The 57,671-nt window shown below is 41.9% G+C and carries 50 protein-coding genes and 1 tRNA gene; 27 read left to right on the top strand and 24 right to left on the bottom strand.

All coding sequences use genetic code 11. The features are described 5' to 3' along the window. Window positions 1-112: 112 nt before the first annotated feature. Window positions 113-2,161 carry a phosphodiester glycosidase family protein gene (locus RMY64_RS08915; protein ID WP_322699837.1) on the bottom strand — a complete coding sequence of 683 codons (2,049 nt, stop codon included), beginning with the start codon at window positions 2,159-2,161 and terminating at the stop codon, window positions 113-115. 1,028 nt (window positions 2,162-3,189) lie between these two features. On the opposite strand from RMY64_RS08915, the gene RMY64_RS08910 reads away from it, so the two are divergent. Together RMY64_RS08910 and RMY64_RS08905 are read left to right on the top strand one after the other, a co-directional pair. Further along, complete coding sequence (locus tag RMY64_RS08910; RefSeq protein ID WP_322699836.1) at window positions 3,190-7,875, top strand: glutamate synthase-related protein; 4,686 nt, start codon at window positions 3,190-3,192, stop codon at window positions 7,873-7,875. Window positions 7,876-8,240: 365 nt separating this feature from the next. After that, a complete protein-coding gene (locus tag RMY64_RS08905) occupies window positions 8,241-8,975 on the top strand; it encodes a class I SAM-dependent methyltransferase (RefSeq protein WP_322699835.1) in 735 nt (244 codons plus the stop codon). 175 nt (window positions 8,976-9,150) lie between these two features. Here the strand turns inward: RMY64_RS08905 and RMY64_RS08900 are convergent, their stop codons facing one another. Continuing rightward, window positions 9,151-10,059, bottom strand: coding sequence for a polysaccharide deacetylase family protein (locus RMY64_RS08900; protein ID WP_322671968.1), 909 nt, complete (start codon window positions 10,057-10,059; stop codon window positions 9,151-9,153). 1,627 nt (window positions 10,060-11,686) lie between these two features. Between RMY64_RS08900 and lepB the strand changes: the two genes are divergently transcribed. After that, the gene (gene lepB, locus RMY64_RS08895) at window positions 11,687-12,259 is read left to right on the top strand and encodes a signal peptidase I (RefSeq protein ID WP_322671969.1); all 573 of its coding nucleotides are present in this window, start codon (window positions 11,687-11,689) and stop codon (window positions 12,257-12,259) included. 79 nt (window positions 12,260-12,338) lie between these two features. On the opposite strand, the gene RMY64_RS08890 is transcribed toward lepB, so the two are convergent. Both RMY64_RS08890 and RMY64_RS08885 read right to left on the bottom strand, forming a co-directional pair. Beyond that, window positions 12,339-12,872, bottom strand: coding sequence for a helix-hairpin-helix domain-containing protein (locus tag RMY64_RS08890; RefSeq protein ID WP_194042369.1), 534 nt, complete (start codon window positions 12,870-12,872; stop codon window positions 12,339-12,341). A 14-nt stretch (window positions 12,873-12,886) separates the two neighbouring features. Next, entirely contained in the window at window positions 12,887-13,261 is a 375-nt protein-coding gene (locus tag RMY64_RS08885) for an NINE protein (protein ID WP_194042368.1), read from the bottom strand. Window positions 13,262-13,471: 210 nt separating this feature from the next. Here RMY64_RS08885 and RMY64_RS08880 point away from each other — a divergent pair, with 210 nt between their 5' ends. Together RMY64_RS08880 and RMY64_RS08875 are read left to right on the top strand one after the other, a co-directional pair. Further along, window positions 13,472-14,404 (top strand): J domain-containing protein, encoded by a 933-nt coding sequence (locus RMY64_RS08880; protein ID WP_322699834.1) that lies wholly within the window; start codon window positions 13,472-13,474, stop codon window positions 14,402-14,404. 126 nt (window positions 14,405-14,530) lie between these two features. Then, window positions 14,531-14,854, top strand: coding sequence for a DUF1825 family protein (locus RMY64_RS08875; protein ID WP_094349476.1), 324 nt, complete (start codon window positions 14,531-14,533; stop codon window positions 14,852-14,854). A gap of 68 nt (window positions 14,855-14,922) precedes the next feature. Here RMY64_RS08875 and RMY64_RS08870 read toward each other — a convergent pair whose 3' ends face one another. Beyond that, a complete protein-coding gene (locus RMY64_RS08870; protein ID WP_322684892.1) occupies window positions 14,923-16,848 on the bottom strand; it encodes a transglycosylase domain-containing protein in 1,926 nt (641 codons plus the stop codon). Between the two features lie 173 nt (window positions 16,849-17,021). On the opposite strand from RMY64_RS08870, the gene tyrS reads away from it, so the two are divergent. The 5 genes from tyrS to gmk all read left to right on the top strand — a co-directional run bounded on the left by tyrS (window position 17,022) and on the right by gmk (window position 21,307). Next, window positions 17,022-18,212, top strand: coding sequence for a tyrosine--tRNA ligase (gene tyrS / locus RMY64_RS08865; RefSeq protein WP_322699833.1), 1,191 nt, complete (start codon window positions 17,022-17,024; stop codon window positions 18,210-18,212). 39 nt (window positions 18,213-18,251) lie between these two features. Continuing rightward, window positions 18,252-18,968 carry an orotidine-5'-phosphate decarboxylase gene (gene pyrF, locus RMY64_RS08860; RefSeq protein ID WP_322690070.1) on the top strand — a complete coding sequence of 239 codons (717 nt, stop codon included), beginning with the start codon at window positions 18,252-18,254 and terminating at the stop codon, window positions 18,966-18,968. Next, on the top strand, window positions 18,965-19,642 hold the full coding sequence (locus RMY64_RS08855; protein WP_322690071.1) for a hypothetical protein: 678 nt from the start codon (window positions 18,965-18,967) through the stop codon (window positions 19,640-19,642). Before pyrF ends, RMY64_RS08855 begins: the two co-directional genes overlap by 4 nt. Before the next feature lie 632 nt (window positions 19,643-20,274). After that, a complete protein-coding gene (remA, locus tag RMY64_RS08850) occupies window positions 20,275-20,541 on the top strand; it encodes an extracellular matrix/biofilm regulator RemA (RefSeq protein ID WP_073639751.1) in 267 nt (88 codons plus the stop codon). Window positions 20,542-20,707: 166 nt separating this feature from the next. Then, the gene (gene gmk / locus RMY64_RS08845) at window positions 20,708-21,307 is read left to right on the top strand and encodes a guanylate kinase (RefSeq protein ID WP_322672059.1); all 600 of its coding nucleotides are present in this window, start codon (window positions 20,708-20,710) and stop codon (window positions 21,305-21,307) included. A 188-nt stretch (window positions 21,308-21,495) separates the two neighbouring features. Here gmk and RMY64_RS08840 read toward each other — a convergent pair whose 3' ends face one another. The 3 genes from RMY64_RS08840 to RMY64_RS08830 form a co-directional block, all read right to left on the bottom strand. Beyond that, a complete protein-coding gene (locus tag RMY64_RS08840; protein ID WP_322671975.1) occupies window positions 21,496-22,017 on the bottom strand; it encodes a photosystem I reaction center protein subunit XI in 522 nt (173 codons plus the stop codon). A gap of 276 nt (window positions 22,018-22,293) precedes the next feature. Further along, window positions 22,294-22,443, bottom strand: a complete 150-nt coding sequence (gene psaJ, locus RMY64_RS08835) for a photosystem I reaction center subunit IX (protein WP_094349471.1) — start codon at window positions 22,441-22,443, stop codon at window positions 22,294-22,296. 39 nt (window positions 22,444-22,482) lie between these two features. Then, window positions 22,483-22,977, bottom strand: coding sequence for a Photosystem I reaction center subunit III (locus RMY64_RS08830; protein ID WP_322671976.1), 495 nt, complete (start codon window positions 22,975-22,977; stop codon window positions 22,483-22,485). Window positions 22,978-23,278: 301 nt separating this feature from the next. On the opposite strand from RMY64_RS08830, the gene tsaD reads away from it, so the two are divergent. Then, a complete protein-coding gene (gene tsaD / locus RMY64_RS08825; protein ID WP_322671977.1) occupies window positions 23,279-24,328 on the top strand; it encodes a tRNA (adenosine(37)-N6)-threonylcarbamoyltransferase complex transferase subunit TsaD in 1,050 nt (349 codons plus the stop codon). A 77-nt stretch (window positions 24,329-24,405) separates the two neighbouring features. On the opposite strand, the gene RMY64_RS08820 is transcribed toward tsaD, so the two are convergent. Together RMY64_RS08820 and RMY64_RS08815 are read right to left on the bottom strand one after the other, a co-directional pair. Continuing rightward, window positions 24,406-25,323, bottom strand: a complete 918-nt coding sequence (locus tag RMY64_RS08820; RefSeq protein WP_322671978.1) for an alpha/beta hydrolase — start codon at window positions 25,321-25,323, stop codon at window positions 24,406-24,408. Window positions 25,324-25,437: 114 nt separating this feature from the next. After that, the gene (locus RMY64_RS08815; RefSeq protein ID WP_012410214.1) at window positions 25,438-26,157 is read right to left on the bottom strand and encodes a hypothetical protein; all 720 of its coding nucleotides are present in this window, start codon (window positions 26,155-26,157) and stop codon (window positions 25,438-25,440) included. A 473-nt stretch (window positions 26,158-26,630) separates the two neighbouring features. Here RMY64_RS08815 and RMY64_RS08810 point away from each other — a divergent pair, with 473 nt between their 5' ends. The 6 genes from RMY64_RS08810 to RMY64_RS08785 all read left to right on the top strand — a co-directional run bounded on the left by RMY64_RS08810 (window position 26,631) and on the right by RMY64_RS08785 (window position 31,725). Continuing rightward, window positions 26,631-27,182 (top strand): GNAT family N-acetyltransferase, encoded by a 552-nt coding sequence (locus RMY64_RS08810; protein WP_322671979.1) that lies wholly within the window; start codon window positions 26,631-26,633, stop codon window positions 27,180-27,182. Window positions 27,183-27,492: 310 nt separating this feature from the next. Further along, window positions 27,493-27,566: transfer RNA gene (locus RMY64_RS08805), tRNA-Pro, on the top strand. Window positions 27,567-28,284: 718 nt separating this feature from the next. After that, on the top strand, window positions 28,285-29,103 hold the full coding sequence (locus tag RMY64_RS08800) for a Tic22 family protein (RefSeq protein ID WP_322671980.1): 819 nt from the start codon (window positions 28,285-28,287) through the stop codon (window positions 29,101-29,103). Between the two features lie 25 nt (window positions 29,104-29,128). Then, window positions 29,129-30,019, top strand: a complete 891-nt coding sequence (gene prmC / locus RMY64_RS08795) for a peptide chain release factor N(5)-glutamine methyltransferase (RefSeq protein WP_322699832.1) — start codon at window positions 29,129-29,131, stop codon at window positions 30,017-30,019. Window positions 30,020-30,107: 88 nt separating this feature from the next. After that, entirely contained in the window at window positions 30,108-30,707 is a 600-nt protein-coding gene (locus tag RMY64_RS08790; RefSeq protein WP_322672060.1) for an L-threonylcarbamoyladenylate synthase, read from the top strand. A gap of 103 nt (window positions 30,708-30,810) precedes the next feature. After that, on the top strand, window positions 30,811-31,725 hold the full coding sequence (locus RMY64_RS08785; protein WP_322690076.1) for a HAMP domain-containing sensor histidine kinase: 915 nt from the start codon (window positions 30,811-30,813) through the stop codon (window positions 31,723-31,725). A gap of 81 nt (window positions 31,726-31,806) precedes the next feature. On the opposite strand, the gene RMY64_RS08780 is transcribed toward RMY64_RS08785, so the two are convergent. The 7 genes from RMY64_RS08780 to RMY64_RS08750 form a co-directional block, all read right to left on the bottom strand. Next, on the bottom strand, window positions 31,807-32,274 hold the full coding sequence (locus RMY64_RS08780) for a GNAT family N-acetyltransferase (RefSeq protein ID WP_322671983.1): 468 nt from the start codon (window positions 32,272-32,274) through the stop codon (window positions 31,807-31,809). Between the two features lie 354 nt (window positions 32,275-32,628). Then, window positions 32,629-33,042: a hypothetical protein gene (locus tag RMY64_RS08775; RefSeq protein ID WP_322671984.1), complete on the bottom strand. Its 414-nt coding sequence runs from the start codon at window positions 33,040-33,042 to the stop codon at window positions 32,629-32,631. Between the two features lie 73 nt (window positions 33,043-33,115). Further along, window positions 33,116-34,105 (bottom strand): protein translocase subunit SecF, encoded by a 990-nt coding sequence (secF, locus tag RMY64_RS08770; RefSeq protein ID WP_322671985.1) that lies wholly within the window; start codon window positions 34,103-34,105, stop codon window positions 33,116-33,118. After that, window positions 34,102-35,514, bottom strand: a complete 1,413-nt coding sequence (gene secD, locus RMY64_RS08765; RefSeq protein WP_322672061.1) for a protein translocase subunit SecD — start codon at window positions 35,512-35,514, stop codon at window positions 34,102-34,104. The genes secF and secD overlap by 4 nt, the downstream gene beginning before the upstream one ends. Window positions 35,515-35,689: 175 nt before the next feature. After that, a complete protein-coding gene (locus RMY64_RS08760; protein WP_322671986.1) occupies window positions 35,690-36,673 on the bottom strand; it encodes an alpha-ketoacid dehydrogenase subunit beta in 984 nt (327 codons plus the stop codon). A 702-nt stretch (window positions 36,674-37,375) separates the two neighbouring features. Beyond that, window positions 37,376-38,356, bottom strand: coding sequence for a porphobilinogen synthase (gene hemB / locus RMY64_RS08755; protein WP_322671987.1), 981 nt, complete (start codon window positions 38,354-38,356; stop codon window positions 37,376-37,378). Window positions 38,357-38,756: 400 nt separating this feature from the next. Further along, on the bottom strand, window positions 38,757-39,116 hold the full coding sequence (locus RMY64_RS08750; protein ID WP_322640530.1) for a DUF4870 domain-containing protein: 360 nt from the start codon (window positions 39,114-39,116) through the stop codon (window positions 38,757-38,759). A gap of 124 nt (window positions 39,117-39,240) precedes the next feature. Between RMY64_RS08750 and prfC the strand changes: the two genes are divergently transcribed. From prfC to RMY64_RS08735, 3 genes are all read left to right on the top strand, one after another. Beyond that, complete coding sequence (gene prfC, locus RMY64_RS08745) at window positions 39,241-40,866, top strand: peptide chain release factor 3 (RefSeq protein ID WP_322671988.1); 1,626 nt, start codon at window positions 39,241-39,243, stop codon at window positions 40,864-40,866. Window positions 40,867-40,975: 109 nt separating this feature from the next. Further along, window positions 40,976-43,249, top strand: coding sequence for a M48 family metalloprotease (locus RMY64_RS08740; protein WP_322671989.1), 2,274 nt, complete (start codon window positions 40,976-40,978; stop codon window positions 43,247-43,249). A gap of 674 nt (window positions 43,250-43,923) precedes the next feature. Further along, entirely contained in the window at window positions 43,924-44,430 is a 507-nt protein-coding gene (locus tag RMY64_RS08735) for an RNA-binding protein (RefSeq protein ID WP_322671990.1), read from the top strand. Between the two features lie 266 nt (window positions 44,431-44,696). Here the strand turns inward: RMY64_RS08735 and RMY64_RS08730 are convergent, their stop codons facing one another. Then, the gene (locus RMY64_RS08730) at window positions 44,697-44,858 is read right to left on the bottom strand and encodes a hypothetical protein (protein WP_322699831.1); all 162 of its coding nucleotides are present in this window, start codon (window positions 44,856-44,858) and stop codon (window positions 44,697-44,699) included. Between the two features lie 29 nt (window positions 44,859-44,887). On the opposite strand from RMY64_RS08730, the gene RMY64_RS08725 reads away from it, so the two are divergent. From RMY64_RS08725 to RMY64_RS08715, 3 genes are all read left to right on the top strand, one after another. Beyond that, on the top strand, window positions 44,888-45,328 hold the full coding sequence (locus RMY64_RS08725) for a SufE family protein (RefSeq protein WP_322671991.1): 441 nt from the start codon (window positions 44,888-44,890) through the stop codon (window positions 45,326-45,328). Between the two features lie 199 nt (window positions 45,329-45,527). Next, window positions 45,528-46,268 carry a DUF1963 domain-containing protein gene (locus RMY64_RS08720; protein WP_322699830.1) on the top strand — a complete coding sequence of 247 codons (741 nt, stop codon included), beginning with the start codon at window positions 45,528-45,530 and terminating at the stop codon, window positions 46,266-46,268. A 119-nt stretch (window positions 46,269-46,387) separates the two neighbouring features. Continuing rightward, on the top strand, window positions 46,388-47,293 hold the full coding sequence (locus RMY64_RS08715; protein ID WP_322699829.1) for an alpha/beta hydrolase: 906 nt from the start codon (window positions 46,388-46,390) through the stop codon (window positions 47,291-47,293). Window positions 47,294-47,373: 80 nt separating this feature from the next. Here the strand turns inward: RMY64_RS08715 and RMY64_RS08710 are convergent, their stop codons facing one another. After that, window positions 47,374-48,723, bottom strand: coding sequence for a HEAT repeat domain-containing protein (locus tag RMY64_RS08710; RefSeq protein ID WP_322699828.1), 1,350 nt, complete (start codon window positions 48,721-48,723; stop codon window positions 47,374-47,376). Window positions 48,724-49,029: 306 nt separating this feature from the next. On the opposite strand from RMY64_RS08710, the gene RMY64_RS08705 reads away from it, so the two are divergent. From RMY64_RS08705 to RMY64_RS08695, 3 genes are all read left to right on the top strand, one after another. Continuing rightward, window positions 49,030-50,001 carry a GTP-binding protein gene (locus RMY64_RS08705; protein WP_322671994.1) on the top strand — a complete coding sequence of 324 codons (972 nt, stop codon included), beginning with the start codon at window positions 49,030-49,032 and terminating at the stop codon, window positions 49,999-50,001. An 86-nt stretch (window positions 50,002-50,087) separates the two neighbouring features. Beyond that, window positions 50,088-51,149, top strand: coding sequence for a WD40 repeat domain-containing protein (locus tag RMY64_RS08700; protein WP_322699827.1), 1,062 nt, complete (start codon window positions 50,088-50,090; stop codon window positions 51,147-51,149). A gap of 78 nt (window positions 51,150-51,227) precedes the next feature. Next, window positions 51,228-51,500: a hypothetical protein gene (locus tag RMY64_RS08695; RefSeq protein ID WP_322699826.1), complete on the top strand. Its 273-nt coding sequence runs from the start codon at window positions 51,228-51,230 to the stop codon at window positions 51,498-51,500. Between the two features lie 101 nt (window positions 51,501-51,601). On the opposite strand, the gene RMY64_RS08690 is transcribed toward RMY64_RS08695, so the two are convergent. Then, the gene (locus tag RMY64_RS08690; RefSeq protein ID WP_322699825.1) at window positions 51,602-51,826 is read right to left on the bottom strand and encodes a hypothetical protein; all 225 of its coding nucleotides are present in this window, start codon (window positions 51,824-51,826) and stop codon (window positions 51,602-51,604) included. A gap of 3 nt (window positions 51,827-51,829) precedes the next feature. Between RMY64_RS08690 and RMY64_RS08685 the strand changes: the two genes are divergently transcribed. Further along, the gene (locus RMY64_RS08685) at window positions 51,830-53,434 is read left to right on the top strand and encodes an NAD(P)H-quinone oxidoreductase subunit N (protein WP_322699824.1); all 1,605 of its coding nucleotides are present in this window, start codon (window positions 51,830-51,832) and stop codon (window positions 53,432-53,434) included. An 85-nt stretch (window positions 53,435-53,519) separates the two neighbouring features. Here the strand turns inward: RMY64_RS08685 and RMY64_RS08680 are convergent, their stop codons facing one another. The 4 genes from RMY64_RS08680 to RMY64_RS08665 form a co-directional block, all read right to left on the bottom strand. Further along, window positions 53,520-54,911, bottom strand: coding sequence for an ATP-binding protein (locus tag RMY64_RS08680; RefSeq protein WP_322699823.1), 1,392 nt, complete (start codon window positions 54,909-54,911; stop codon window positions 53,520-53,522). 86 nt (window positions 54,912-54,997) lie between these two features. After that, window positions 54,998-55,540, bottom strand: coding sequence for a methanogen output domain 1-containing protein (locus tag RMY64_RS08675; RefSeq protein WP_322684909.1), 543 nt, complete (start codon window positions 55,538-55,540; stop codon window positions 54,998-55,000). 250 nt (window positions 55,541-55,790) lie between these two features. After that, on the bottom strand, window positions 55,791-55,919 hold the full coding sequence (locus tag RMY64_RS08670; protein WP_322684910.1) for a hypothetical protein: 129 nt from the start codon (window positions 55,917-55,919) through the stop codon (window positions 55,791-55,793). Between the two features lie 42 nt (window positions 55,920-55,961). After that, a complete protein-coding gene (locus tag RMY64_RS08665; RefSeq protein ID WP_322699822.1) occupies window positions 55,962-57,281 on the bottom strand; it encodes a response regulator in 1,320 nt (439 codons plus the stop codon). Window positions 57,282-57,671: the final 390 nt, after the last annotated feature.

Below are 57,671 nucleotides of genomic sequence, written 5' to 3'. Positions count from 1 at the left end.
ACACCAAGTCTTCATCAAGCAAAATGATAGCTTGTTCTAAACTTTAAAAAAGATGGGGCATGGGGCATTGGGCATTGATGATTTAGATCCCTATTCCCTGTTTTCCATTCCCTCATTTTCGTGGTTGTAGGAAAATACCAATTCCGTTGTGAACACGAGCAGCGGTACTGGGCGATCGATCGAGTAGTTGCCCTCCTAAGTAGAGGCTGGTAGAACTACCGCCATCTAAATTTAAAGCATTCACACAGCCCATGAGTTGCATCAATTGAGCATGTTCTGCCAAATTAGGCCCATAACCGCCGACACGATTATGTGTGGCAGTAATCATCAGTGTGCCTGTTTCTGTTGTGCAAATACCGCTACGAATAGCTTTTTCGGCAATAAAGGCATTGCTGAATTTTTCGCCTTTGGCATCAAGAACAATTTGACGATTTTGGACTAATAGCGGCCCAGCACCGATAATGTGGGGATAACGACTAAAATCTGTAGGAACAGTGGTGCTGGAAATACTTACTGTGGTTCCAATAGGTAGCTGGGAGGCAGCACTAGCAGCGTTGGCGCGTAAGGCTAGTAGGTAGCCATCCTGGGGAATGGGAATCGGCGTCTCACCAACTTTGCCGCCTGGTAGCTGATTAATAATTTGATCTTTCTGCACCACTAAGATAATTTCGTTATCCGTTAAGGGCGTGTAAGTTGCTCCCCAAGCTGAGGTGTAACGAGCAATGCCACTTTGAATGTAACCACTGTTGAGAAATAGAATTGGTAAGCGCTGGTCATTTGCTGCAATTAAAGTTTCTTCTAAAGTGAGACGACTGAAGTAAAATTGGCCTGAATTATTCCAAGCGATCGCACCCCGGTTAAGAATCGGGCCTGATAACCACTGATTATCCCGACGAATCGCACCCAATGGCAATTTATTATTACGGTTAAAATAACCACCATTAATTCCAGCTACTGCTAAGTAACGTTGTGCTGTTTGAATTAAGGGAGCAGTACCCGCAAGTCCATCAGGACTAGCCCATATAGGTTTCAATGTTAGCCCAAATTTGCGGGGATTAACTTCTAACCATACGACTGGAAAGCGTTCTGTGCCTAAGTTGACATAATGCTGTCGCCAGTTCAATCCTGGGGCCCAAGTAATATCTCGTTCTTCTAGAGGATCGGGTCGAATATTGATAATCAGGCGATTGGGGTTATCTATAGTACTAAGTTGAGGCGATAGACCAAAGGGAACGCTCAGACTAATAATCGTTTGGTTTTTCACCACCTCTACTTTTTGAATCAGTGGTTCAGGTGCTGCTGGTATTGGTTGTGTTGGTGTAACTGGTAATAATTGTTTGAGCAAGTTTGGCAGCAATGTTGGTGCTGCTGCTGGTGGCTGGGGAGTATAGCGTTCTATCAAAACGGGTTCGGCGATTCCATCAAGAGTAATTGTCCACTTTCGATTTGGTGGTGCAGTGGGTTTGGGAGTTGGCGTGTCTGGATCGGAGGATGGAGTTTGGGGTTTGGCGATCGCTGACCCTTGTACAACTTGCCAGGGAGTGGGACGATCTAAATTGACAAGAATCCGAGTCTGTTGCAAAGGAGTACTTGCCTCTGGAGGTTCCTGACTCTGAACAATATTTGTGATTTGTGTTTTTGGGGTAGCAATCACCAAAGTGTTGCCATTAGCTTGAATTTGCCAGCCAGATGTTTGAGCAAAATTAGTGATATCCAGATAGCGATATGCTCCTAGTAACCTAGTGGCTAATACCAGTGGCTTTGTCACCGACGAAAACCACTGTATTGGTTGCTTCGCTGAATTACTACTGTTTAAGAAATTTACTCCAATTAATTGCCTGAATGCCCCATCACTGAGATGAGTTGTCACCTGTCCAGATTTTCCAGGTCGCTGTAACCAAGTTCCTGGTAAAGTACGACCATTGAGGGAAATTTGATTACCAGAGGATGCCACACCTGTTAAAGGAGGTGCAGGTGACTGTGAGATTAACCTGGATATAAATTTGGCCGTTTTCGGGGATTCTTGGGCGTTGGCAGCACAAGTAGTCGTTAAGCACAGTACTGTTAAAAGTATTGGTGACACAGTAGCCCGGAAGAATCTGCGATCGCCCTTGGCATTTGCAGAGCCATCACTAATCTCTGATTGGCAACAATTCGGCATTTTTACCATAATTTACTAGGTACTTTGGAAAACTATTACCCAAGGTTTAAACTAACCAATTATTTGGAAATATCAAGGAAAGATGACTTTATTTTTGAATAAATATGGTAATCTATATATTGGCTACTTGTCTCTTTTAGACAAACATTAGACACATATTAATTTATTTAGACGCTAAAGCCACTGCAACCTAGTTTTTTAACTCCCAACTAATTCTAACCACACTATATACGGTAGTTTTGGTTATCAAAACTGGATTAAGATATTTAATCCTGCCGATAGTTGCTACTGTTATTACTTCAGTAATGTCTAGTTAATAGTAATACATGCGGCAACTGGTAAGCGGCAAAATTCTAGACAACAAAAATATTTGGGAATTGTCAAATGGGTATATATTGTAATACGCTGATTTTATTGCTGGATCGGGATAACCAAATAATTACTAATTCGTAATTCGTAATTCGTAATTAAAAGGGTACACCAGCTCAGACTCAATTTTTAATTCAATGGTTAACAAAACAATGGAGGGTAGAACCCCTCACTGATTGCAACCACGAATTAAGGTAGCGTAACGTAAAGCCTTTAGCATAGCTTCTCTAAGAAACGCAAGGCGACTGCTTAGAGTGAGTTCTTGATTGTCACGATCGATTACTAATTATCTGGGCTTTGGCTTAAAAAAATAGTGCAGCGTTCAGTTTTAGTTTTGTTTCAGGTGAGCCGAAATAGGCTCCATGAGTAGCTAGCGTGCATCTGGAAAAAGAAATTGAAAAAATACTTAGCTTCAAAATATAAAAAAGAAACTGTCAGGGCAAAAATGATGTCTTGGCGGAGGTAAGTTATCTAACACCGCATAAATACATAAAAAACACGCAAACATTTTAACACGGGTTAACTAACAAAGTAAAACCGAAGTTAAAATTTTTTTTCCCTAAATTTCGGTGCTTATATATTTTTCCATCGCTGAATTTAGAAATTTTTTCCCACAATGTAGTGGCAAAATTGGTAACTCAATACTTCAGGAACAGGGTATGAATAATAAACCGATGAATCAAGACCAGAAAATCACAGCGAATATCAACTCAAGAGATACCTATCAGGGGCAAAAGTGGTTAGTAGAAGAACGAGATGCCTGTGGTGTAGGTTTTATTGCTCATCGCCAAAATCATACCAGCCATGAAATTGTCGAAAAAGCCTTAGCTGCTTTAGCCTGCTTAGAACACCGGGGAGGTTGTAGCGCCGATCGCGACTCTGGTGATGGTGCTGGAGTCTTGACAGCAATCCCTTGGGAGTTGTTCCAACAAGACTTTGCCCAAAGGGGGAAGGAATTTCCATCTAGCGATCGCATAGCTGTGGGGATGATATTTCTACCACAAGACCAGCAAGCTGCACAACAAGCGAGGGTGACTGTCGAGCAAGTAGCTGCTGAAGAGAAATTAATTGTATTGGGTTGGCGAGTAGTACCTGTGCAATCTGATTTGCTGGGGGTACAAGCAAGAGAAAATCAGCCCCAGATTGAACAAGTTTTGTTAGCTTCTGTTGACAAAAGCGGTGATGAATTAGAACGGCAGTTGTATATTACCCGCCGCCGAATTAGTAAAGCTGCAACTAACATCTCAGAAGAATTTTATATCTGTTCGTTGTCAAGTCGCACAATTGTCTACAAAGGTATGGTGCGTTCTGCTGTCTTGGGCAGCTTTTATGACGATTTAAAAAATCCAGCTTACAAAAGCGCCTTTGCTGTTTATCACCGCCGCTTTAGTACCAATACCATGCCCAAGTGGCCCCTAGCGCAACCGATGCGGCTTTTGGGTCACAACGGCGAAATCAATACCTTATTGGGTAACATCAACTGGATGATGGCACGAGAAGCTAGCCTGAATCATCCTGTATGGGGCGATCGCATCCAGGAACTCAAGCCATTAGTTCACATTGATAATAGCGACTCAGCTACCCTAGACAACGTAGTGGAATTGCTGGTTTGCTCTGGACGCAGCCCCTTGGAAGCTTTAATGATTATGGTTCCAGAGGCTTACCAAAATCAGCCTTCTTTACGTGAATCTCCAGAAATTGTTGATTTCTACGAATATTACAGTGGTTTGCAAGAAGCTTGGGACGGGCCAGCACTTTTAGTATTTAGCGATGGCAAAAAAGTTGGTGCAACTCTAGATCGTAATGGTTTAAGACCAGCTCGTTACGCGATTACCAAAGATGATTACATTGTTGTAGCTTCCGAAGCTGGTGTGGTGGATTTCCCAGAAGCCGATATTGTCGAGAAAGGTAGACTTGGCCCAGGGCAAATGATCGCCGTGGATTTAGAAAATCATGAAGTGCTGAAGAATTGGGATATAAAGGGGCGCATTGCCAAGCAGCACCCTTATGGAGAATGGCTGCAACAGTACCGTCAAGAATTAAAGTCATTAGTCATTAGTCATCCGTCATTAGCAAATGGTAATGGCAAAGGAGAATTGATAAATGACCAAGGACAATTGACTATTGACAAGCAAAACTTACTTCAGCGTCAAACTGCCTTTGGCTACACCACAGAAGATGTAGAAATGGTGATTCACCCAATGGCGATCGCAGGTTCTGAACCGACTTTCTGTATGGGTGATGATATACCCTTGGCGGTGCTGTCACAAAAGCCCCACCTGCTTTATGACTATTTCAAACAGCGCTTTGCTCAGGTGACGAACCCAGCGATCGATCCCCTGCGAGAAAAGCTAGTGATGTCTCTAAAAGTTGAATTGGGTGAACGGGGTAACTTATTAGAACCTAAGCCAGAATATGCTCGGAGATTAAAACTCGAATCGCCAGTGTTAACTGATGGTGAATTAGAGGCGATTAAGCTGTCAGGATTTGCCACGGCTGAGTTGTCAACTCTATTTGCGATCGCCAGCGGTCCAGAAGGATTGAAAGCCGCAGTACAATCTTTACAAGCACAAGCAGCTGAGTCAGTTCGGGCAGGTGCAAAGATTTTAATATTAAGCGATCAAGCTAATGACAGTCTCAACACAGAATATACATACATTCCTCCCCTATTAGCAGTGGGTGCAGTGCATCACCATCTGATTCGTGAGGGGTTGCGAATGAAAACATCCCTGATTGTGAATACTGCTCAATGCTGGAGTACCCATCACTTTGCTTGTCTGATTGGCTATGGTGCTGGCGCAGTTTGCCCTTACATGGCTTTAGATACGGTGCGTGATTGGTGGTCCGATCCCAAAACTCAAAAGTTAATGGGCGTGCAAAAAATTCCCACCCTCACCCTAGAACAAGCTTTAGGAAACTATCGCAAAGCAGTAGAGTCAGGTTTGCTGAAAATTCTCTCCAAAATGGGAATTTCTCTGCTCTCCAGCTATCAAGCAGCCCAAATCTTTGAAGCTATTGGCATCGGTGGAGATTTAATCGACCTGGGATTCCGTGGGACGACTTCCCGCATCGGTGGTTTGAGCGTTACCGAACTTGCTGATGAAGTGCTTTCCTTCCATGTCAAAGCTTTCCCAGAACTAACGACCAAGAAGTTAGAAAACCTGGGCTTTGTGCAGTACCGTCCTGGCGGCGAGTACCACATGAATAGCCCCGAAATGGTTAAGGCGCTGCATAAGGCTCTAGATGGCAAAAACTACGACCACTACGAAGTTTACAAAAAGCACCTCCAAGGCAGACCAGTAACAGCCTTGCGGGATTTACTAGACTTCCAAGGCGATCGCCCGTCGGTTCCTCTAGAAGAAGTGGAATCGGTATATGAAATAGTCAAGCGCTTCTGCACAGGTGGCATGTCTTTAGGCGCTTTGTCAAGAGAAGCCCACGAAACTTTAGCGATCGCGATGAATCGCATTGGTGGTAAATCAAATTCTGGAGAAGGCGGCGAAGATCCAGTGCGCTACACAGTTCTAGATGATGTAGACGAGTCTGGTTACTCGCCAACACTACCTCATTTAAAAGGATTGCGAAATGGCGATATAGCTCATAGTGCCATTAAGCAAGTTGCATCGGGACGCTTTGGTGTCACACCAGAGTACCTAGTTAACGCCAAACAAATTGAAATCAAAATTGCTCAAGGTGCCAAGCCTGGGGAAGGTGGACAACTGCCAGGGCCCAAGGTGAGCCAATACATTGCGATGTTAAGGCGCTCCAAGCCAGGTGTGACGCTGATATCGCCACCACCGCACCACGATATTTATTCGATTGAAGACCTAGCACAACTGATTTTTGATCTGCACCAAATTAACCCCAAAGCACAGGTGTCGGTGAAGCTAGTTTCAGAAGTTGGCATTGGCACGATCGCCGCTGGTGTAGCCAAGGCAAACGCTGATATCATCCAGATTTCTGGTCATGATGGTGGTACAGGTGCATCACCACTCAGTTCGATTAAACACGCTGGTTCCCCTTGGGAATTGGGTTTAAGTGAAGTGCATCGCGTCTTGATGGAAAATGGCTTGCGCGATCGCGTGATTTTACGCGTAGATGGCGGACTCAAGAGTGGTTGGGATGTGGTAATAGGTGCATTGATGGGCGGTGAAGAATTCGGTTTCGGCTCCATCGCTATGATTGCTGAAGGCTGTATTATGGCGAGAGTTTGCCACATGAATACCTGTCCTGTGGGTGTTGCTACTCAAAAAGAAGAACTCCGCAAGCGGTTTACGGGAATGCCGGAACAAGTTGTCAACTTCTTTTACTTCATTGCTGAAGAAGTGCGGAGTTTGTTAGCCCGACTTGGCTACCGTTCTTTGTCAGAAATCGTTGGACGTGCAGATTTATTAAAACTGCGCCCAGAAGTAAATCTCACCAAAACGCGATCGCTAAATCTCGACTGTTTACTTCAGCTACCAAATAGCAGAGACAATCGTAGCTGGTTGGTGCATGAAGAAGTCCACAGCAACGGCGTGGTTTTGGATGACAAGTTCCTTGGCGATCCTGACATTCAGGCTGCTATTAGGGATCAGTCTACTGTCACCAAGACTTACCCAATTATCAATACTGACAGAACAGTGGGCACAAGATTAGCGGGTGCGATCGCTTCTCAATACGGTGACAGTGGCTTTGAAGGACAAATTAATCTCAACTTTACAGGTAGTGTTGGCCAAAGCTTTGGTGCTTTCAACCTCCCAGGCATAATTCTCAGCCTAGAAGGAGAAGCAAATGACTATGTAGGTAAAGGGATGCATGGTGGTGAAATCATCATCAAACCTCCAACAGATGCTACCTATAACGCCTCACAAAATGTGATAGTTGGCAATACCTGCCTTTATGGTGCTACTGGTGGCATCTTATTTGCCAATGGTCTAGCAGGAGAACGCTTTGCTGTGAGAAACTCCAAAGGCATCGCAGTGATTGAAGGCGCTGGGGATCACTGCTGTGAATACATGACAGGTGGTGTGATTGTCGTCCTTGGCAAAGTAGGACGTAACGTAGCTGCTGGAATGACTGGTGGACTCGCATACTTCTTGGATGAAGACGACTCATTTCGTGAGTTAGTCAACCCAGAAATTGTCAAAATTCAGCGGGTGATTACCGAAGTAGGTGCAAAGCAACTGCAAGAATTAATCCAAAATCATGCAGAACGCACTGGTTCACCAAAGGCGAAGAAAATTCTGCAAAACTGGCAAGAATTTTTGCCGAAATTCTGGCAGTTGGTTCCGCCTTCTGAAGCTGATAGTCCAGAAGCCAATCCTGAAAAAACAACTGAGTTCAGTTTAGTAAGCAGTCATTAGTAACTATAACCGTTCTCATACTCTGCCTTAAGGCATTCTCCCGGCAAAGAAGTTGCACAAACAGGTACTCTGCGAAAACCCCTTTAGATACCTAAAGCAGTCACCTGAATTTCCCTCTTAAAAAGAGCGTAGGAGAAAATATATTCCCCCTTTTTTAGGGGGAATATTCACTAACTGATTCACAAATGAACTTTAGACTAAGACTACAAAAGTGACCGAGCAATTAAATCCTGTCAAAGTCTAAGTAATAAATTCGAGTTCGGCACTGTCCTGAAATCTACCTAATTGAGTATAGAAGGCATTACCTAAATCCTGGTACACTGCACTATAAATGTTTACCAACAAATTAGGATTTGTCTATAAAAATGCTTATAGAAGATCAAGCTCCCGATCGCCAAACGTCTGAAGAAGAACGTTTTCAAGATGATTATTATTCATACTTTGAATCTCCTGAAAATGCTACCCGATACACCCCATCAGTTTGGTATCTCGATTGGGCTTTTAAGCAACGTTCCTTCTCTTTGTTAGATTTGGGATGTGGCAATGGGGCTTTGAACAAATATCTACCTGAGCGATGTGACTACCTTGGGATAGATCATAGTGAAGGTGCGATACAATACTGTTCAAAACTATACCCCAAGCAGAAGTTTATTGCTAAAGATTTATCGGTAGCACTGCCAGAATTAGCTTCAGAAAATCAAAAATTTGATGCCGTTGTGCTAGCTGGTTTGCTATTTCATAATGTTGACAAGGAAACACTAGAAAAAAACGACGATCGAGAACTCGTTCAATTCTGCTTGGATAAACTAATAAGCGACAAAGGATATTTGGTGCTTATTATACCTTTTGCTTATGGCGAACATCCATCTCATAATTTATATGTTCGGGCAGAATGGTTACAAAACTTGCTAGAAAAATTGCTGAAAGTTGTAAAGGCAAAAATTGTTTACGAGAATATTTCTCTGCAAATTGGCTTGGACAAAAAAGTTCAACAGCAGAAGACGACTCCTGACTGGTTCGTGCCTGATAGCACTACTGATTATTCCAATAAGTACGCTGGAACATATATGGCAACTTGGACAGTTATAGCCTCTCCATAGCTAGGTTAAACCGCCATCTAAATAACCAAAATTATTCATCAACTTTTAAGTTGATTTTTTTTATTTTTGCACTAGGAACTAGTCTAAACTCTAATCCCAAATGCATCTTATCCACAAAATATAATTTTAGTTGTTAGCCAATTACTATTGAGCAATTGCCCATAATTAATAACTATTACTTTTTGTTAGCAAGCAACTTTTGGTCTGTATCTTCCATTTCTAAAAGTTCTGGAATAGTCACAAAGCGATAGCCTTGCTTTCTAAAGTTGCTAATAATTTCTGGTAAAGCTTGCACAGTTCTAGAACGATTACCACCACCATCATGCATTAGCACAATCCCACCAGGTTTAGAATCTTTAATCACGTTATCGATCAACTTTGGTACAGTTGGTAACTTGTAGTCTGTGGAATCAGCAGACCACATCACCACTGCATACTTTTGTCCTTTTGCATAAGCTGCTAATCCATTGTGCAGATTGCCACCAGGCGGTCGGAAGAGATTTGTTTTAGCACCTGTAACTTGATAAATTAAGTCTGTTGTGCGCTCAATTTCAAAAGCAGCTGCTTGTTGATTAAAGAAGTGATACCAGTGATGCCAAGTATGGTTGGCAATGACGTGACCTTGAGCGACAATCTGCTTTCCTAACTCTGGATAATTTTTTAGGTTCTGCCCGACTACAAAAAACGTCCCTTTGATATTATTTGATTTTAGAATATCTAGCACTTGCCCTGTGGTCTGAGGCCAAGGACCATCATCAAAGGTAAGAGCAATCACTTTCTCACCCTGAGTAAGTTTTGCAGCTTTGATGATTTCCCCTTGAAAGCGTCTTGGTATGGGGTAGGCTAGACCCTTTGTTTGTGCTTCTTGTTGCCACCTTGTAAGCATCTCCGCCTTTAATTTCTCAATGCGCTGCTGAGTTCCTACGTTTGCAGATACATCCTTGATATTTATACTTGGTCTATTCTGAGCATCCGAAGCATTTGGCCTTAGAAGCATCATAAAAGCAAGACTAAAAACACCACCTAAAGCAAGTAGCGCAATTAATATTCCTTCTGGCCACAGAAACGACTTATTATTTTCCACCTCAAAGCTCCTTCAAAGATCGAACCATCACCACGGTTATGACGGTACGTTATAGCACATTTTTATTAGATATTTAGATACCAGTTACTTTCTGGTAATCATGAAAATTGAAATTGGTACTAACGGGAATTCAGAATTGATTAAGAGCGACTATATTGCTTTAACTAAAATCTATATGCTCTCGATTTGGACAGCGTTGAATATACAATACTTGGTACTGTTTAATTTCAACCCAGTTATCAAAGGTAAGCTTTGCGCTTCCACATTCTTACCACTAGCTCTAAGAAGCAGAGGAACACAATCAAATAATTAACCACACCCCAAAATCCTTTTAAATAGGAGTTATGAATTAGTTGCTGTTTTTCAGTTCACCGCTAAGGCAGCATTATCCTTTCAAGTTTTATAGCTTTTCAAATAAGATGAACTCAGTTGTCATACCTACAATTTGTACTTTTAGCAAACTAAAGTTTTTTAGTCAGACTTTCTCACTGTAAAACTGTATAGTTTACAACTTAAGTGAATTGTTTGATTAACATACAAAACTACTTAAAAAGGTAGGGCCTCTTTAAAATAAGACTCTGGCAAACTATTAGTTCTATTCTTGATAAGATATATTTTACTGCCTGTTGCGATTGTTTCCTTTTTAAGAAAAAGTTAAATTTTTAACTGACAGAATGTTACCTTGTACTTTCTATGAAATAGACCAGACGAAAATTGATTCAATATAGTTTCTCATTGGCAAGGGGCATTTATTGTTTCAATCTAGTCACCTTTGACTCATTCAAGAAAAATAATTCTATCAGCAGCTTACTTCTGTTTCGGATGCTGATACTTTAGCTCAAATTGCTAGTAGCCTTCTGTCTGTGAATGTTTTTTTCGATAATTAAGTATGTTTATATCTTAATTAATAGTACAGTTTAATATGCACTGTCACCGTGTAATTACGGAAATTAATTTTGTATATATAGGCAAGTGATTAAAATCACAATATAATACTATTTATCCATTGAAGCAATAAAGCCTATATTTCATCTTTAAAAGTAGTATTTTTTACTAAAAACGCGGTTTTGAACCAAATTTATGCATTTAAAAATACATTTAAATTTTGGCTAAGTTTATGTAATTTTACTTAAAAAGGAAATTTTCTTGTAACTCAACCTCCAGCAAGACAGCCCGACGCTCGTGGACTCGCTAACGCTGCGCTATCTGCGTTTTTTCAGTAAAGTGAGGTAGATACTGTCAAACATGAGGTAGACTATTTTGCAACTCACAACCAATTTTCTGTTTAAAGAAAAAACCTACTGGTTGTATCACTTTAGCAGTCTGTAACTAGCCGATCTTGCAGGAAGAAACAAAACTTCCGATTGTCTCATAACTTGCCTTATAATTACAGCAATTAAAATTTTTATTTTTAATAATCTATTTAGCAATCCTAATTATTAGCTTATATTACCTCAGACAAGTCATAGTTTCTTTACAGTACTTTTGCTTATCTTTAGCAAATGGGTAAGTGTATTATTTAATATCTGTATAGGTTGAGCCTAAATCCTCTTTTCCTATTAATATAACTTTTGAGTCAAAATAATCAAGGTATTTGTCTCACTTCTGAAACTGGCTAGAAACTTTTATGATTCCTCACGAAAGTGATGCAAAAAAAGAGCGTGCGTCGTTAAAAGTATGGCGTAGTTGGCAAGAAAATCTGATCTTAATAGCGATCGCACTGTGTTTGGCATTCTTAATCAGGACTTTTATCGCCGAACCGCGCTATATACCTTCTGACTCAATGTTGCCCACCTTACATACTGGCGATCGCTTGGTAGTTGAAAAAATCTCCTACCATTTTCACCCTCCCATAACTGGCGATATTATTGTTTTTCAGCCACCCGCAGAACTACAACGTCGAGGATATCCCAAAGACCAAGCGTTTATCAAGCGAGTTATTGGTCAGCCTGGTGAGGTAATTAGTGTTGCTTCTGGCAAAGTCTACCTCGACGGTCAACCCTTAGCAGAAGACTACATCGCTGAACCTCCAAATCAGCCATATCAACCAGTGAAAGTCCCAGAAGACGAATTTTTTGTTATGGGAGATAATCGCAACGATAGTAATGACTCTCGCTATTGGGGCTTTTTACCCAGAAAAAATGTCATCGGTCGGGCAACGTTTCGCTTTTGGCCTCTCAATCGCATTGGGTTCATTTAATCAGTTTTAGATTTTGGATTTTTCTTTCAATCCAAAATTGCCAGAGTTAGGAGTTATTTTAAGACTTCTAACTTTTAACTTAAAATCTCAAATAATACATTATCTGGGCGATCGCATCACCAGTTAACTCTAGCCGTCGCTGGAAATCAGCCAGGTTACGGTAGGGCCCGGCTGATTGCCGATTTTGCACCACTGCTTCCGCCAGAGACAAATCTATAAATGGGATTTGTGCTAATTTTTCAACGGTTGCTGTGTTCGGGTTGAGTAAATGGGTAGGATTTTCTAAAGATTCATGGTCATAGTAAATAAAATTCAGCAGAGGCTTTAATGGCTCTAAGCGCGGCGCTGGTATCCCCAAAGCCGCAGCGATATCTTCAATACAGTAAAATTTCACACCCGAATGTGAAAGTTCCACAAGCGATCGCGCTTGGTGAATTGACAAACCTGGTAGGCGTAACCAATCATCTACAGTTGCTTGATTAGCATCAATGCGGATACCTAATTGGGCCGCTATCTGAATTTCTTCCCCAGATTGTAGGCGATAGTAAGGATCGTTGAGGAGCTTGGCGCGGAGTTTTTGCAGCCTGGAATTTAAAGGTAGCCAATTATTCATGATTGTCGCTTACCTCAAGAAATCTGGTCTAGCAATTGGCGACGCTTTTGCTCAAATTCATACTCTGAAATCAGTCCATCTTGGCGCAGAGCATCTAATTCCCGCATTGCGTCAGCGATCGCTCCTACCTGATTAATCGCCTTTTGTGAGTTCCTCGCTGCTGACTTGCCGAGATTAAAATTACGATCGAAAGCTTCTTCGTCTTGGGCTAAATACCAAACTCCCTCAATCGCACTAGCTACCTTGGGGATCGGCGTCCAGGAAAGCAACACATACAAAACACCCCACAGCGGCTGTCCCAGGTAGAATTTATGTAATCCTGAAATTGTCAGCGTGCCAGAAAAAGCTAAAACAGCGGCAACACTTCGGCTTTTGCGCTTAGTCAACATATTTCTAATAAATATACGAATACCATAGTTCCGACAATAAGACAGCCAAAAGGCACACAGACAATTCATCCCTAACTAAATCTTCCCAGTCCCCAATTCCCAGTTCCCAGTCCCCAATCCCCAATTTGAATAAATTTGAGTAAGTTTCACATGACTGTGCATTCAGCTTTGATGCTAATTTTAAGTTTTTAACGGATCTAGACTACTACGATGTCACAGACCTTCCTACCGCCAGAATGGCTTAAACAGCTTTGCGATCCTTACGCTGTGCTAGGAATTTCTGTGAGTGCTGACGATCGCCAGATTTTTAAACGCTATCACACTTTAGCAAAGCTGCTACATCCCGATCGCTATGCTAAAAGCTGCAATCCAGACGAAGAATTAGCAACGGCAATATTTAGCCATTTAATCAATCCAGCTTACGAACAACTCAAAAATCGACACAAGCGCTTGATTGCCATAGCTATGCTGCGATCGGACGCAAGAGTATTACAGCAGCAAGCTTTGTGTGGGCAAAGTGCCATAGCTAAGGAAATTATAGAAATGTCTGCACCCCAAGCAGAATTGTTTTACGAAGAAGCGATCGCTTCCTATGCAGAAGCTCAATACAAATCACTCCATCAGTTTTATCAAGTTACACAACAAATTAGTTTACTGAATTTAGTTTACTTACAGTTGCATAAACCTGACTTGTTTCTCCCGCAAAGAGCTGTTCGCATCATCCCCGAAGTAGAAGTCAAGCCAGTTGAATTGACATTTAATGAAGAAACTAATGTCAAACCAGTTTTGACAAATTACGCCCAACGTCACTACCAGCGAGCTATTGAGTACGTCAGGCTAGCCAATTGGGCCCTAGCCGTGCAAGAACTGCGCGATGCCATCAAGTTAGAGCCAAATAACAGCGACTATTATGCTTTATTAGGTTTAGTACATCTAAAACAGAAATTTATCGGCATGGCTAGGGTTTACATCCGTCAAGCATTAAAACTTAACCCGCAAGATTCACTAGCTTTGAAATACGCTACCAGACTGAAAATTGAACCGAGTGAAAATACCAATCCGAAATCAATGGCTAAAGCTCTGAGTATTGCGAGTTTATTAAGTCGATTTAACAAGGGGAAACCTTCTCAAGTCAAGTGTTGAAATTTCGGTAACAAACCGTACCAAAACCGAAGCTTCGTGACTAGATTACTCCCCTAGACTAAAATAATAAATAGAAGTAAAACTATTAAGCTACTGAGTCTGGGCGCTCAGTTTAATATAAGCAATATGGGATTCTTCGATTCGGAAATAGTTCAGCAAGAAGCAAAACAGCTGTTTGAGGATTATCAAGCGCTGATCAAGCTTGGCAACAGCTACGGCAAATTTGACCGCGATGGCAAAAAGCTGTTTATTGAGCAAATGGAAACCATGATGGATCGGTACCGCATCTTTATGAAGCGCTTCGAGCTATCAGAAGATTTCATGGCACAAATGACAGTAGAACAACTGAAAACGCAATTAGGTCAGTTCGGTGTCACTCCGCAACAAATGTTTGACCAAATGCACCTCACTTTAGAACGGATGAAAGCCGAGCTAGAAAAACAGCCCTAACAAAAGTTAGGAGTTGGGAGTTAGGAGTTCTCAATAAACTCATAACTCATAACTTATCACTCCTAACTTTAATTTGACTTGGGACGAGAAAACTGGGAAGGTGACTTGAAGTTTTCTACGGGTACGTTCTTAAGTGCCTTCTCCATAAAATCTTTCCAAATGGGAGCAACCATGACACCACCTGTGGCATGGTCAGCTAATTGTCTGTTGTCATCTCTCCCTACCCAAACAGCAGTTGTCAACTGTGGCACAGTGCCAACAAACCAAATATCTTTTTCTGATGATGTTGTTCCGGTTTTCCCTGCGGCTGGGCGACCGAGAGCAGCACCTTTACCTGTACCTTCAGTGATTACCGATCGCATCACATCGATAATTGCGGCTGATGCCCAAGGATCGAGAACTAGCTGTGGTTTAGGAGTGTTATCTAGCAACACGTTACCACTACTATCGGTGACACGGGCAATTACAGTTGGTGGAGATTGCCAGCCATAATTAGCAAAGGTAGCATAGGCACTAGCCATTTCCAGAGGAGTGACACCAATTGCACCAAGTGGTAAGGAAGTAACAGGTTCCATTGGACTCATAATGCCCAAAGTACGACACGTTTCTATAACTCTATTCATCCCTACAGCCTTACCAATCTTGATCACCGGAATGTTGCGCGATTGGGCTAAAGCTCTGCGGATTGGCATAGCTCCACTAAAACCGCCATCATAATTTCTGGGAAAGTACCAACCGTTACCATCTCGATAGCTAACTGGGGCATCTACCACCGTTGAGTCTGGCCCATATTTACCAGTAGCAAAAGCAGTATAGTATACAAACGGTTTAAAAGAAGATCCGGGCTGGCGCTGAGATTGAGTTGCACGATTAAATTCACTCGTCTTAGGATCTATACCGCCCACCAGTGCTTTAATAAAATGCGTGCGCGGATCGATTGCCACTAGGGCCATTTGATTCTTAGATAATCCTTGCCCCAGCAGTGTTTTATGCCACTTAACGACAGTTTCCTCAGCCATGATTTGGAAGTTGGCGTCAACCGTAGTTTGCACCCGCATCCCACCTTTGAGTAGTGTCTCCCGCCCAAACTTTTTAGCTAACTCCTGCGCTACGGTATTGGTTACATAAGGTAAGGCACTACCTTGAAAGGATTTGATTCTCCCAAGTTTGATTTCTTGCTTGAGGGCATTATCGTATTCTGACTGGTTGATCCAGTTCAATTCCAGCATCCGTCCCAGCACTTCTTTTTGTTTCTGTTTTGCCAGCTTCATGCTCACAAACGGGCTGAATTCTTCTGGTGCTTGGATCAACCCTGCCATCATTGCTGACTCACCCAAGCTTAAATATTCTGATGATTTATTAAAGTAACTGCGGGCTGCCGTTTGTACACCATAATTGTTATGACCCCAATAAACTTGATTGAGGTACATTTCTAATATTTGGTCTTTAGTGAGAATTTGTTCTAACCGGATTGCTAGCACAGCCTCTGCTAACTTACGGGTAAAGGCCCGTTTTTGAGACAAAAACAGGTTTTTTACCAATTGCATAGTCACAGTAGAGCCACCCTCTTTGACTCCACCTGCTACAGCGTTAACTACTATAGCCCGGCCAACACCAGTGGGGTTAATACCGTGGTGATCGTAGAAGTGGCTATCTTCACTTGCCAATACTGCCCGTTTTAAATTCGGGGAAATTCTATCCAGAGGTACGACTTCCCGGTTGGCTTCCCCGTGAATACTGGTTAAGAGTTTGCCCTTAACGTCATAAATGTAAGTCGTTTCTGAGGGGAAGAAGTTACGTAGCTGTCTCACATCTGGCAAATTACGGAAACTGATGGCTAAACCAACCAGTCCTCCGGCTACAATGGAACTTGCCAGCATGGTGATTGATAGGAGAGTACCGCCAGTTACCTGACCAACTCCTTTCAAAAACTCAAAACCTGATGAAGCCCGACGCTGTGGCTGTTTATCTTCAAAAGTCCTAGACGACGACACGGCTATTTCACTTCCTCACTTGTAAATTTAACTGTAATTGATTGGGTGAAGCAAGGCGGTTAGTTTTTTGCAATTATAGTAGTTTGGCAGATGAGAAAGCGGATAAATTGCAAGTGTTTATAACCAACTTAACTTCTAGTGTGCAAAACATAGCTAATAATCAGTCTCTTAATATGACGCAAGATTTTGCTTGGCTGCGTCGTGGTGTAGTAGAAGTTTTCCCACAATCAACTGATGTTAACAGCGAAAGTCTAGAAAGGCTCTTACTAACTACAGACAAACCTTTAAGGGTCAAATTGGGAATTGACCCTACAGGTACTGATATTCATCTTGGTCATAGCATACCAGTACGAAAACTGCGAGGATTTCAAGATGCAGGTCATACAGCAGTTTTAATTATTGGCGATTTTACAGCACGTATTGGCGATCCAACTGGTAAATCTGAAGTGCGTCGTCAACTTACAGAAGCAGATGTAGCTAAAAATGCTCAGACTTATTTAGATCAAGTACGTCCTATCTTGGATTTTGACACACCAGGAAGGTTAGAGGTGCGCTATAACTCCGAATGGCTCTCTAAGCTCAACTTAGAGAAAATTTTGGAGTTACTCTCCACGATGACGGTGGGGCAGATGTTAGCGAAGGAAGGATTTGCCGATCGCTATAAAAAAGAGAATCCGATTTTTATCCATGAGTTCCTGTACCCGTTAATGCAAGGTTTTGATTCGGTTGCAGTTGAGGCAGATGTGGAATTAGGCGGCACCGATCAGAAATTTAATATTGCTGTAGGTAGAGATTTGCAGCGCCATTTTGGTCAAAAGCCCCAATTTGGAATGCTGCTGCCAATTTTGATTGGCACAGATGGCGTGCAAAAAATGTCTAAGTCTTTAGGTAATTATATCGGATTGTCAGAACACGCAGGACAGAAGTATCAAAAGTTGCAAGGAGTTCCCGATAATCTCCTAGAACAGTATTTTGAACTGTTGACGGATTTACCTTTGGATCGACTGCCAGAAAATCCCCGCGCTCGCCAGACACTTTTAGCATGGGAAGTTGTTAAACAGTACCACGGTGAAACAGCCGCTAAAGAAGCAAAAGAAGCAGCCCAAAGCGGCGGCAAGGAAGGTGCAGTACCAGAATTTTCTCTAGCCGGCGTGCAGCAATTTCCTACTAAGTTAGCGTATATTCTCAATGTCACTGGCTTGTGCAAAAGTACCGGGGAAGGAAAGCGGAAAATTCAAGAGGGTGGCGTGCGTTTAGATGGCGATCGCATTACCGATGCTGACACCACTTTTGATGCTCCTGGTGAATTACAAGGTAAAGTTTTACAAGTTGGAAAAAATAAGTTTGTGCGCTTAGTACCCTAAATTGGGAGTCAGAATGAAAAAACTAATGACAAATGACCAATGACCAATGACAAAATAATTGTGGCTTTGGATGTGCCAGATGAACAAGCTGCGATCGCACTTTTAGATCAACTCCCGCAAGTTGGTTTTTGGAAAGTCGGTTTAGAGTTGTTTACCAGCACTGGCCCGAAAATTCTGGAAGTGTTAAAGTCTCGGCAAAAGCGCATTTTCTTGGATTTAAAGTTTGATGATATCCCCAATACCGTTGCTGGTGCTTGCCGGAGTGCAGCTAGATACGGAGTGGATTTACTGACAATTCATGCTACTGCTGGTAGAGATGCCCTGAAAGCCGCAACTGAGGCGGCACAGGAAGGGGCTGCAAAAGCAGGTGTACAACCACCAAAGTTAATTGCGATTACTCTGCTAACGAGCATTTCTGCCAGACAGTTGGCATTTGATTTAAAAATACCTCTAGAATTGCCAGAATATGCTCTAGAAATGGCCCTACTGGCTCAGGAATCTGGTTTGGATGGGGTAGTTTGTTCGCCTCAAGAGGTGGCACAGCTACGACAAACTTGTGGAAATGACTTTTTACTAGTTTGTCCGGGGGTTAGACCAACTTGGGCTGATATTGGCGATCAAAAGCGATCGCTCACTCCAGCACAAGCTATTATTGCTGGTGCAGATTATCTAGTGATTGGGCGTCCCATCACCACTGCTACTGAGCCTGAGTTAGCCTGGAAGAGGATTTCTGAGGAGTTGATCGCGGTGGCATGAAGCTTAGAGTCAGTGAGAAACTCAGAGTCCAGGGTGTAGAGAAGAACAATCTTGCCTCTTGGCTCAGTCAGAAAAATTATAGTTTCCTGTTTGCTTGTGGCTTCTGGGTTGTAGTCTCAAATAGCTTTGCTTACCCAGCCTTCTCGATAAACCCTATCCCTAAACCCTCGGCGCTAGCAGAAAGGGAAAATCTCAACAATGGTGCGAAGTCTTTGTGTTCTGAGCAAAATTTAGAAACATTAACTATACAGCTATTGCAAGATTTACCTAGTTATACCAATCGTGCTAGTCAACGCGCCCGCCGCCTCAGTAGAAGCAGTCAGGTTTACAGTTATATGTTAGTGGCAGGAAGACCTGAGTTTACTCCTCTGCCCCTTAACCTTGAAGAATATAGTGCAGATACGTCTAAAAGTGCTGCATCAGAAGTTGAGCAAGTTTTCTTTACTACCTTGGAGCGGCAGTACATAGATCGGAAAGTTGTAGAATTACAAGAATTTCACTGGCTGTTATTGACTAAAACTAAAAGTGGTTGGCAACTAGTGATGATGTTTTCTCAAGTTGGTTCCTATTCACAACAGCAGCCACTATCTCCACCACGAGATAGTAGTAACGGTACTGTTGCCCAAGGAGTTAAAGCTTGGTTGCGCGATTGTGAAGCTGGAAGTTTACGTTAATAAAACCTAATTCCCAATCTTCGTAAATTAGAAGAATATTAAGTAATGTCTAAAAATACTTACTCAAATTGTCTATAAACAGGATTATCACTTGTGGTTAGAAACTATATTAAAATAATTGCAAGAACGAGATTTAGAACATCTTGATTAGGATCGTTTGATTGAGGAGATTTAAAGATTGAATAATGAACAATAACACAAGTTTGAAAGTTATTTACTTTCTTTGAAATGCTCTGGCGCGGCATAGCCCCTTGTTAAAGGTAAGCTAACTTTTTACAGCACGGCGTAAATAAATTACTCATTTCAAATCAATAAAATGCTTACGCTGTATACCTGTTTGAATTTTGTTCGTGAGTCTGCAAGCGTCATTGTGAATTTTGAATTAGCCTTTTGCGGTACTAGTTATTTTCATAGAAGATACATTACCTAACTAGCTCGTATCAGTATGATTTTACCTGTATCTTTAGGAATATTTTTAGGAAAAATAGCTAGTAAATAGCTAAAAGAAGCAGACATTATTTAAAAACGCAGATTGGCTTGAATTTAAGCGTTGTAACTCCCGTTTTTTGGCGATAACATGGAAAGAAGTTTATTTCAAGCTTTATCAAACCGCCTTTAGCGTCAGTTTTTTTATGGACATTCAGTTAATTAACATCGGGTTTGGTAACATCGTGTCTGCCAACCGAGTAGTTGCCATTGTCAGTCCAGAGTCTGCCCCGATTAAGCGGATTATTACCGATGCACGGGATAGAGGTCAACTGATTGATGCAACTTACGGTCGTCGCACGAGAGCTGTAATTATCACCGATTCCAGCCACGTAATTCTGTCAGCAATTCAGCCGGAAACGGTAGCGAATCGCTTTGTAATTTCTCGCGATCATCAAACTGTAGATAATTGATTAGCAGTGGATTTTTCCCACTCCTGTTTGTACCGGATCGGTAGTACCATGTGAATTAGACAAATTTTATGTCACTCTTGCTACAAATTCTTTAGTCATTAGTGGACTAAACCAAGAACACAAGACTAATGAATAATATGTATTGATTGATTCACAGGTTGAAGGGATGATGCCAGCTTTACCCATCCAGAGTAGTGCGACTACCGAAGAATGCTTACATTTAGGCAGGTTAATTGTTTTAACTGGCCCCAGTGGGGTCGGCAAAGGTACTTTAATGCGATCGCTCCTAGAGCGTCATCCAGAACTCTATTATTCCGTATCCGTGACAACTCGTTCTCCCCGTCCAGGGGAAATCGATGGCAAAAGTTATTACTTCATCAGTCGCAGTAAGTTTGAACAATTAGTTGCTGAAGGTGAATTTTTAGAATGGGCAGAATTTGCTGGTAACTATTACGGCACACCCCGTGAAGCAGTACTTAACCAAATTCATTTCGGTAAGTTGGTGGTGCTGGAAATTGAACTAGAAGGGGCAAGACAAATTCGTGCTTCTTTCCCCAGTGCCCTCAGCATTTTTATTTTACCGCCTTCCTTTGATGAATTAGAGAAACGAATACGCTCTCGTGCCCAAGATTCTGAAGAAGCGATCGCCCGTCGTCTGCTTCACGCCCAAGAAGAAATTCAAGCCGCAGATGAATTTGATATTCAAATCGTTAATGACGATTTTGAAACTGCTTTAAATGATATTGAAGGAGTTTTGTTTAAATAAATTAGGAGTTAAGAGTTAGAAGTTATGAATTATAAACTCCTAATTCTTAACTCCTGTATAGACGCGATTAATGAGCCAGCGCGTTGCGGGGGTTCCCACGGCAATCACTCATGGGGGGAACCCCCAAGACCGCGCTGCCTCCCCGTTGTAGCGACTGGCGTCGCGTCTCTACTGCTAACTCCCAGTAATTAACCAAATAGACCTTGAATTAGTGCCAAATTACTGGTCAAAAAGTAAGCAACTACTGCACCACCAATACCACCAATCAAGAAAGAACTGCCGAAGTTGTTCCAGCTTTCTTTAGAGTTAAAAGCATCTGCTGGAGGCTTGGGTACGGTAACACTAGGAAGTGCTTTGGGTGGATTGCTATTTGCATACAGTGATAGAGCGCCTGTGAGAACTACAACCAAGCCAATGGCTGACAGTAACCCAGCTAAGTTAGCATTATCTGTGTCCCGCAGTGGGCCTAATTTGGCAAAGGGGCCAAATAGCCAGTAACCATGAGCCATACCAACTTCTAAACCGCGTCTAGCAGGAGCCAGACCTGGGCGATAAGCAGGTAAATTATTAATAAACCCCTTGACCAAGGGAGAAGAATTAACCGGGGTTTCTAGGTTGCCTATCTGCGGATCGCCAAATGCGGGAAAAACAACTTCCCGATTTCTAGGATCGCTAGGAAGATTCTTTGATGCATCTACTGCTTGTGCCATATTTTATGTTCGCCTCTAAATTAAAATGGTGGCATTTTTATATTAATAATAATTGTCGCTAAAGAAGCATTTTGTTTAGGAAGTTTAGAAAAATTAATTTAGCTTATTTTAAAACCGTGAAACTCGCGATCTGTAAACAGTATCACGAGTTTCAAAAAACTATTTTTGCCGACTATTTTAGTGAGAATTCTGCCTAACTAAGATGAAAAAATCATCTACACAATATTAAGCAAAAAACAAGACATCGATTCAACTGTCCTAAATTCCATTTGACACTTATGGTAGTGGGTGGAAAAGTAGGTCGGGGAAAAAGCGGTTGAATTCAATCAAGATACCTGCTGTGATGAACAGCCATATCGTAGCGGCCACAGGCGCTGTGGAAATGAATTTAATCAAATAAGCTGATTGGTCGCCTTTGTCTGCCATGAATTTAGTCTCCAAAACGAATGAATTAGTTAAACTGATTTAGCGTGGGGAAATGGGAATTTCTGTATCCTTGGCTGCTAATTTTCCAGAGAGAAGTTCTTGGACTGCTGCTACTGGCCAAGTAAAGCCTGACGCTATGATAGGTAGTGCCAAACCAATATCGATTTGGATTTCTTTTAGTTCAGTGTTCGGGTCTTTTTTGACTGCTTGCAGATAGGCACGACCTACCCAGCCAATCCAACCAGCAATATATAGAAACAAAATGCTAGGGATCAGGAAATCACCAGCATGATCTAGACGACCATCAACAATCAAGTGGGGATACCCCTCAGGACCACACAGTTCTTGAGAATAACGCTCAAATCGTTTTATCCCTGATTGGGGATCGGCGGTGGTATTACGGGCATTAGCTGCTAGCTGTTGAAAAGCGGGATTGTCCCTGCACGGTGTCAAATTAGCCCCTAAAGCTTGTGCTGGGGGGGCAAAGTTGAACCAAAGACTAATCGCTAACATCAAAGCAAACAATCGTCGCATAGAGTTGTTTCCTTTTATTACAAAACAAGAAGTTCTTTGTACAAAACGAAGCGGCTTGTACAGTTGTTTTTTTGCATAACTAGGAAGTCATCATACTCTTGGGTGGGAACCGAGTAAAGTTTAAGTAAATAAAAGTTAAAGCTTCTCAACCAAAATTAGTCCTGAGTTCCGAGTGCTGTTAGCAAAAGCGGGGCGTTTAGCCCGTCCTCAGTAGAAGAGTTGTTGTAGGGTAGTAAAGAAGCAAGATTTTTTCTTTACTATTCAGGACTCAGGACTCAGGACTCAGGACTCAGCACTCTCAATGACAACCGTTTTAGCAATAGAAACCAGTTGTGATGAAACAGCCGTCGCAATTGTTAACAATCGTAAAGTTTGCAGCAGTATCGTAGCCTCGCAAATTCCAGTCCATCAGCAGTATGGCGGGGTAGTACCAGAAGTAGCGTCTCGCCAGCACTTGGAAACGATAAATGTTGCGATCGCACAAGCCTTAGAGCAAGCCCAACTAGATTGGGGACAAATTGACGCAATTGCCGCCACTTGTGCCCCTGGACTTGTAGGAGCGCTATTGGTAGGGTTAACTGCTGCCAAAACTCTAGCGATGGTACACAATAAGCCATTTTTGGGAGTTCATCACCTCGAAGGTCACATCTGTGCAACTTACTTGAGCGAATCAACTTTAAATCCCCCTTTTCTTAGCTTACTGGTTTCAGGCGGACATACAAGCTTGATTTATGTCAAAGATTGTGGTATGTACGAAACTCTGGGACAAACCCGTGATGATGCTGCGGGTGAAGCCTTTGATAAAGTGGCGCGATTGTTAAAGTTGGGTTATCCGGGTGGACCAGCGATCGACAAGTTGGCACAGCAGGGTAATCCTCAAGCCTTTGCTTTACCGGAAGGAAAAGTTTCTTTACCTGGTGGGGGGTTTCATCGTTATGATGCGAGTTTTAGTGGGTTAAAAACGGCTGTATTACGTTTAGTGCAGCAGTTAGAAAAAGATAGTGGACAAGTGCCAGTGGCAGATATAGCAGCTAGCTTTCAGGATGCGGTAGCGCGATCGCTAACCAAAAGAGCGATCGCCTGTGCCCTTGACTATAGTCTAGACACAATTGCCATTGGTGGCGGTGTAGCAGCTAATAGCGGCTTGAGAAAAAATCTCCAAGCCGCCGCCGTTAAACATAACCTACGCGTCCTCTTCCCACCTTTAAAATTCTGTACCGATAACGCCGCCATGATTGGCTGTGCCGCCGCTGACCATCTATCCCGTGGTCATACGTCCCCCCTGACACTAGGCGTTGAATCTAGATTAGGGCTTACTCAGGTGATGAAGTTGTATCAATCTGTTGAGTAGTCATTTGTCATTTGTCATTTGTCATTTGTCATTTGTCATTTGTAACTACCAATGCCCAATGCCCAATGCCCAATACCCTATACCCTATAACTATTGACTATCGCCCGAATGTGATCGGCCACTGCATCCGGCTGTTCTAACATAGCCAGGTGTCCGCAATTAGGAATTTCCAAAACATTGTCACCACAATATTGAAAAAGCCTGTGAAAGCTGGCTAAATGGCGCACATACTTGGGTTCCATAACCTTGTCTTCTGCGCCAGCCAAAAAATAAACTGGCTGCTTCAGTTGGGATACTAGCTCAGGTAAACGATTGATTTCTTCTTCAGTTGTGGAGTCTAACAAAGTTCCCAGAGCGGCTTCTGGGTCAGCCACAACGAAATCTATTACTCGTTGACGTGCCCAATAGCGCTCTAAAGGACGAGCTACACTAGCTCTGGTAAACAGCAAATCAATCAAAGGCACTTGGGACAGCCAGCGCGGACGGACTTGCAAAAATTTCTGACCTGCCGAGCGAAACTGCTCAAAGGCTTCTTTGAGGTAAATACCACCGCCAGCGTTGATACAGATAACTCCCTTAACACGCTCAGGTATTTGATCTGCTCCCCAAAGAGCGATCGTCCCGCCTAATGAGTGACCAATTAGCCAAGCACTTCTAATATTCAACTGTTTCAGGAGAACTGCTAAATCTTGAGTATACGCAGCAGGAGTATAAAGAGAATCGAAAGATGAGTCAGCCATACTACTGGAGATGGGCGTCATACTCAAAGACGTTTGTGCTTGACTAAAATCGGTTTTTATCTGAGATTGGGATTCACCAAAACCCCGCAAATCATAGGACAAGCACTGCAAATCATCTGATAGGCGGGAAATCACAGGTTGCCAATATCCACGGCTATTGAGCCAACCGTGGATAAATACCAAAGCATGGGGGCAGGAAGTGGGAGCCGTTAGCTCGTATGCGTGTGGAACGCCCAAGATTTCGATAGTTGCCATACTTGTATCGTACCCTTAAGGATGGGTGCGACTAAATACTAAAGTAGAAAGAGTTAGAAGTTAGGAGTGAGGAATTTTTAACTCATAACTCATAACTCATAACTTCTCACTTTTTTATTTACCCAGCAACCTCTGTCGCACTCCTTCAGCAATTTTGTGACCCAGATATTCAGGAATGAGACTTTCATTCGGCCCTAACAAGTAGAGAATTAGCCGTGTACGTCCGCGCCAAACCAGTAAATTGGCATTGACTACCAAAAGGTCTTCCTGCCAGATAGCATACATCACTTTGTAGAATAATCCTGGTTGATTATCAGCTTCAATCACTAGAGCAGGGAGATGAAATACCGGATCGACATAAAACTCAGTTTGTACCTGCTCTAAGCCAGTGTCAAGATTAAATTCTACCGCCAGCATCTCTTCTACCTCAAACCGACCTCCTAAAGCCTCGCGAATGGCGCGACAGACATTTTCTGCGGTTTTCTCGGTCAAGGCTTTACTACCACGAGATACCAAAAGTTTGATAAAAACTAACATTGGCGGACGGATTTGACCGTATAGACTTAAACCGTGGATAGTCAACCCATAAGCTGCTAGTACACCAAAAATATCGCTGAGGAGAAAAGACTGGTTGCGGTAAGCAAAATGCAGGGCACTTTTGCTTCCTTCCGGTTTTAGTTCAATAACAGCGCGTCTAGTTTTATAGAGACGGTAGGCTAACCGCAAATTTTGCAGTTGAATTTCACTACTGACGAATTGCTCATAAAACTGGGGAAACGCTCGGTTAAAGCGCTTTAGGAGTTCCAGTGTCGAAGATTTTAAACCAGAAGCCATTGTTAAGGGTAAAACTCGCTTGCTTTCGTCATCTGGGGGCTGGGTGTTGAGGGTTGGGTGTTAAGGACTAAGGACTGAGGATTGGGGACTGGGAGGACAAGGGGACAACAGAAGAGTGTTCTCGATACCCAATGCCCAATCCCGTGTATACAATTCACTCCTAAGCTAACGTGCATTTAAGCTCTATAGGAGCAATTGCCAGGATTAGGTTTTTCCATTATGAATTTTGAATTTTGAATTGTTTATATCCTTACGCTTTTGGTGAATTTCTCCTAGCCTTTACAACAAAATGCTAAAGTTGAAAATGATTGGTGTGAAACACGCTCTAACTAGCTGTTACCATTGCAAATCCCGAAAACAACCGAAAAAATTTGAGTGTAATAGGGTAATAAATGGGGGTAGCGATGTTAAAAGTGAATCAACACTCCTGAGAGTGGAAACCAATTCAGTTATACTACCCGAACCGCGTTGGCATGGGTTTTTGGAAAACTTGGTTTAGTACTCCTGAATCTGTAGGGACAACTAGGACAAATCTCTTTGAAGAGCATACAGCAGAAACTGCGGGCAACTCCAGCCCCAGTAGTATTAGCGAAGCTGCTTCAAAGGAGGCTCGGATCGTCTTCAGTACGGAACGAGATATTGACCTATATGAGCTAGAAGAACTCTGTGATGCAGTTGGTTGGTCGCGTCGTCCTCTAAGAAAAGTAAAAAAAGCTATTGAGCATAGTTTTCTCGTTGCTTCAATGTGGCAAGTGAGAGGAAACCAAAAGCGGCTCATTGGTTTTGCCCGTGCTACCTCAGATCACGCCTTTAATGCCACTATCTGGGATGTAGTGGTTCACCCAGACTTTCAAAGTCAAGGACTGGGGAAGGCGCTAATGAAATACGTTCTCAAAAAACTTAGGAGTGAAGAAATTAGTAATGTCACTCTCTTCGCTGACCCCCATGTTGTAGATTTCTACCGAACTATGGGGTTTATGGCCGATCCAGAAGGCATCAAAGGCATGTTCTGGTATCCTCACTAATGCTCAATCCAAATAAAACCCGATTCGCACAATAAAATCAGGTATAGTAGTACAAATCTATTATTTAAATTTGGTTTGACAAGGTTTAGCCGACGAACGCACAAGTAATATCTCTTGTAAAACTAAGTCGGCAGACAAACCTTTAACCTTTATCAGTCCAAATATCTAAATCTAGCTAGTATTTGCAGAAGATATAAATATATTAGGCATGAGCAGTGTTATGTGATATGATTGCCTTAACGCTTTTGTGAAAGCGCGATCGCTTTGATGGGGAGCTAAAAACCAAACCCAAAAAAGCGGATGAGTATAACGGGATGTAGCGCAGCTTGGTAGCGCGCCTGCTTTGGGAGCAGGATGCCGCAGGTTCAAATCCTGTCATCCCGATTTAATTAATATAGTTAACACTTAGGGTAATTAGCCAGGTTTTCTTTGCTAAATATGCAATTGAATTACATATTTTTACGGAGAAGACCAATTAGGCTGTTTTGTAGTTGAAGCCTAACAGACAAATTTCGTCATTAAATAGTAAGATATTCTGAACACTAAGCTTTGTATAGATTTGAGAAGATACAGCAGTTTGCAACTAAGTGAGGTACAAAACCAAAGGCTTACAAATTAAATTATTCTTCTGCCTTCTGCCTTCTGCCTCCTGCCTCAAAACCAATGACTTTGTACTTCATACAAATGAAAACTGCTGTATTAAAGCAATCGCAGATGGAACGATTGATTAACTAATAGCGTCAACTAATTTTAGAAAAAGCCGATAAAATGGCATTTATCATCTCCAAGGTTGGAGAGATGGATAGGCTTTTTGCTGTTTGAGAAGACATATAATTAGCATCTACGGCATTTCGCGGTCAATAGCGAAGCAAACCTAGAAAAACACAACGTTAGCACAGCCAACTTGTGAAAACGATACTATAGCAACTCTAAATAGTTAGGGAACATTGGATTTTGACCGTTGACGCTTAACACTCAACCTCAACGCGCATAATGAATTTTTCAAAACTAAAATGAATTGCTATATAACTAAAGCTAGTTGGTGCTGTGCAAATCCAACCATTTGTTTAATTTAATTGGACTATTGATGCGAGGAGCAGTCATGAAATCATTTATTCGCTTAGGCGCAACATTGGGTATAGCTGGCAGTGTATTTTTAACAGGGCTTTCAGGAATAGCCAATATACCAGGAATGGGCAATCTAGAGGCGATCGCTCTGCCACAAGATCAAGTAGTGAAAAAGCTCCAAGAAGTACCAGTATTCACGCTCACCAATCCTAAAGGCGAATTTGTAGTTCTTTCAAGAAACAACGCATCTAAGCCGATCTCACAAGTGGGATTTTTTATTAGCAAGCAAGATGCTCAAAAATTCCTTGACAATCGGCTCAAAAAAGAAAATCCCCAGTTAGCAGGCACTCTACAGGTTAGACCTTTGTCCTTGGCAGACTACTATAAAATAGTTCAAGAAAGCAAAAAGAAATCAGATTCTGTGATTTATACTTTAGTTCCGACGCAACAACAAGTAGCTTCGGCAACAAGTATGATCAATCAAAATGGTAAAAAGGTGGAGCAATTCAATGGTATTCCTCTATTTGTACCCAAATTTAAGAAAGATAATAGCTATCTGACTATTCCCCTTGCTAAAGGTAATGAGCGATACATCCCTTTCTTTTTTGAGAAAGAACAAGCAGTGGCTCTGTTAGAGGAATTCAAAAAAGCCGTGCCAAAGGAAGGAGCCAATACTGAAATTCAGGTGGTAGATTTGTACGGTGTTATGGAAGCTCTCAATAGCAGCAGCGATCCTAGTATCAATAAAATTGTTCTCTATCCATCACGGGAGTCGATCAATTTTATTCGCTCCCTGGCGCCAAATCAATCACCAGCTGCCAAGCCAGCTGCCGCCCCCGCTCCGAAAAAATAACGGATATGCGCTCCAAGGTTGAGGTATGGGGGAGAAACATCCGATAGTCTCTGGTTTACAACTTTGGCAGTGGCGGAATGCAGCTCTTGAAGCAGCGATCGCCACTGATGTCCCACCAATGGAAGTAGATTGGTTGCTCCTCGAAGTTGCTGGATTAGACCGCTTGGCACTGCGTTTAGAGTCTTTTAAAAACTGGCCGCAAATTCAACTGCAATTGCCGCTAGAAGAGTTAGACCAACTGTGGCAGAGGCGATTAAATGACCGCTTACCAGTGCAGTACATTGCCGGTGTGACACCTTGGCGTAACTTTCAAATTGCGGTGTCAAGCGCAGTTTTGATTCCCAGACCAGAAACAGAGTATTTAATTGATTTAGCTTTAGCAGCTGCTAACGGTGTCTCAGGACATTGGGCAGATTTGGGTACTGGGAGTGGTGCGATCGCCATCGGATTAGCAGATGTCTTGCCAAAAGCAACAATTCATGCAGTTGATTATAGTTTAGAGGCTTTGGCGATCGCTCGATCCAACGCCGATAATTTGGGTTTTGCTGACCGGATTCAATTTTATCAAGGTTCTTGGTGGGAGCCACTGACATTCTTAAAAGGTCAGTTCAGTGGTATGGTGTCGAACCCCCCTTACATCCCCACCAGCACCTTACTGACTTTGCAACCAGAAGTCGTTAACCACGAACCACATCTAGCTTTGGATGGTGGCCTTGATGGCTTAGATTGTATTCGTCATTTGATCGAAGTCTCCCCCAGTTATTTGCAATCGGGTGGCGTGTGGCTAATTGAGATGATGGCTGGACAAGCGGATGCAGTGCGAGAACTTTTACAAAATCAAGGTAGCTATTGTAAGATTCAAATTCACGCTGATTTAGCTGGAATTGAACGTTTTGCCCTGGCCTATAAAAGTTAGGAGTGATGAGTTATGAGTTATGAGTTATGAAATTCCTTACTCCTGCACAGACGCGATTAATCGCGTCTCTACTCCTAACTTTGTAAATATGACCCAAGTTTCTTTAGAAAATCTAATAGTTGGCGCACGCGCTGGTCTTTTAGTGAGCTTTCCGACTGATACTGTTCCGGCACTTGCAGCGATACCAGAGAAAGCAGCGTTAATTTTTGCGGCGAAACAACGCAGTCAAGACAAACCTTTGATTTTGATGGCAGCTAGTGCTGAAGATTTGTGGCCGTATGTCAAAGGTAGTGAGAATGAATATAAAGTTTGGCAAGAATTAGCAGATAAATATTGGCCAGGAGGGCTGACATTAGTTTTGCCAGCGAGTGAACGCTTACCAAAAGTTATGAATCCTATCGATCCAACAACAATTGGGATTCGAGTACCAAACAGTGCGATCGCTCAAACTATTTTGGCGCAAACAGGCCCTCTTGCCACCACTAGCGCCAACTTTTCTGGTCAGCCGCCTTTGCAAACAATCGCAGAAATTGAGACTCAGTTTCCCCAGGTTCTGATAGCAACGACAGAATACCAGAGTGAAATACCAGGGATGGGTATACCTTCCACTGTTGCTAAATGGACAGGGATAAATTGGCAGATTTTACGACAAGGTGCCATCGAGTTAGATTTATCGAGTGATAACTAAGTATAGGTAGTTATAATGTTGTTTTCGTGGTGTTAACAACAGAGAAATCTGAAACTTTAGTTGGCGCTGTTGTACTTAATTAGCAAGTTAATAATTGCCAGATATGAATTGGAGCAACTGGATATATCTAGGAGTAGGAATAGCACTAGGTATGGTTTTCCGTCAGTTATTTGGGCGAGCGCCTAATGTTTTATCTAGCTCATCCCCAGTAGCGCCATCAGCTCAACAGGATATGTCACTAATATCGCAACAGCTACAGCAAACCCAGCTGGCATATCTGATGGCAAAGGAAATGAGCCAGTTTAAAGCTGGTTTTTTGGCGCGGACTACTCATGAATTGCGATCGCCTTTTAATGGTTTGATTGGCTTACATCAATTAATTTTGTCAGATTTGTGTGAAAATCCAGCTGAAGAGCGAGAATTTATTGCCCAAGCTCACGAGCGAACGCTGAAGTTGCTGAAGCTAATGGATGAAATTCTCAATGTTGCAAGAGCTGAACACGGCACTAATAAATTAGATATTCAGCCCAGAGCCTTAGCCGAAATTTTAGAGGAGGTTCATGACTTAACTTATATGCTGGCGGCAAATCGCAATTTTCCCTTACAATTATTACCCGCAGACTCAGAAATTTATGTTTTGACAGATTACCTCTGGCTCCGCCAAGTATTGATAAGTTTAATAGACACTGCCATTACTCAAATGGAGGAAGGCAGCATTTGTATTTCCAGTAGCACCCTACCTACAAACAATTTTGTAAACATTTGGCTAGATTTACCAACCCATGCTGTACCCTGGAGCGAGCCGATTGATTTGCTCAAATTTGAAGATCCGTTGACCCAGATTGACCAAAAAAACGCTACTCTTTCCCCAGGAATGAGACTATTAATCAATCAAACTTTGGTGGAAGTTATGGGAGGAAAGTTAGAAATCTTGCCCTCGACCATTGTCAAGGAACCACATCAGCAGCTTACCAGACTACAAATCTCTATTCCTCTAGTGAGTAGTGCTGAGTCCTGAGTAGTAGAGAGGAAATCTTGCTTTTTAACTACTCTACTACTACAGTTATTATACTTAATACTCAGCGCTCATTGCTCGGAACTATTTCGATGATTCTTGAAGCTGCACTTCTGTAGCAGCAAGGAAAGTACGGTTAGCTTGATTGTGTAGCACCATCGTAGTGGTAGTGTTGCTTTGAAAACCAATCTTTTCGTAGAAACCCTGTTGGTAAGTAGTCATCAGGTAAACTCGCTCAACCGACTTCATACGAGGATGTCTTAAAACGGTTTCTACTAAATTGCTTCCCAACCCACTATGTTGATACTCTGGATGAATTACAACATCCCAAATTGTGGCGCGATAGATGCCATCAGATGTTGCTCTTGCAAAGCCAATGAGCAGATCGCGATTCCAAACGGAAATCACTGGCTCACTATTGGCAATAGCTATACCTAAGTCTTCAATACTGCGTCCCTTTGCCCAGAAAGCGGAAACGTTTAATAGTTCTTGGAGTTGATAAAGGTCAATTTCAGACTTGCGATCGCTAAATTTAATCTGAAGATCGTTCATGTATGGCATCCACTTTTAGCAGTATCTTTGAACAGACATTTGATGAAATTAAATATGCATTATTCAGAAATCTTGTAGAGACTTAGCACTACTAAGTCTCTACATTCTTTTTGGGCAGATGTCTATTCAGGAGGCAGGAGGAACCCACCCTTAATAAAGGTGGATTGAAACAAGGACGTTTTATACCTCGCTGCAAGCAGTCTCGGTATAATTATTAGTTTAAACTGGGCTTTAAACCCTGCAAATGCAAGTTTTCATTGATACTCATTCCCTCCTGCCTCCTAACTCCTGCCTTTCTTTGTAAGGTTAAGTCATATTTTGCTATAAATTGCTGTACGTGTAGAGAAAGAAAATTTAATGACAAACCCACTTCCATAGAGGATGAGTTGCTCCCTGTTGACGTATCCGATAAACTTGTTTTTCTAAACGTTGTTTTTCCTGCGGTGGCAGTCCGAGTAGAATATTCCGACTTTGCCAAACTAAAACAGCAGCAGTCATCCCCAGACAAAAAGCGAGACCGAAGGTAGACAGTGGATGGTAGAACAATCCAAATCTCACTGCCACCCAGGTAAAATATTGTTGCCACAGAGCAATTTCTGCACGTAGACCCCACAACGAGGCAGGCGCAATGGTCAGCCATAAACAGCCGACAAACAGCCACCTGCCATATACTGTTAGCTGATGTAGTCTTTGTACTTGTTGAGCAAATGATGGGTCAGATTTCTCAAAGTCTGGGACAGTATTTAATCGTTCTTGCGGTTGATCCATAGGGAAATAAGATTGCAAGGCGTGGGTGAGCAATTCAAAATACTTTCACCCAATTGGGAAATATACACTCTTTTTAACTATCCTGGGAACTGGGAGATGTATCAATCGAATCAGCGTTGTCTAACATTTGGGATTCTCCTTTTCGCTCTCGCCACCAAGTTAGAAGAGTACTGGCGATGAAAATACTCGAATAAGCCCCCATTGTGAAGCCAATAATCAAAGCCAGCGAAAAGTTTTTCAGTGTTTCTCCACCAAATAAAAAGATTGCAGATAATGTCAGTAATACGGTTAAGGTAGTGTTGATCGATCTTGTCAATGTTTGGTTAACCGCATCATCTACAATTTGGGCAATCGGCTGTTCGGGATGGATTTTAAGGGTTTCCCGAATGCGATCGTAAATTACCACTGTATCGTTGACTGAAAAACCTGTGATCGTAAGTAAGGCGACGATAAAAAGGCTATCTACTTCGATGCCTGCCACCAAACCCAAAAATGAAAAAGCCCCAACTGTAATCAAGATATCGTGGAGTAGGGCAACGATCGCAAACACAGCATAATCTAACTGGAAGCGGAAACTCATGTAGATAGTAATACCGATGAAGGAAACTATCAGAGCTAACATCCCGGATGTAAACAGTTCTCTGCCTAATGTGGGGCCAACGGAGTCAATTTGGTTCTTTTGCGGGTCAAAAACGCCGATTTCTTCGCTCAAAGCGTTTTGTAATTTGGTACGCTGATCGACACTCAAATCTTTTGACCGAATTAGTACACCATTTTCTACACCATTTTCTGAGACAAGTTGGATACTGCTATCACCTAGTCCCTGTGCTTTTGCTACTTCCCGGACAGCGTTGATATTAATTGGTTTGTCGCAGTTACCGGGTTTGGTGCAATCTCGAACAAACTGCAACCGCGTACCACCGATAAAATCTAAACCGGGGCGTAAGGGGGAACGAATACTAGGTTGTTGCCAAGAAATCACCATTGAGATGATACCAGCGATGATGATAGCGGCAGAAATACTCCACCAAAGCGATCGCGATTTATTAATGCTTAGTTTCATTGAGTCACCTCTGCCTTATTCGATGCTGGCAGGTTTGGACAGAAAAGTTCTGTCTTGCGCAAGGAGTGAATTGAAATTGCCAAAAATAGCAATGTTCGACTACAGGTAATTGCAGTAAACATACTTACAGCTACCCCCAAAGCTAAGGTTAGAGCAAAACCTTTAACTAAACCAGACCCCAGCCAAAATAGGGCAGCGCAAGCAATCCATGTAGTGACGTTGCTATCTAAAATACTAGAAAATGCCCGATAAAAACCCGATTCTACAGAACGATACAGAGATTTACCCGCCCGCAATTCTTCCCGCGTCCTTTCAAAAATTAGCACATTGGCATCAACTGCCATCCCAATACTGAGAATAAAACCAGCAATTCCAGGCAAAGTTAGGGTAACGCCCAATAAAGCAAAGGTTGACCAAGTTAAGAGAGAGTAGATCACTAGTGATATATCCGCAATCAATCCTGGTAGTCGATAGTAAACCACCATGAATATTAATACTAAAGTCAAACCACCGACTCCAGCATAAATACTACTTTGAATGCTATCTTTACCCAAGGTTGCTCCGACTGTCCGCCTTTCTGCAACTTCTACTGGTACGGGTAATGCGCCACCACGTAACTGCACGCCTAAGTCATTAGCTTGTTGGGCGGTAAAACGTCCTGTAATCACGGCAGAACCACCTGTAATCCCAGTAGCGGCAAATTCTATACCTACAGTAGGAGCGCTGATTAGTTCATTGTCTAGAAAAACACCAATGCTACGCCCAGTACCGGCGAGGTTTTTCGTCAAATTGGCAAACAGTTCACCACCCTTTTGGTCGAAGCGAATGGCAACATTCCAGTTGTTACCTTGAGTGGGTTCACCATAGGCATCCTTGAGGTATTTGCCAATTAGTGGTGGATTAGTGCTTTCAAACAATTCTGCGATCGCTTGATTATTTTTTTGTAAGTCTTCTTGATTCTTGACAATTGCCGCTTTGTCGTTACTCTTTCTTAATTCTTCTTGCTTGAATTTCAATTCAGCTCTTGATGCTTGAAAAGCAAGCAGCTGAGTTTCTGTATTCGCCTTTTGGGTACGAAATTCTAACTGTGCTGTACCCCCTAGCACCCGTTCAGCTTGTTCTGGATCGTTGACTCCTGGTAGTTGTACCAATATTTTATCTGTACCGACTGTTTGGATTACTGGCTCAGAAACACCTAAACCATTAATCCGGCCTTCGACAACTTTCTTCACACCTTCCAATTCGCGTTCGGTGATTTTGGGGATATCCGCTGATGGTTTCACCTGAATTGTGAGCTGTGAACCTCCGCGCAAGTCTAGCCCAAGAGGTATCGGAATTGTGGCAATCACCGTAATAGCGGCGATTATCAGGACTAAAATCAAAATTAATAGCGATCGCTGTCTTTGCATACCATAACTCGCATCTGACAAAGGCTATAATAGCGCTCTTTTGAGGAGTTATGAGTTGGGAGTTGGGAGTTAGGAGTTGAGAGTTAGGAGTTGATAGTTAGAAGTTGGGAGTTAGGAGTTGTAAATTCAATATTAAATTTTTAACTCCTCACTCCTAACTTTTAACTCTTAACTTTTAGACTCGCAACGCCACCATTTTTTCCACAGCTTCTACTATTTGCTCTGGTTGGATGATTGTTAGTCGTTCCAGATTGCCGTTGTAAGGTGTGGGGATATCTTGGGAAGAAAGTCGTAGTACAGGCGCATCCAATTCATCAAAAAAGCGATCGTTGATTGAGGCGATGACTTCTGCTCCAATACCGGCAGTGCGCATCGATTCTTCCACAACAATGACTTTATGGGTTTTACGGATTGATGCACCAATGGTATCAAAATCTAATGGTTTAAGGGATATTAAATCGATAACTTCTGGATCGTATCCTTGTTTTTCAAGAGTTTTGACGGCTTGCACTACATGATGGCGCATCCGCGAATAAGTAATAATTGTCACATCTTTCCCTGGACGCACAATTTCTGCTTTATCTAGGGGGAGGAGGTATTCTTCTTGTGGTAAATCTTCTTTCAAGTTGTAAAGTAAAACGTGTTCAAAGAACAACACTGGATTATCATCGCGGATAGCGGATTTCAGCAGTCCTTTGGCGTTTCTTGGTGTGGAGCAGGCAACAATCTTTAACCCTGGCACAGCTTGGAAGTAGGTTTCTAGTCGCTGGGAATGTTCTGCACCTAGCTGCCTTCCCACACCTCCAGGGCCGCGAATTACCATCGGAATTTTAAAGTTACCGCCAGAAGTATAGCGGAGCATCCCAGCGTTGTTGGATATTTGATTGAAGGCAAGCAGTAAAAAGCCCATGTTCATGCCTTCAATGATCGGACGCAACCCAGTCATTGCGGCTCCCACAGCCATCCCAGTAAAGCTATTTTCAGCGATGGGGGTATCTAGAATGCGGAGTTCGCCATATTTTTGGTACAGGTCTTTGGTAACTTTATAGGAACCGCCGTAATGTCCAACATCTTCACCGAGAACGAATACGCTGGAGTCACGCGCCATTTCTTCATCAATGGCTTCCCGTAAGGCGTTGAAGAATAGTGTTTCTGCCATTTAGACCTTTTAGTACGATTATGGTTATAGAATTTTATCGTGCTGCTGTCGCAAATACAGTGAGCGATCGCACTAGTTAGAGTTTAGGTTTTTTAAATAAACGACCTCTAGTATAGAGCGAGTGATTGCCATAACTATATCAAAGCTATTTAACTTCGATTTTAGATGTTTTATGAGCGATCGCCTGACACTCTAGCAAATACGGCTAATTTATTTATGTAATAAAACGTAAAGCTAATGTATAAAATACATTGAAAACTTTTTGATTGGAAAATACCAACTTAAGTGAGGGTTTTTTAGGAAGATAAGTATAAGCGATCAAACCATCACATTGACCAAAAAGTTAAATACGCTAAGATGACGTATTCTATTTGGTACAGGTTTTTGAGATGTCATTAACCGACTCAATGACTGCACGGATTAGAATTTAATCTTGTTGTGTATAGATATTACTTAATATGGCATATGGTGATTTTATTTTAGAGAAAATCAAACATAACTTTCAAATAAATACTATTGAAAAAAGTAATATTTTTGCTAATACACCTGATATAAAATGTAGCAATTTTATTAAGAAATTATTCCATATAATCTACCTATAACCATAAACAAAGAATCTCACGCCTAAACACTAAAACACAACTCTGCGTCTTTGCGCCTCTGCGTGAGATTTTCTCAATTCTTAGCATTCAATCGCACACCTTACTTTAACCATCTCGCCGCATCTTTGGCATGATAAGTCAAAATCAAATCTGCACCAGCGCGTTTAAACCCAATTAAAGTTTCCATAACCACCCGCTCTTCATCAATCCAACCATTGAGAGCCGCAGCTTTCACCATCGCATACTCACCAGAAACATTGTAAGCGGCAACTGGCAAGTTACTTGCTTCCTTGACGCGCCAAATAATATCCATGTATGCCAAGGCTGGCTTAACCATGAGCATATCAGCACCTTCAGCGATATCTAATTCAATCTCTTTAATCGCTTCGCGGGCGTTACCTGGGTCCATTTGGTAAGTTCTTCTGTCCCCAAATTGTGGTGTCGAGTCTGCTGCATCCCGAAATGGGCCATAATAACCCGAAGCATACTTAGCAGCATAAGACAAGATTGGCGTATCTTGAAATCCTGCTTCATCCAAACCCTGACGAATTGCTTGCACAAACCCATCCATCATTCCCGAAGGCGCGATGATATCAGCACCAGCTTTCGCTTGAGAAACTGCCGTTTTCTTCAACAATTCCAGAGTTGGATCGTTTAAAACTCGTCCTGTTAAATCACCAGTTTGTAAATAACCACAATGACCGTGACTGGTATACTCACACAAACAAGTATCAGCAATTACAACCAAATCTGGCACTGCTGCTTTTACTGCCGTCGCCGCTTTCTGGACGATACCGCAATCATGCCAAGCGCCAGTGGCATCCACATCTTTATCAGCTGGAATACCAAATAGAATAATAGAAGGAATTCCTAAGTCGTAAACTTCTTTTGCTTCTTCAACAATTTTATCTACCGAAAGTTGGTAGACTCCGGGCATCGATTTCACCTCATTAGCGATTCCCTCACCCGGTACAGCAAATAGTGGGTAGATTAAATCACTTGTTGTTAAAACAGTTTCACGAACCATCCGGCGCAGTTGGGGATGAGTACGCAGACGACGGGGGCGATGTGTAGGAAACATAAAATTTTATCAAGAAAAACAACGCGAATAGACACAAAACAAAGCGTCACAAAAGCAGGCTAAAAATTTCCTGCCGTCAGACAGACTACAAACAGTGCTTAACTGTCCTTTGCCCTACTCTTAATCAAGTTGTAGGGCAATTTTGTATTCTACAGCTTGGTTGCACCTATCCGACGGACTGGAAAAAAAACAACATTATGAAGAAATTAAAAATTTAAAATGGTAAGACTGTCTGTTGGCAAAAATCCTGGCGAATTGAGGGTTGAGATTTAAACGCAAAGGGACGCGGAGGTAAACGCAGAGGCACGCAGAGAATTCGCTACGAATCAATTAAATTTTGTGTTTGGTAGTAAATAACTGACAATTACCAATGCTCTATGCCTAATCCCATAAATTTCTGTTAAAAAACTCGGAAAATATAGGGATAACGGAAGGGTATATCAGGATTGCTGAAAACTCCGATGAGTGCCCAAATTGTTAATCCCCAGTGTAATAGATATCCCAGACCGGCTAGTGGCCCCAACAATAATAGAGGTAACACTAACCAGCCGAATAGAAAAAACAATGCTCCCAGAATTGCACCGTAAAACCAGACATTAAAGTGGAAATTGATAGATTCTTTGGCGTTTTCTTTAACAACAGGATCGTCAGATACAAGCAGTATGGCGATAGGTATGCCTACAGATACCAATGTTGTGCTGAAAAAAATAGCTCCATGAGACAAAGCAGATAGAAGCTTTCGCTTGTCTGTGTCGTACATTGCTTTCTCCTATTTAGTCAGATTGTTGGTTATACTACGACCCTATCATGAGCATCGTTGTCTTAAGATTAAAAGACTTACCAGAGTCAAAAAAAATTAAGCTAGCTAACAAACAAATACATTTATGTCTACTGAACTTCAGTCTGAACTTATTCAAGCAGTCGAACTTCGCCGCAACTTTGCGATTATATCTCACCCTGATGCTGGTAAAACTACACTAACTGAAAAGCTACTCCTGTACGGGGGTGCAATTCACGAAGCTGGGGCAGTCAAAGCGCGACGGGCACAGCGTAAGGCTACCTCTGACTGGATGGCGATGGAGCAACAACGGGGTATTTCCATTACTTCCACAGTGTTGCAATTTGAATACCAGAATTGTCAAATCAATTTATTGGACACTCCCGGACACCAAGATTTCAGTGAAGATACTTATCGCACCCTTGCTGCTGCCGATAATGCAGTGATGTTAATTGATGCGGCAAAGGGTTTAGAACCGCAAACCCGCAAATTGTTTGAAGTGTGTAAGTTGCGGGGTATCCCAATTTTTACATTTATCAACAAGCTCGATCGCCCCGGAAGGGAACCTCTGGAATTGTTGGATGAAATTGAGCAAGAATTGGGATTGCAAACCTATGCAGTCAACTGGCCGATTGGGATGGGCGATCGCTTTAAAGGTGTTTTTGACCGACACAAACAACAAATACACTTGTTTGAACGCAGCGCCCACGGCAGCCGAGAAGCCCGCGATACAATAGTGGAGTTAGGCGATCCGAGAATAGAAGAACAGCTAGAACAAAATCTGTACTATCAACTGAAAAACGATCTAGAACTCTTAGAAGGAGTTGGCCCAGAGCTAGATTTGCAGTTGATACACGAAGGCAAAATGACGCCTGTGTTCTTTGGTAGCGCCATGACTAACTTCGGGGTAGAGTTATTCCTCAAGTATTTCCTCGACTATGCCCTTAAACCCGGTTCTCATGTTAGCAGTGTTGGCGAAGTTCCCCCTACATACCCAGAATTTTCGGGGTTTGTCTTTAAACTGCAAGCGAATATGGACCCGAAACACCGCGATCGCGTTGCATTTATCCGGGTTTGCACTGGTAAGTTTGAAAAAGATATGATGGTGAATCACGCCCGCATTGGTAAACTCATCCGTCTATCTCGCCCGCAAAAACTTTTTGCTCAAGAGCGAGAATCGATTGATGTGGCTTATCCTGGCGATGTGATCGGTTTGAACAATCCTGGTGTTTTTGCGATCGGGGATACAATTTACACGGGACAAAAGCTCGAATATGAGGGGATTCCGTATTTCTCGCCGGAACTGTTTGCATCTTTGAGGAATCCCAACCCCTCGAAATCTAAACAATTCCAAAAAGGCGTTGCGGAATTGCGAGAAGAAGGTGCTGTGCAAATTATGTATTCAACTGATGAAGCCAAGCGCGATCCAATTTTGGCGGCGGTGGGTCAGTTGCAATTCGAGGTAGTACAGTTTCGTTTACAAAATGAGTATGGTGTAGAAACCATATTAGATTTATTGCCCTACAGTGTCGCCCGTTGGGTTGAGGGTGGTTGGGAAGCATTAGAAAAAGTGGGACGAATATTCAATACCACTACAGTTAAAGACAGTATGGGACGACCAGTGTTGCTATTCCGCAATGAATGGAATTGTCAACAGTTATTGGGCGACCATCCAGAGTTAAAATTAAGCGCGATCGCTCCAGTATTTTCTAGTCAACAACCAGTGGAATAATTCACTTGATGTGGCTCTAACTGGGCGCGGTTGATTTCCACGGCATCCGAGGTTCGCGCTTTTGCACAAACGTGGATCATTTAGAAGAGATTGGAGTGCCAGAATTTGTATGCCTTCACATGCCAAACCATCTTTGGAGGCTGGTTTAGTTGCCCTCAAGCAGGGAAATTACCAAACAGCGATCGCTCAACTAGAACCTATTGCTAGCAGCCATAATGGGACTGCTAGCTTACAAGCTCAGGTTGGTTTAGTGATGGCTTATGCTCGCACTGGCGAAGTTTCCAAAGCGATCGCTATTTCCCAGAATCTCATTGAGAGTAACAATCCGCAAGTTCAAGAGTGGGCAACACGCGCTCTCGAACACCTGACAAAACGTAAAAAATCCGATCGAGAATCAAAAAAAGTCGAAACTGGATTTGTTCCCTTTGAGAATTCAACGCCAGCAGATTCAACCCCCATTACTCCCCCGGAAACTCCTACATCAGAGGAAAAACCAAACGATCGAGTCATAGAAACCAAAAGCGACGACATCCCGCCGATGGTGCCACTAGCTAGACTCAAAGCGACATTAGCGACACCGCCACCACCGCCACCATTGGCTACACCCCTAAGCGGCTTCATGGGTTCTGTTACCCGCACTCAAGCCAAATTATTCGGCGTTATTTATTGGCGGCAAGCACAACGAGCCAAAGCATGGCAACCACTACGTAAACCAAAATTAATTCCCTTGCGGCTACTATCGGCAGGGACATTTATCGCCCTGTTTTGGGTAATACGAGAAATCCTCAAGTTGGCATTAGGATTAATCAACCAGACTTTAGTCAAACTACCTTATCTGGAGCCAATACAGTTTTTATACCAAGATCCTACTCAACTGTTGCTGATCGCATTGGTGATTTTAATCGGGGTATCACCTTGGTTGCTGGATCTGCTACTGGCGAACTTGTATGGTCAGCGAGAATTTCCGAAAGATGTATTGAATACTCATAGCCGCGAAGCTGTTCGGGTGCTACAACGTTGTTCCCAACAGCGGCACTGGCCGTTACCCAAACTGCGGATTTTACCAACGGCTGCACCAATTATTCTGACTTATGGTAGTTTACCACGTAATGCCAGGATTGTTGTGAGTCAAGGGCTATTAGAGCAGCTGGCAGATGATGAAATCGCCATTATTTACGCCACGCAGCTAGGGCATATTGCTCACTGGGATTTTGCTGTAATGTCTTTGTTGCTGTTGGTTACACTACCAACTCACAAGCTATATCAGCAAGTGTCGGAGTTGGGAGACAAAATATCAGCGAAAATTTGGCGTTGGCCAGTGACAATTCTGGCAAGTCTAATTTATGGAATTTGGTGTTTGCTGACTGGAACTGGATTGTGGTTGTCGCGGTTGCGGCTTTATTATAGCGATCGCGTCGCTGCTGAAATTACTGGTAATCCCAATGCTCTGATTCGCGCTTTACTCAAAATTGCCATTGGCATCGCCGCTGATATCCAAAAACAAGAACACACCAGTTGGCAACTGGAAAGCTTAAATCTTTTAACACCAGTCAGCTACCAACAGAGTTTATCTTTGGGCACTATTGCCAGTAATCTATCTTTTGAATCCTTTTTAAAGTGGGATACGGCCAATCCCTATCGCCGATGGTTTACGATTAATAATAGCCATCCTTTAATGGGCGATCGCATCGAACGCCTCTGTCAAATAGCCCGTCACTGGCATCTAGACACCGAACTACATTTTGATAGCGTTCCATCAAAGGTTAAGCGTCAGTCTTTTCTATTACAAGTCGCTCCCTGGTTGGGAATTCCTCTAGGGGTTCTGTTTGCAGCTTTCGTCTGGCTAACCTGGCAACTAGCATTCACACTCAAGTTTTTAAATCTAAAGTGGATATATGAAGATTGGTCTTTTATTACAGGCTGCCTTCTGATTGGCTTTAGCATCGGTACTGTGATGCGGATTAATTCTTTCTTCCCCGATATTAAACCTGCCACCGTACAAACTGACGACAGCTTACCCAACCTGTTAGCTGACCCTTCTGCCTTACCTATTGATAGCGTCAGCGTGCGTCTTGTGGGTAAATTATTAGGTCGTCAAGGCACTAGTAACACCCTAGCGCAAGATTTAATCTTGCAATCCAGCGCAGGTTTGGTGAAATTGCACCACATTTCTTGGCTAGGACAGTCAGTCAATCACCAGGATCTAATCGGGCGGCAAATTATCGTCACAGGTTGGTTCCGGCGAGGAGCAACACCTTGGATCGATATCCAAACCCTAGAAACTCAAAGTGGTAAAACCATTCATAGCCCTCATCCTATTTGGTCTACTTTTTTAGCTGTTGCAGCACAGGCTTGGGGCGCATACGTCTTTCTAACTGGTTAGTCATTGGTCATTGGTCATTAGTCATTGGTCATTAGTCATTAGTCATTGGTCATTGGTTATCAACAAAGGACAAAGGACAAATTGGAATGTAAAGAAAAGTTGCAGGTTTCCTTAACAAATGTTACATTTATTTACACAAACAAGAGCAACCGACATAACTCAGCATCACCGCTTAGTTGTGGATTTAGGTGCTTTTTCCCCGCTCTATACCTTTTTATCCTCCCAACACAGCAGCAAATTAACCAGCCACTGGCTGGTTTTTGTTTCAAAATATGCTCACTTGCATAAAAAAATGTGTTTTATGTTACGATCTAGTAATAGTAATGCTGAAAATGTAGGCGCTAAACTAGCTACGTAGAAAATACCGTGGTAATGTAAGGAATGGTATTTGATTCTGCGAAAAAGGGCATAGAAGAAAGCGTGTACTTTAGCAGGCAATAGGCTATTAAATTTACAATTCTTAGAATTAAGGTGTTATTAACTCACCATTAGTGTGAGCCTTTGGATTAAACAAGCTTGATCCCGACGAAAAACTGTATTGTTGTATAAGTTGACAGTTTCGAGCAAAAAAATTGGTTTATGGCAGTCTTGGTCAATAGCATCTATTTAAAAGCCAAAGCTAAGTGATTGTTTTCTTGCCTTGCCATGTTCATTCAACTCTGGAGGTATAGTTCATGTCCGTTCGCCTATATATAGGTAATTTGCCTAAAGATGAAATAGATCGTCAAGATCTGCAAGCCGTTTTTGCAGCAGAAGGTGATGCTGTAACTACTAAATTAATTAAAGACCGCAAAACTGGCAAATGCCGTGGTTTCGGTTTTCTTACAGTCAACAATGACGAACAAGCTGACGAAATTATTGAAAAGTATAATGGTCAGATGTTCAAAGACACTCCCATTAAGCTAGAGAAGGCATTACCTCGCACAAAGGGTGAAGAGGGCGACGAGCAAGCTCCTAAACCAGTTACTCTTGCTAATAATAGTACGCCAACTCCTGCCCCCAACAGAGAAGGTAGCCGTCGTGAGAAAAGCTCTAAGAAGCCTCGTCGTGGCGGCGGTGGCGGTGGTTCTCGCGAAACCAGCACCACAACCACCGATTCAGACGCTATTCGTCCAGATCCGCGTTGGGCTTCGGAATTAGAAAAGCTGAAGCAGATGTTAGCTGCACAAACTACGAATTAATCGTTAAGGGAGAGAAGTTAAAAATTAAAAATCAGAATTTTTTTTTGATTTTTAATTTTTAATTATTGTTGATAATTATCTAGCTGCTTGGTTAAATATACTTGCAGCTAATTTTGTAAGTGCGTAAGCATCGCATTGTCAAATCGTGGAGAATTGAGGGTTGAAATTTCAACGCAGAGGGACGCAAAGGTAAGCGCAGAGGTACGCAGAGAATATGCTACGAAGTTATATAGTTTTCTATTTAGAATAAAATTAAGTTTTTGTAATTAAAGGCATTGAAAAACCTGGACGATGGGGATGCGATGCCTAGGTTGGGCTGTGCCTACGCAGTAATTAGCTGGATTTGATAAATTAGAGTCAGTAATGGCAAGCTTGATAATGCCAAGAGAACCAGAGGCGCGATCGCTTTCAAGATAATCTACACTCAAGGTGATACCGATCGTTTGCAGCTTCTGTTATGTCCTCAATTCTAGATTCTTTGCCACCTGCGCTCGCTAAAATTGTCCAGCGCTTTCAACGCGCTTCCGAACCGAAACGACGCTACGAACAGCTAATCTGGTATGCTCAGAAGCTCAATGAGTTCCCAGAAGCTGATAAATTACCCGAAAATAAAGTTCCTGGTTGCGTGTCTCAAGTTTATATCACAGCAGCTTTGGATGACGGTAAAGTTGTATTTCAGGGCGATTCCGACTCCCAATTAACCAAAGGATTAGTCGGGCTTCTGGTTGAAGGATTACACGGGTTAACGCCAAGTGAGATTGTCCAACTTACTCCAGATTTTATTCAAGAAACAGGTTTAAATGTTAGCTTGACACCTTCCCGCGCTAATGGATTTTACAACATTTTTAAAACAATGCAAAAAAAAGCATTGGAATGTAAGTTAGATTTACCTAGCTAAACAGATAAGTGTAAATAATTATGGTTCTACCTCAGCAATAACATTTGTATGTTGTACTCGATGCATCAAGGCTTTATAACTTATTTTGTCAAAGTCTTGTGTAAAGGTGAAGCGTGTCACGAAGCTGACTAGGAGATTTAGGATGTTTGTGGCTGACCTTAGCTATTATCTGGACAATTTCAGAACTGATTGAATAAGGATGGACGTAACAAACTTCTTGCGGATGTTTGAGCGAACACCAATCGCATTACACCAAGACTATTTATGTCGTGTTCTCCGCCCCGCGATAGAAATTATCCGATCTGACTCTGGCATTAACTTAGCTGGAAGTCATTATAATGGATCGCCTGATTTGCCAGAAAGGTTCGAGTGGCCAACTCACCATCTAGGACTTTACCGCTTCCTTGGCCAGTTTAACTTTGCAGAAATTCCACAAGTTAATGCTGGTTTGCCTGAGCGCGGACTATTAAGCCTTTTCGTAGCTGATGACCCTGATGGCGAAAGCGATATTTTTTGGGGAGATGCGGACTATATTCATGCAGAATTCTTTAGTGACATAACAAAACTTGTTCCTACTGTACCGCCTGATTTGGTTGCAAGAGGCTCAAGCTGCACAATCACATTTAGACAGACATTCGATCTTCCCTTTGACGAATATCAAGTTGACGAGTGGCCATTTCAGACAGATGAGCTATGTGCATCTTATGGCGATCTTCGGAATGCTTTACACCAGAGTGATGACTATCTTCTCGGATATCCATCGCATTGTACTCTTGCATATGATCCAACTCCGGGAGCAGAGTGGATTTCGCTATTTACAGCTAATTCGGATGACGAATTGGCCTGGAATTGGAATGATGGTGATAAGCTCATGATCTTCATCGAGATTGAACGACTCAAAAAACATGACTTCTCAAATCTAAGAGCGGACGCTGGTTAATAGCCAATAAATAGGGCTGACAATGGCTATTTTATGGCTGCATAGGCAGCCCCAAGCGGACTAGATGAAAATGAAATAGCCCTGCTTTACCCCTGACTTTTAATAATAAATTTAGTCTTATGTCAACAAATTTATTATCTACTTCTGTTGCTACTGGCTTTGGTGGAGTAGTTCAAGAATATCTCTGGAATTGGGAAAATCAGCAATTGCGCGTTGTTTATGAAACCCTTGGTAAAGGTTCACCGTTATTGCTACTACCATCTTTCAGCAGTGTTTCGACGCGTTTGGAAGTCGGCGAACTTGCCAAGTTACTAGCTCCCAATTTTCAAGTTGTAGCCATAGACTGGCCTGGATTTGGTGAATCTTCTCGCCCTAGTTTGAATTACCGACCAGAAATATATCAGCACTTTCTGGAAGATTTTGTCAAAGCTATTTTTAATACTCCCATTACCGTGGTGGCGGCTGGTCATGCTGCTACATACGTTTTACAATTAGCTGTCAAACAGGCTGCTTTCTCAAAAATTGTATTGTTGGCTCCTACTTGGCGTGGGCCTTTACCAACAATGGGGGCAAGTCAACAGATAGCTGGCGTTGTGAGAGAATTGGTGCGATCGCCTATACTTGGTCAAGTTCTCTACAAACTCAACACTACCCCATCCTTTTTAAGTTTCATGTACCGCCGTCATGTTTTTACTGACGCGGCTAAAATTACACCCAGTTTCATTGAGAAAAAGTGGCACACGACTCAACAACCAGGAGCGCGATTTGCATCTGCTGCCTTTGTAACTGGTAATCTCGATGCTGTACGCGAACAATCTGATTTTTTGGAACTTGTAAAATCTTTAACCGTACCGCTCATGGTAGTAATTGGAGAATCCAGCCCCCCTAAATCACGAGAAGAAATGAACGCTTTGGTAGCCTTACCAGGAGTGAGAAGCGTTGTCATTCCTGGTTCTTTGGGATTGCATGAAGAATATCCAGCAGTTGTTTTAGAAGGAGTTCAAGATTTTTTGTTCTCCCGATAAAATTCAATCCTCATACCAAGACGCAAAGAATCATTTTGCGCCTTGGTGCGAGATTAAAATTAGTTCAAACTACTGCTTCCCTACCTTGGGCGGGTTTTAGAAAACAAGCGGGAATCTTTTTCTTTTTTGAGGAAATTAAGAGAGCGACGCAAACGTTTTTTTCCTTCTGCAAATCCAAATAAATTTGCATACTCAGACTTGGGATTTTCTACAATATTTAAAGCCGTTTCTAAGTAGGATATGGCGAGATCCACTTCTTGATTAGATAGCTTAGTTGCGTTATCTTGCCAGCTTTCAGCGATGCGTCCCAAAGCTTCTTCTGCATTATAGCTAAACTCCGGTTTCTTCAAAGCTTCAATAAGCACCGGGACGGCTGTTGCTGCTTTTTCTCCCATGCTTTCTAAGGCAGAGGCAGCACTTGAACGAACCTGAAAGTCCAAATCATTTTTCAAAGCTTCAATAAGTGCGGGGACTGCGGTTGCTGCTTTTTCACCGATGAATTTCAAAGCATAGGCAGCATTTGAGCGAACTTTTGCATTTTTATCCTCTTTTAAAGCTGTGATGAGTACAGGCACGGCTTTTACTACTTCTTCACTCTTGCGTTCCCAAATACCAACCCTTCCCAAAATAGAGGCAGCACTTATACGAACCAAATCATTTTTGTCTTTCAATGCTTGGATAATTACAGGAAATAGCGATGTTGTATCTTTCGCCATATTACTCAAAGCACTAGTAGCATTTGATCGCACTTGCTCGTTGTCATCTTTGAGTGTTTCCATGAGTACGGGAATTGCTGCTTTCAGTTCGTTTGTGAGTTTGACGTTAAAGTTGTCATCGCTAGAATAAGTAAAACTCATAGATCGAAAAGCTATGAGCGCAGCTAACCGCACTTCCGTATCACTGTCTTTGAGTGCTGCAATGACAACGGGGATGACTGCTTTCACGTCAGGGGTAGATTTATTTAAGTCGTTGCCAGCAATGCTAATCAAAGCTGAGACAGCACAAACGCGAACTTCCGCATCTGGATCGTTTTTTGAGGCGGTAATTAAGTTTGGAATTACCTGACTAGCTACTTTTTTATCAATGCTTCCCAACAGGTGAGCAGCATCGGCACGCAGTTTTGTATCCTGGTTTCGTAACGCTTTAACTAAATCAGAAACAGCTTGTGAACCAATTCTTTGCCTAGCTCTAGCTGTTCTTTCAGAGCCACAATAATTCCTGTTTGGTTCTTGGTAACTTGAAACACTCAGTGTGCGCTCCTTCTCTTGTCCCCAGGCGTTGCCCATCGGCAACATAGATAACCAAAGGCATAAAAATGAAATTTCTAATGCCACTTGAAATTTAACTAAAAAGCTAACTGGAATAAATGCAGATGCTTGACCTGTTTGAGTTACTTGCTTTTTCGAGCAGCTAGTGTTTTTTGAAACCACCACGCTTCTCCATCAAAGTATAGTTTTTTATGTGATGATTATCATAGATTTCCTCATATTGTCAAGCTACTAACCTGCAACTTACGGTAGAGTGGACTAGCTTAGATGCAATATTCCTACCAAGCTATGCCAACTTATAAATATTTATTACTTATTACAGATGCACAAAAATAAAGTGCTTCTTGATTAAATTATGTGATTATTTTGCTGAAACCCAAAATAACAGCAAGTTCGCACAAAAATATAAAAAGATTTATCATGGGCGATAATGATTATCCACAAGGTGAGACAAGAGGAATTTAGAGTATGGTGGCTGACGTAATCAACAATTCAGTTCCCGTTACTGTTCTTACAGGCTATTTGGGAGCAGGTAAAACGACTCTACTCAATCACATCCTCACCTACGAACATGGCAAAAAAGTTGCTGTGATTGTTAATGAATTTGGGGAAGTGGGTATTGATAATCAATTGATTATCGATGCAGATGAAGAAATATTTGAAATGAACAATGGCTGTATCTGTTGTACAGTACGCGGCGATTTAATTCGCATCATTGGCAATTTGATGAAGCGGCGCGATAAATTCGATCATTTAGTAATTGAAACAACTGGATTAGCCGATCCTGCGCCAGTGATTCAGACATTTTTTGTTGATGAAGATTTGCAAAGTCAACTGTCTCTCGATGCAGTGGTGACAGTCGTAGATGCCAAGCACATTTGGCAGCACTGGGATGCAGACGAAGCCCAAGAACAGATTGCTTTTGCCGATGTAATTTTACTTAATAAAACAGATTTAGTAGCGCCAGAAGAGTTGAATGAATTAGAAAAACGGATTCGGGCGATGAATGCGATCGCAAAAATCTACCGTACCCAAAATTCTGAACTAGGAATGGATGCTTTATTAGGTGTAAAAGCCTTTGATTTAGAACGCGCATTAGAAATCGATCCAGATTTCTTAGGCGAAGATGCCCACGTACACGATGAAACTGTCTATTCTGTAGCTTTAGTAGAAGCAGGTGCAGTTGATGGAGAAAAATTAAACGCTTGGCTTTCGGAATTACTGCGTACTCAAGGCCCCGATATTTTTCGGATGAAAGGCATTTTAAATATTGCTGGAGAAGATAATCGATTTGTCTTCCAAGGGGTACACATGATATTTGATGGCAAACCCGATCGCCCCTGGAAACCCAGCGAAACTCCTAAAAACGAACTAGTCTTCATCGGCCGCAACCTTGATGCAGCCCAACTCAAGCAAGATTTTCTCGCTTGTTTAGCGTAAATAAAAAGTTAGGAGTTAGGAGTTATGAGTGATGAGTTAAAAATTCCTAACTTCTAACTTCTAACTCCTCACTCTTGTAGAAAATTATGAACACCACAACCAGCAAATCTAAGGAATTTGAACAACACTATTCGGGGACACTTTCAGATTATGTAACTGCGATCGCTTGGTCGCCACAAGGTCAAACTTTAGCAGCAACTTCCGCCGCTGGAGAAGTAGTTTTGTGGAATGATGGCGAACTCACAACCTTACAAACTGGTAACGCTAAATCAGTAGACTGTCTAGCTTTTTCACCAGATGGAAAATTTTTAGCCGTTGGCGGACAAGATGGACAGGTAAAAATTTGGCGCGACACTGAATTAATCGCCACGTTAGAAAATGCTCCCGCATGGGTTGACAAGCTAGCTTGGAATTACACCAGTAACCAACTCGCTTTTAGTTTGGGGCGTTACGTCCAAGTCTGGGATGCAGAGACTCGTGAAATTGTCGTGACGCTGAATTTCGACAACTCTTCAGTACTGGGTATAGATTGGCGCATTGATGGGCAGTATTTGGCTATTGGTGGTTACAAAGGAATGAAGATTTGGCATAGTCAAAACTGGGATGAAGAACCATACAGTTTAGATATGACTACTGTCAGTTTAGCGATGGCTTGGTCGCCCGATGGTAAATTCCTGGCTTCTGGCAACATGGATCGTAGTGTCACCGTTTTGGAATGGAACAACCCCGATCCTTGGGTGATGCGCGGCTTCCCTGGTAAAATTCGCCAATTGGCATGGTCAGAAGCTATGACCAAAGTAGGTGCGCCAATATTGGCATCTTCTAGCGTTGAAGGTATTGTAGTCTGGGAAAAGCTAGAGGATGATTCATTAGGTTGGGAAGCACGAGTATTAACTAATCATGTGGGTGTGATTAATGCGATCGCCTTTGCACCCAAAAGCTTCCTTCTGGCTTCTGCTGCTGCTGACGGCTGGTTATGTTTGTGGAACCAAGCCAAAGAAGTATCCCAAATTATCACAGGTGTCTCTGGAGGATTTTCTAGCCTAGCTTGGCATCCCCAAGGTAAGTTATTGGCCGCAGGGGGTGAACAGGGCGAATTACTTGTATGGTCAAAGGTTTTGCGGGGTCAAGGATTCGGGCGTAGTTGAGCAATACTTGGTAATTAAAATTGAAGCTGGGCAATTTATTAGCTATGCTGTATCAGCAAAGCTATCTTTGTGTGAATTATGAAAATTGTCAAACTGATTTTACTTGCCTGTCCCGCATTTCTGATATCCATGCTGCTGGTAGTCAATCCAGCAAACGCATCTAGCCTAAAATCTACATACGCTACCCAAATTATGACGGTAGTATCTACACAACAAATTCCCGATCTGGCAACACCAAACTTGATTCAAACATCTCAGCCGATTATCGATCGAGTTGGTTGTAATTGTGCCAACTGTGTTCAGTCTAAATTTCAGTCGCTACAAGGCAAGCTGCCATCCGCCGATTTTTAATAAATTTAGGAGTTATGAATATTGTACGGGCACAGCATTGCTGTGCCCTTATTAATTTTATGAGCTTTTTGTCGGTGGCGATCGCATCGGTTGCGGCATAATTATTTATGATATTCGCTAAAAGTCACGCCTGAAAAACGAAGTAGGAAAGTTGTTAAGTGAATCTCTGGATACTGAGAAAGCTGCTGGTAAGCTGGTGAAGTTGGTGCAATCGCTATCTGCACCCAAGCTGTTAAGCTCTTGTTAAAAGAGCTAGTCCGGGGATTAGAAAACTTGCTAGAGTGAACAGAGTTAGCCTTAATGTCTAATCCCCAAAACCTATACATCTCATGGATTTTGCTAATATTGCATCCCAGTTAAACGCTGGAACGATTTTGCCAGAGGGGATTGTTATTCTCACCCTCTTGGGGGTTTTGATTGTTGATTTGATTTTGGGGCGTACATCTGGACGCTGGATTGGATATCTAGCGATCGCAGGTTTATTTGCTTCGATTGTCGCCCTATATTTTCAATGGGACTCTCCCAATCCTATCGGTTTTACCGGTGGCTTTAATAGTGATGACTTGAGTATCGTCTTTCGCGGTATTATTGCCTTGTCTGCGATTGTGACTATACTGATGTCAATTCGCTACGTTGAGCAGAGTGGCACCTCTTTAGCAGAATTTCTCGCTATTTTGCTGAGTGCTACTTTGGGAGGGATGTTTTTATCCGGGGCTAGTGAGTTGGTGATGATTTTCATCTCCCTAGAAACCCTGAGTATCTCCTCTTACTTGTTGACAGGTTATACCAAGCGTGACCCCCGCTCCAACGAAGCGGCGCTGAAATACTTGTTAATTGGAGCTTCCAGTACAGCAATATTTTTGTACGGTGTATCCCTGCTGTATGGACTATCTGGAGGACAAACCGAACTTAGTGCGATCGCTAATGGCATTGCCACAGCAAAAGTGGGACAATCTTTAGGTTTAGTGATTGCCCTGGTATTTGCGATCGCGGGTATTGGCTTCAAAATCTCCGCTGCACCCTTCCACCAGTGGACACCAGACGTTTACGAAGGCGCTCCCACCCCAGTCATCGCCTTTTTATCTGTCGGTTCCAAAGCAGCTGGTTTTGCCTTAGCCATCCGCTTGTTAACAACAGCCTTCCCCCTTGTTGCTGACGAGTGGAGGTTTGTCTTCACAGCTCTAGCCGTTCTCAGCATGATTTTGGGTAACGTAGTCGCCCTAGCCCAAACCAGCATGAAACGGATGCTAGCTTATTCATCGATTGCCCAAGCTGGGTTTGTGATGATTGGCTTGATTGCTGGTACTCAGGCAGGATACGCCAGTATGATATTCTACTTACTGGTTTACCTGTTCATGAACCTGTGCGGCTTTACCTGCATCATTCTGTTTTCACTGCGGACAGGAACCGACCAGATTGCCGAATACTCTGGCTTATATCAGAAAGACCCACTCCTAACACTAGCGTTGAGTATCTCCCTGCTTTCCTTGGGTGGTATTCCACCATTAGCTGGGTTTTTCGGCAAGATTTACTTATTCTGGGCTGGTTGGCAAGCAGGACTTTATTGGTTAGTTTTGCTGGGCTTAGTTACCACCGTCGTCTCCATCTACTACTACATTCGCGTAGTTAAGATGATGGTAGTAAAAGAACCCCATGAAATGTCCGACGCAGTGAAGAATTATCCCCAAGTGCGTTGGGATTTGCCTGGGTTAAGACCTTTGCAGGTTGGGTTGGTGGTAACATTTATTGCCACTTCTATAGCAGGGATTTTGTCAAATCCACTGTTTACGCTGGCTAACAACTCTATTTCCCATACCGCATTTTTGCAAGCAACAATCAACACTAATGTAAAAGCAGAAAATCCACTGCTTTTACCAAAGTTAGATTCGGTTAGTCAGTCGGAATCCTCTGTTGATTCTACTGCCAAGATATAACTGAGTCTCAACCAGATTTTGTAATCAAAAACACGCCTGTTTGCTAATTAGCATACAGGCGTTGTTATATCTTTTAACTTAAATTTTATAAAGCTGATTGAATAGGTATTTTAATTACAAATTCTGCACCTTTTTCTGGAATAGAAAAACAGTTAAGTTGCCCGTTATGTTTTTCAACTATAATTTGATAGCTTATATATAGCCCTAGTCCAGTACCTTTACCCACAGTTTTAGTGGTAAAAAACGGATCGAATAGCTTTGAGCGAACTTGTTCATTTATCCCCAAACCATTATCAGCAATACTAACTTCTATCCATTTTTCATCGATTAGCTCAGTTTTAATTTGAATTTGGGGATTATTATTTATCAGTTTTTGACTTTCAGTTTTTTGTGTATTTACTTCTGAATACTGACTGTTGAGCGCTGATGCTTCCAGTGCATCGATTGCATTAGCAAGAATATTCATAAACACTTGATTGAGTTGACCAGGATAGCAAGTTACATTTGGTAGCTGACTATATTTTTTGATGACTTTGATTTCTGGGTACTCATGCCTAGCTTGCAGGCGATGCTCCAAAATCATCAAGGTACTATCAATTCCTTCATGAATATTGACTTGCTTAAGTTCTGCTTCATCCAGCCTGGAAAAATTACGTAGTGATTTAACAATTTCCTGAATGCGTTCTGCTCCCACTTTCATGGATTGGAAGAGTTTGGTTATATCTTGAATCAAAAAATCTAAGTCTATTTCTTCTACTTGCTGTTGGATTTCTGGAAGAGTATTTGGAAAAGCTTGTTGATAAGCTTCGATTAATTTCAGTAAATCCTGAGTATATTTATGAGCGTGGTGAAGGTTCCCATAAATAAAACTCACGGGGTTATTAATTTCATGAGCAATACCAGCGACCATCTGACCTAAACTAGACATTTTCTCAGCTTGGATAAGCTGAGTTTGGGTAAGCTTTAGCTCATTTAGTGTGTCTTGTAAAGCAGTTGTACGTTCCTCGACCCGAATTTCTAGCTCTTGATTCGCTTTCTTGAGCGCTTCCTCTGCTTGTTTCCGTCTCTGAATTTCTTTGGCTAACTCATCAATTTTTTCGTTCAAGAGAACGAAATTACTGCTGGTCAGAGTTCTATTTTCCAAGCGTAAGAGAATTAAAGCTGAAGATTCAGGAGACCAAGGTTGAATAACGGCTCCTTGGCTACGACATATTAACGTTTGTCCATCATTCTTTCGTAAAGTCAAAGAGCCAATCACCATTGCCCTGCTACTTGAACAAGCTTGCAGATACTTTACAATATCGTTAGCAGGCTCAGTTACAATTTCAAAAAGTATTTTTCCCTGCAATTCTTGACGGCGTAACCCCAACATATCTGCTAATGGTTGATTGGTAGCTAACAGCTGACCCTCTCCACTTACCAGAAGTAAAGGTTCTGGTAAAACTCTGGCAAATTCAAGAAATTGTTCAGGAGTCATGGGGCTTCTACTTTCACGGTTTGACTCTACTTTACATATCTGCACTAAGCTTAATCCTGGAGTTATTTTGTTCGATAGTGAAGGATTTACACAGATTCTAGTCCCCTAAAGTATTCTCGACCTTCTGCATCTTCTGCCTCTTCTGTAAGTTTTAAGTAAACAATAACTTTACATCCAGAATTACCTTCTGCTATTGTCTCTTGCAATTCTACTTTTGCATATCCTAGATTATTAGCTGCGATCGTTCCAAAAACGTTTGAAGTCATCATGCACATGGCAGGGCGATTAATTACTTTATCGCCAAATGGGCAAACGCGGTTGCCAAAGACAATTTTTTCATCATTCTGCTCAATGACATAAAAATCGCCCTGGATTCGTTTTTTTAAATCAATCAAGACATCAGCTACCTGCCTACGAGAAAGGTTAGATATCTCCAGGGCAGATTTATAATCTTGGTTAATCTGCCTTCCCATCCTTTCACCAACAACGCTAATAAATCCCGAAGCTTCTTTTAAACCCACTACATCCTGCAAAGTACCAGATAATTCTCTGATTAGTGTACGTAAAAATATGTCGCGTTCTAAAGAAAGATTAAGCGTAGCTATTGAGTCCTTGGGTACATCGATCATAAATTTTGAGAATACAATCTTGGAAGTACACTTATAGAGTTCCCCAAAATTTCTCTAAAGTAACTACTTAATCTTTTTATTTTGAGAATTTAATGTTTGCTTTTGGTTCTAATGAAAAAATGTCGATAAGAAATTATGAGCCTTATCGTTGTGACAGTTTACGGTTTTGCATAGTCTCTTCTAGGTTAAGTCCCCATTATTTTTTCTAACCCTCCTTCAAGAGTGGGGAATTAGATCGAGTCTTAAAAGGTTAGCCAGCAAAAATAATCCCAGCTTTTGGTATATCTTTTGCAATAGAACTGGCACATTGCTGAAGAATTTCTTCAACTGCTGCAAGAGAATCTGGATCGTTACTGTGGTCTACTACTGCCTCGAACATAAATTTATTTATTATGTTAATAAATGTAGCTTACTATAATTATTAAATAGGAAGTTTAATGATAAATTCTGAACCTTGCCCTATTGATGAATTTACCTCTAGAGTTCCTCCATGTTTTTCGACAACAATCTGACGAGCAATTGATAAGCCTAATCCTGTGCCTTGACCCACAGGCTTGGTGGTGAATAAATAGTCAAAGATTTTTTGTTGGACATCAGCCGACATTCCCACGCCATTATCTTTAATCCTAATCGAGATATAATTTTTATCTTCAGTGAGAGTGGTTTGAATCAAAATTTGATTAGGATTTGCATCAATTTCCATATAGGTAAGTCCTATATTAGACTCCTCTAAAGCATCAATAGCATTAGCTAATAAATTCATAAATACTTGATTGAGTTGTCCGATAAAACATTCTAATTCTGGCAATATATCGTAATCTCTAATTACTTGAATATCGGGTCGATCTTCGGATGCTTTTAAACGGTGTTTTAGAATCATAATTGTACTGTCTATACCATCATGAATGTTGCAATACACTTTGCGATCGCTATCTGCTCGAGAAAAGGTTCTCAAGCTAGTACTAATGTTGCGAATGCGCTGAATTCCCTCTTTCATTGAGGAAATTAAATTAGGTAGATCGGCAAGTATATACTTCAAATCTATCGCTGCAATTTCCTCTTGAATTTCTGGAACTGGATTAGGATAGTGTTCCTGATAAAGGTCAATAATGTTAATCATGTTTTGGAAATATACTGAAGCGTGTCCAAGATTGCCATGAATAAAACCAACTGGATTATTAATTTCATGAGCAACTCCTGCTACTAATTGACCAAGAGCAGACATTTTTTCCGTCTGTACAAGCTGAAGTTGAGACTCTTGTAAGTCTTTTAATGCCCTAGATAATGCTGATGTCCTTTCTAAAACTCGTTTTTCTAAAGTTTTTGTGAGATTTCGTAATTGAAGATGGGTTTTAATTCTAGCTAATAATTCTTCTTGATGAAAGGGTTTTGTGATATAATCAACTGCTCCTATATTTAGACCCTTTACCTTACTATGAGTATCAGAATTAGCTGTCATAAAAATTACGGGGATATCACAAGTAGCTGAATTTTCTTTTAGTCTTTTGCAAGTTTCAAATCCATCTATTCCTGGCATCATCACATCTAATAAAATTAAATCGGGAAGTTGAAATTCAACCTGTTTAAGTGCTTTTTCTCCATCATTTTCTGTGATAACTTTAAAGCCTACATTAGTTAATGTATCAAAGACAATTTCTAAATTAGTAGTAGTATCATCTACCACTAAGATTAAACTATCTTCTGGAGTATAAAGCATTTTCATATCTGGTTTTTCATTCATATATTTAAATTAATTTTATTCATTGTTAGTTATTGCCTTTTGCCTTGCGATCGCAGCTAATTCCCCTCTATTTTATTGGTAGACAGGCTGCCAATTTATCGTCTGACAACCCTATAGTTCCCAAAAACTCTGATAACAGCAACATTTTCACGCTAAATTGCCTATAGCTTTGCGTTGGGGCAATCGCTAATGGACATCGATACGCCAAAGTTTAAAATCCTTTTTTATAAAGGCGATCGCTCTGAAATTAGTTATTTATACCCTTGTCTTTTTATAAGAGTAGCGCTATCAAGAAAAATATTGTTGATGCCATAAGTTAATTTTTTCATTTAGTCAACAGTGTTTATCATGAGTATTCCTAGATGTAATTTTTTTTATAAAAAAATATCA

Origin of the sequence: Nostoc sp. DedQUE08, from assembly GCF_034530895.1 — a bacterium.
GTDB lineage: Bacteria > Cyanobacteriota > Cyanobacteriia > Cyanobacteriales > Nostocaceae > Nostoc.
The sequence above is the reverse complement of the archived record's forward strand: the minus strand, read 5'-3'. Positions and strand labels throughout refer to the sequence as shown.

What these genes read in the sequence shown, in the direction of transcription:
- RMY64_RS08810 (WP_322671979.1), top strand. Translation starts at nt 26,631, where the DNA reads ATGGGTTTTTGGAAAACTTGGTTTAGTACTCCTGAATCTGTAGGGACA.
- RMY64_RS08725 (WP_322671991.1), top strand. Translation starts at nt 44,888, where the DNA reads ATGTCCTCAATTCTAGATTCTTTGCCACCTGCGCTCGCTAAAATTGTC.
- RMY64_RS08715 (WP_322699829.1), top strand. Translation starts at nt 46,388, where the DNA reads ATGTCAACAAATTTATTATCTACTTCTGTTGCTACTGGCTTTGGTGGA.
- RMY64_RS08775 (WP_322671984.1), bottom strand. Translation starts at nt 33,042, where the DNA reads ATGGATCAACCGCAAGAACGATTAAATACTGTCCCAGACTTTGAGAAA.
- lepB (WP_322671969.1), top strand. Translation starts at nt 11,687, where the DNA reads ATGATTCCTCACGAAAGTGATGCAAAAAAAGAGCGTGCGTCGTTAAAA.
- RMY64_RS08815 (WP_012410214.1), bottom strand. Translation starts at nt 26,157, where the DNA reads ATGGCTTCTGGTTTAAAATCTTCGACACTGGAACTCCTAAAGCGCTTT.
- hemB (WP_322671987.1), bottom strand. Translation starts at nt 38,356, where the DNA reads ATGTTTCCTACACATCGCCCCCGTCGTCTGCGTACTCATCCCCAACTG.
- secF (WP_322671985.1), bottom strand. Translation starts at nt 34,105, where the DNA reads ATGAAACTAAGCATTAATAAATCGCGATCGCTTTGGTGGAGTATTTCT.
- RMY64_RS08830 (WP_322671976.1), bottom strand. Translation starts at nt 22,977, where the DNA reads ATGCGACGATTGTTTGCTTTGATGTTAGCGATTAGTCTTTGGTTCAAC.
- RMY64_RS08885 (WP_194042368.1), bottom strand. Translation starts at nt 13,261, where the DNA reads ATGTTGACTAAGCGCAAAAGCCGAAGTGTTGCCGCTGTTTTAGCTTTT.
- RMY64_RS08820 (WP_322671978.1), bottom strand. Translation starts at nt 25,323, where the DNA reads ATGGCAACTATCGAAATCTTGGGCGTTCCACACGCATACGAGCTAACG.
- prmC (WP_322699832.1), top strand. Translation starts at nt 29,129, where the DNA reads ATGGGGGAGAAACATCCGATAGTCTCTGGTTTACAACTTTGGCAGTGG.
- RMY64_RS08685 (WP_322699824.1), top strand. Translation starts at nt 51,830, where the DNA reads ATGGATTTTGCTAATATTGCATCCCAGTTAAACGCTGGAACGATTTTG.
- RMY64_RS08705 (WP_322671994.1), top strand. Translation starts at nt 49,030, where the DNA reads ATGGTGGCTGACGTAATCAACAATTCAGTTCCCGTTACTGTTCTTACA.
- RMY64_RS08785 (WP_322690076.1), top strand. Translation starts at nt 30,811, where the DNA reads ATGAATTGGAGCAACTGGATATATCTAGGAGTAGGAATAGCACTAGGT.
- RMY64_RS08890 (WP_194042369.1), bottom strand. Translation starts at nt 12,872, where the DNA reads ATGAATAATTGGCTACCTTTAAATTCCAGGCTGCAAAAACTCCGCGCC.
- RMY64_RS08915 (WP_322699837.1), bottom strand. Translation starts at nt 2,161, where the DNA reads ATGCCGAATTGTTGCCAATCAGAGATTAGTGATGGCTCTGCAAATGCC.
- RMY64_RS08680 (WP_322699823.1), bottom strand. Translation starts at nt 54,911, where the DNA reads ATGACTCCTGAACAATTTCTTGAATTTGCCAGAGTTTTACCAGAACCT.
- RMY64_RS08875 (WP_094349476.1), top strand. Translation starts at nt 14,531, where the DNA reads ATGGGATTCTTCGATTCGGAAATAGTTCAGCAAGAAGCAAAACAGCTG.
- RMY64_RS08840 (WP_322671975.1), bottom strand. Translation starts at nt 22,017, where the DNA reads ATGGCACAAGCAGTAGATGCATCAAAGAATCTTCCTAGCGATCCTAGA.
- RMY64_RS08750 (WP_322640530.1), bottom strand. Translation starts at nt 39,116, where the DNA reads ATGTACGACACAGACAAGCGAAAGCTTCTATCTGCTTTGTCTCATGGA.
- RMY64_RS08700 (WP_322699827.1), top strand. Translation starts at nt 50,088, where the DNA reads ATGAACACCACAACCAGCAAATCTAAGGAATTTGAACAACACTATTCG.
- RMY64_RS08760 (WP_322671986.1), bottom strand. Translation starts at nt 36,673, where the DNA reads ATGGCAGAAACACTATTCTTCAACGCCTTACGGGAAGCCATTGATGAA.
- RMY64_RS08800 (WP_322671980.1), top strand. Translation starts at nt 28,285, where the DNA reads ATGAAATCATTTATTCGCTTAGGCGCAACATTGGGTATAGCTGGCAGT.
- RMY64_RS08740 (WP_322671989.1), top strand. Translation starts at nt 40,976, where the DNA reads ATGCCTTCACATGCCAAACCATCTTTGGAGGCTGGTTTAGTTGCCCTC.
- RMY64_RS08880 (WP_322699834.1), top strand. Translation starts at nt 13,472, where the DNA reads ATGTCACAGACCTTCCTACCGCCAGAATGGCTTAAACAGCTTTGCGAT.
- psaJ (WP_094349471.1), bottom strand. Translation starts at nt 22,443, where the DNA reads ATGGCAGACAAAGGCGACCAATCAGCTTATTTGATTAAATTCATTTCC.
- RMY64_RS08670 (WP_322684910.1), bottom strand. Translation starts at nt 55,919, where the DNA reads ATGTTCGAGGCAGTAGTAGACCACAGTAACGATCCAGATTCTCTTGCA.
- RMY64_RS08665 (WP_322699822.1), bottom strand. Translation starts at nt 57,281, where the DNA reads ATGAATGAAAAACCAGATATGAAAATGCTTTATACTCCAGAAGATAGT.
- RMY64_RS08855 (WP_322690071.1), top strand. Translation starts at nt 18,965, where the DNA reads ATGAAGCTTAGAGTCAGTGAGAAACTCAGAGTCCAGGGTGTAGAGAAG.
- RMY64_RS08695 (WP_322699826.1), top strand. Translation starts at nt 51,228, where the DNA reads ATGAAAATTGTCAAACTGATTTTACTTGCCTGTCCCGCATTTCTGATA.
- RMY64_RS08720 (WP_322699830.1), top strand. Translation starts at nt 45,528, where the DNA reads ATGGACGTAACAAACTTCTTGCGGATGTTTGAGCGAACACCAATCGCA.
- RMY64_RS08910 (WP_322699836.1), top strand. Translation starts at nt 3,190, where the DNA reads ATGAATAATAAACCGATGAATCAAGACCAGAAAATCACAGCGAATATC.
- RMY64_RS08690 (WP_322699825.1), bottom strand. Translation starts at nt 51,826, where the DNA reads ATGTATAGGTTTTGGGGATTAGACATTAAGGCTAACTCTGTTCACTCT.
- RMY64_RS08780 (WP_322671983.1), bottom strand. Translation starts at nt 32,274, where the DNA reads ATGAACGATCTTCAGATTAAATTTAGCGATCGCAAGTCTGAAATTGAC.
- RMY64_RS08675 (WP_322684909.1), bottom strand. Translation starts at nt 55,540, where the DNA reads ATGATCGATGTACCCAAGGACTCAATAGCTACGCTTAATCTTTCTTTA.
- remA (WP_073639751.1), top strand. Translation starts at nt 20,275, where the DNA reads ATGGACATTCAGTTAATTAACATCGGGTTTGGTAACATCGTGTCTGCC.
- prfC (WP_322671988.1), top strand. Translation starts at nt 39,241, where the DNA reads ATGTCTACTGAACTTCAGTCTGAACTTATTCAAGCAGTCGAACTTCGC.
- RMY64_RS08735 (WP_322671990.1), top strand. Translation starts at nt 43,924, where the DNA reads ATGTCCGTTCGCCTATATATAGGTAATTTGCCTAAAGATGAAATAGAT.
- RMY64_RS08905 (WP_322699835.1), top strand. Translation starts at nt 8,241, where the DNA reads ATGCTTATAGAAGATCAAGCTCCCGATCGCCAAACGTCTGAAGAAGAA.
- tsaD (WP_322671977.1), top strand. Translation starts at nt 23,279, where the DNA reads ATGACAACCGTTTTAGCAATAGAAACCAGTTGTGATGAAACAGCCGTC.
- gmk (WP_322672059.1), top strand. Translation starts at nt 20,708, where the DNA reads ATGATGCCAGCTTTACCCATCCAGAGTAGTGCGACTACCGAAGAATGC.
- secD (WP_322672061.1), bottom strand. Translation starts at nt 35,514, where the DNA reads ATGCAAAGACAGCGATCGCTATTAATTTTGATTTTAGTCCTGATAATC.
- RMY64_RS08790 (WP_322672060.1), top strand. Translation starts at nt 30,108, where the DNA reads ATGACCCAAGTTTCTTTAGAAAATCTAATAGTTGGCGCACGCGCTGGT.
- tyrS (WP_322699833.1), top strand. Translation starts at nt 17,022, where the DNA reads ATGACGCAAGATTTTGCTTGGCTGCGTCGTGGTGTAGTAGAAGTTTTC.
- pyrF (WP_322690070.1), top strand. Translation starts at nt 18,252, where the DNA reads ATGACCAATGACAAAATAATTGTGGCTTTGGATGTGCCAGATGAACAA.